Annotated in this window: 44 protein-coding genes and 1 other RNA gene; 10 read left to right on the top strand and 35 right to left on the bottom strand. The window is 68.5% G+C overall.

Annotated features, from left to right (window positions below; genetic code table 11):
• Window positions 1-654 precede the first annotated feature (654 nt).
• Window positions 655-2,490, top strand: a complete 1,836-nt coding sequence (locus NNZ72_RS22155) for an aminopeptidase P family protein (RefSeq protein WP_257317859.1) — start codon at window positions 655-657, stop codon at window positions 2,488-2,490.
• Here NNZ72_RS22155 and NNZ72_RS22150 read toward each other — a convergent pair.
• The 4 genes from NNZ72_RS22150 to panC form a co-directional block, all read right to left on the bottom strand.
• Window positions 2,480-2,791: an AzlD family protein gene (locus NNZ72_RS22150; protein ID WP_257317858.1), complete on the bottom strand. Its 312-nt coding sequence runs from the start codon at window positions 2,789-2,791 to the stop codon at window positions 2,480-2,482. The genes NNZ72_RS22155 and NNZ72_RS22150 overlap by 11 nt on opposite strands.
• A gap of 3 nt (window positions 2,792-2,794) precedes the next feature.
• Entirely contained in the window at window positions 2,795-3,529 is a 735-nt protein-coding gene (locus NNZ72_RS22145; RefSeq protein ID WP_257317857.1) for an AzlC family ABC transporter permease, read from the bottom strand.
• Window positions 3,530-3,652: 123 nt separating this feature from the next.
• Window positions 3,653-4,477, bottom strand: a complete 825-nt coding sequence (gene panB, locus NNZ72_RS22140; protein WP_257317855.1) for a 3-methyl-2-oxobutanoate hydroxymethyltransferase — start codon at window positions 4,475-4,477, stop codon at window positions 3,653-3,655.
• A complete protein-coding gene (panC, locus tag NNZ72_RS22135; protein ID WP_257317854.1) occupies window positions 4,474-5,355 on the bottom strand; it encodes a pantoate--beta-alanine ligase in 882 nt (293 codons plus the stop codon). Before panC ends, panB begins: the two co-directional genes overlap by 4 nt.
• A gap of 257 nt (window positions 5,356-5,612) precedes the next feature.
• Between panC and NNZ72_RS22130 the strand changes: the two genes are divergently transcribed.
• On the top strand, window positions 5,613-7,484 hold the full coding sequence (locus tag NNZ72_RS22130) for a DEAD/DEAH box helicase (RefSeq protein WP_257317853.1): 1,872 nt from the start codon (window positions 5,613-5,615) through the stop codon (window positions 7,482-7,484).
• 250 nt (window positions 7,485-7,734) lie between these two features.
• On the opposite strand, the gene ligA is transcribed toward NNZ72_RS22130, so the two are convergent.
• The 21 genes from ligA to mraZ all read right to left on the bottom strand — a co-directional run bounded on the left by ligA (window position 7,735) and on the right by mraZ (window position 34,219).
• The gene (ligA, locus tag NNZ72_RS22125) at window positions 7,735-9,891 is read right to left on the bottom strand and encodes an NAD-dependent DNA ligase LigA (protein WP_257317852.1); all 2,157 of its coding nucleotides are present in this window, start codon (window positions 9,889-9,891) and stop codon (window positions 7,735-7,737) included.
• Between the two features lie 226 nt (window positions 9,892-10,117).
• The gene (recN, locus tag NNZ72_RS22120) at window positions 10,118-11,788 is read right to left on the bottom strand and encodes a DNA repair protein RecN (protein WP_257317851.1); all 1,671 of its coding nucleotides are present in this window, start codon (window positions 11,786-11,788) and stop codon (window positions 10,118-10,120) included.
• A gap of 19 nt (window positions 11,789-11,807) precedes the next feature.
• Entirely contained in the window at window positions 11,808-12,674 is an 867-nt protein-coding gene (locus NNZ72_RS22115; protein ID WP_257317850.1) for an outer membrane protein assembly factor BamD, read from the bottom strand.
• 145 nt (window positions 12,675-12,819) lie between these two features.
• A complete protein-coding gene (gene lpxC / locus NNZ72_RS22110; RefSeq protein WP_257317849.1) occupies window positions 12,820-13,773 on the bottom strand; it encodes a UDP-3-O-acyl-N-acetylglucosamine deacetylase in 954 nt (317 codons plus the stop codon).
• Between the two features lie 331 nt (window positions 13,774-14,104).
• Window positions 14,105-15,850 (bottom strand): cell division protein FtsZ, encoded by a 1,746-nt coding sequence (gene ftsZ, locus NNZ72_RS22105; RefSeq protein ID WP_257317848.1) that lies wholly within the window; start codon window positions 15,848-15,850, stop codon window positions 14,105-14,107.
• 99 nt (window positions 15,851-15,949) lie between these two features.
• A complete protein-coding gene (ftsA, locus tag NNZ72_RS22100; RefSeq protein ID WP_257317847.1) occupies window positions 15,950-17,281 on the bottom strand; it encodes a cell division protein FtsA in 1,332 nt (443 codons plus the stop codon).
• Entirely contained in the window at window positions 17,278-18,201 is a 924-nt protein-coding gene (locus NNZ72_RS22095; RefSeq protein WP_257317846.1) for a cell division protein FtsQ/DivIB, read from the bottom strand. The genes ftsA and NNZ72_RS22095 overlap by 4 nt, the downstream gene beginning before the upstream one ends.
• Entirely contained in the window at window positions 18,189-19,115 is a 927-nt protein-coding gene (locus NNZ72_RS22090; RefSeq protein ID WP_257317845.1) for a D-alanine--D-alanine ligase, read from the bottom strand. The genes NNZ72_RS22095 and NNZ72_RS22090 overlap by 13 nt, the downstream gene beginning before the upstream one ends.
• 301 nt (window positions 19,116-19,416) lie before the next feature.
• A complete protein-coding gene (gene aqpZ / locus NNZ72_RS22085; RefSeq protein WP_257317844.1) occupies window positions 19,417-20,103 on the bottom strand; it encodes an aquaporin Z in 687 nt (228 codons plus the stop codon).
• A 118-nt stretch (window positions 20,104-20,221) separates the two neighbouring features.
• Window positions 20,222-21,196 carry a UDP-N-acetylmuramate dehydrogenase gene (gene murB, locus NNZ72_RS22080; protein ID WP_257317843.1) on the bottom strand — a complete coding sequence of 325 codons (975 nt, stop codon included), beginning with the start codon at window positions 21,194-21,196 and terminating at the stop codon, window positions 20,222-20,224.
• The gene (gene murC, locus NNZ72_RS22075) at window positions 21,193-22,608 is read right to left on the bottom strand and encodes a UDP-N-acetylmuramate--L-alanine ligase (RefSeq protein WP_257317842.1); all 1,416 of its coding nucleotides are present in this window, start codon (window positions 22,606-22,608) and stop codon (window positions 21,193-21,195) included. Before murC ends, murB begins: the two co-directional genes overlap by 4 nt.
• Entirely contained in the window at window positions 22,605-23,726 is a 1,122-nt protein-coding gene (gene murG, locus NNZ72_RS22070; RefSeq protein ID WP_257317841.1) for an undecaprenyldiphospho-muramoylpentapeptide beta-N-acetylglucosaminyltransferase, read from the bottom strand. The genes murC and murG overlap by 4 nt, the downstream gene beginning before the upstream one ends.
• A 154-nt stretch (window positions 23,727-23,880) precedes the next feature.
• Window positions 23,881-25,035: a putative lipid II flippase FtsW gene (gene ftsW, locus NNZ72_RS22065; RefSeq protein WP_257317840.1), complete on the bottom strand. Its 1,155-nt coding sequence runs from the start codon at window positions 25,033-25,035 to the stop codon at window positions 23,881-23,883.
• A 20-nt stretch (window positions 25,036-25,055) separates the two neighbouring features.
• Window positions 25,056-26,444: a UDP-N-acetylmuramoyl-L-alanine--D-glutamate ligase gene (gene murD / locus NNZ72_RS22060; protein ID WP_257317839.1), complete on the bottom strand. Its 1,389-nt coding sequence runs from the start codon at window positions 26,442-26,444 to the stop codon at window positions 25,056-25,058.
• Between the two features lie 7 nt (window positions 26,445-26,451).
• Window positions 26,452-27,552, bottom strand: a complete 1,101-nt coding sequence (gene mraY / locus NNZ72_RS22055; protein WP_257317838.1) for a phospho-N-acetylmuramoyl-pentapeptide-transferase — start codon at window positions 27,550-27,552, stop codon at window positions 26,452-26,454.
• 108 nt (window positions 27,553-27,660) lie between these two features.
• Complete coding sequence (locus NNZ72_RS22050) at window positions 27,661-29,094, bottom strand: UDP-N-acetylmuramoylalanyl-D-glutamyl-2,6-diaminopimelate--D-alanyl-D-alanine ligase (RefSeq protein ID WP_257317837.1); 1,434 nt, start codon at window positions 29,092-29,094, stop codon at window positions 27,661-27,663.
• Window positions 29,091-30,542: a UDP-N-acetylmuramoyl-L-alanyl-D-glutamate--2,6-diaminopimelate ligase gene (locus tag NNZ72_RS22045; protein WP_257317836.1), complete on the bottom strand. Its 1,452-nt coding sequence runs from the start codon at window positions 30,540-30,542 to the stop codon at window positions 29,091-29,093. Before NNZ72_RS22045 ends, NNZ72_RS22050 begins: the two co-directional genes overlap by 4 nt.
• Before the next feature lie 64 nt (window positions 30,543-30,606).
• Complete coding sequence (locus tag NNZ72_RS22040) at window positions 30,607-32,355, bottom strand: peptidoglycan D,D-transpeptidase FtsI family protein (protein WP_257317835.1); 1,749 nt, start codon at window positions 32,353-32,355, stop codon at window positions 30,607-30,609.
• Window positions 32,355-32,735 carry a cell division protein FtsL gene (gene ftsL, locus NNZ72_RS22035; RefSeq protein WP_257317834.1) on the bottom strand — a complete coding sequence of 127 codons (381 nt, stop codon included), beginning with the start codon at window positions 32,733-32,735 and terminating at the stop codon, window positions 32,355-32,357. The genes NNZ72_RS22040 and ftsL overlap by 1 nt, the downstream gene beginning before the upstream one ends.
• Before the next feature lie 3 nt (window positions 32,736-32,738).
• Window positions 32,739-33,764 (bottom strand): 16S rRNA (cytosine(1402)-N(4))-methyltransferase RsmH, encoded by a 1,026-nt coding sequence (gene rsmH, locus NNZ72_RS22030; RefSeq protein WP_257317833.1) that lies wholly within the window; start codon window positions 33,762-33,764, stop codon window positions 32,739-32,741.
• Between the two features lie 14 nt (window positions 33,765-33,778).
• Window positions 33,779-34,219, bottom strand: a complete 441-nt coding sequence (mraZ, locus tag NNZ72_RS22025) for a division/cell wall cluster transcriptional repressor MraZ (RefSeq protein ID WP_257317832.1) — start codon at window positions 34,217-34,219, stop codon at window positions 33,779-33,781.
• 613 nt (window positions 34,220-34,832) lie between these two features.
• Here mraZ and NNZ72_RS22020 point away from each other — a divergent pair.
• A complete protein-coding gene (locus NNZ72_RS22020; RefSeq protein WP_257317831.1) occupies window positions 34,833-35,726 on the top strand; it encodes a calcium-binding protein in 894 nt (297 codons plus the stop codon).
• A 10-nt stretch (window positions 35,727-35,736) separates the two neighbouring features.
• Here NNZ72_RS22020 and rnpB read toward each other — a convergent pair.
• The 5 genes from rnpB to NNZ72_RS21995 all read right to left on the bottom strand — a co-directional run bounded on the left by rnpB (window position 35,737) and on the right by NNZ72_RS21995 (window position 39,653).
• Window positions 35,737-36,134, bottom strand: an RNA gene (gene rnpB, locus NNZ72_RS22015) — RNase P RNA component class A.
• Window positions 36,135-36,167: 33 nt separating this feature from the next.
• Complete coding sequence (locus tag NNZ72_RS22010) at window positions 36,168-37,349, bottom strand: NAD(P)/FAD-dependent oxidoreductase (RefSeq protein ID WP_257317830.1); 1,182 nt, start codon at window positions 37,347-37,349, stop codon at window positions 36,168-36,170.
• A 48-nt stretch (window positions 37,350-37,397) separates the two neighbouring features.
• Window positions 37,398-37,928 carry a lytic transglycosylase domain-containing protein gene (locus NNZ72_RS22005; protein ID WP_371747808.1) on the bottom strand — a complete coding sequence of 177 codons (531 nt, stop codon included), beginning with the start codon at window positions 37,926-37,928 and terminating at the stop codon, window positions 37,398-37,400.
• 280 nt (window positions 37,929-38,208) lie between these two features.
• Window positions 38,209-38,973: an N-acetylmuramoyl-L-alanine amidase gene (locus NNZ72_RS22000; protein WP_257317828.1), complete on the bottom strand. Its 765-nt coding sequence runs from the start codon at window positions 38,971-38,973 to the stop codon at window positions 38,209-38,211.
• The gene (locus tag NNZ72_RS21995; RefSeq protein WP_371747807.1) at window positions 38,970-39,653 is read right to left on the bottom strand and encodes a TerB family tellurite resistance protein; all 684 of its coding nucleotides are present in this window, start codon (window positions 39,651-39,653) and stop codon (window positions 38,970-38,972) included. The genes NNZ72_RS22000 and NNZ72_RS21995 overlap by 4 nt, the downstream gene beginning before the upstream one ends.
• A 264-nt stretch (window positions 39,654-39,917) precedes the next feature.
• Here NNZ72_RS21995 and NNZ72_RS21990 point away from each other — a divergent pair, with 264 nt between their 5' ends.
• From NNZ72_RS21990 to NNZ72_RS21980, 3 genes are all read left to right on the top strand, one after another.
• Window positions 39,918-41,132 (top strand): pyrophosphate--fructose-6-phosphate 1-phosphotransferase, encoded by a 1,215-nt coding sequence (locus NNZ72_RS21990; RefSeq protein WP_257317826.1) that lies wholly within the window; start codon window positions 39,918-39,920, stop codon window positions 41,130-41,132.
• Between the two features lie 71 nt (window positions 41,133-41,203).
• Entirely contained in the window at window positions 41,204-41,830 is a 627-nt protein-coding gene (locus tag NNZ72_RS21985; protein WP_257317825.1) for a LysE family translocator, read from the top strand.
• 126 nt (window positions 41,831-41,956) lie between these two features.
• Window positions 41,957-42,880 (top strand): lytic transglycosylase domain-containing protein, encoded by a 924-nt coding sequence (locus NNZ72_RS21980; RefSeq protein ID WP_257317824.1) that lies wholly within the window; start codon window positions 41,957-41,959, stop codon window positions 42,878-42,880.
• Window positions 42,881-43,047: 167 nt separating this feature from the next.
• On the opposite strand, the gene NNZ72_RS21975 is transcribed toward NNZ72_RS21980, so the two are convergent.
• Complete coding sequence (locus NNZ72_RS21975; protein ID WP_257317823.1) at window positions 43,048-43,635, bottom strand: GNAT family N-acetyltransferase; 588 nt, start codon at window positions 43,633-43,635, stop codon at window positions 43,048-43,050.
• 71 nt (window positions 43,636-43,706) lie between these two features.
• Here NNZ72_RS21975 and NNZ72_RS21970 point away from each other — a divergent pair, with 71 nt between their 5' ends.
• Window positions 43,707-44,108, top strand: a complete 402-nt coding sequence (locus tag NNZ72_RS21970) for a ketosteroid isomerase-related protein (protein ID WP_257317822.1) — start codon at window positions 43,707-43,709, stop codon at window positions 44,106-44,108.
• A gap of 98 nt (window positions 44,109-44,206) precedes the next feature.
• Here the strand turns inward: NNZ72_RS21970 and NNZ72_RS21965 are convergent, their stop codons facing one another.
• Window positions 44,207-45,583, bottom strand: coding sequence for a serine hydrolase domain-containing protein (locus tag NNZ72_RS21965; RefSeq protein WP_257317821.1), 1,377 nt, complete (start codon window positions 45,581-45,583; stop codon window positions 44,207-44,209).
• 67 nt (window positions 45,584-45,650) lie between these two features.
• The gene (locus tag NNZ72_RS21960) at window positions 45,651-47,222 is read right to left on the bottom strand and encodes a putative bifunctional diguanylate cyclase/phosphodiesterase (protein ID WP_257317820.1); all 1,572 of its coding nucleotides are present in this window, start codon (window positions 47,220-47,222) and stop codon (window positions 45,651-45,653) included.
• Between the two features lie 261 nt (window positions 47,223-47,483).
• Between NNZ72_RS21960 and NNZ72_RS21955 the strand changes: the two genes are divergently transcribed.
• From NNZ72_RS21955 to NNZ72_RS21945, 3 genes are all read left to right on the top strand, one after another.
• Window positions 47,484-48,260, top strand: a complete 777-nt coding sequence (locus NNZ72_RS21955) for a glycoside hydrolase family 25 protein (RefSeq protein WP_257317819.1) — start codon at window positions 47,484-47,486, stop codon at window positions 48,258-48,260.
• A 95-nt stretch (window positions 48,261-48,355) separates the two neighbouring features.
• Entirely contained in the window at window positions 48,356-49,549 is a 1,194-nt protein-coding gene (locus NNZ72_RS21950) for a lytic murein transglycosylase (RefSeq protein WP_257317818.1), read from the top strand.
• A gap of 143 nt (window positions 49,550-49,692) precedes the next feature.
• Window positions 49,693-50,619, top strand: coding sequence for a DMT family transporter (locus NNZ72_RS21945; protein ID WP_257317817.1), 927 nt, complete (start codon window positions 49,693-49,695; stop codon window positions 50,617-50,619).
• Window positions 50,620-51,105: 486 nt separating this feature from the next.
• Here the strand turns inward: NNZ72_RS21945 and metF are convergent, their stop codons facing one another.
• Window positions 51,106-52,008, bottom strand: a complete 903-nt coding sequence (gene metF / locus NNZ72_RS21940) for a methylenetetrahydrofolate reductase [NAD(P)H] (protein ID WP_257317816.1) — start codon at window positions 52,006-52,008, stop codon at window positions 51,106-51,108.
• A gap of 1 nt (window position 52,009) precedes the next feature.
• Window positions 52,010-53,035, bottom strand: coding sequence for an ArsR/SmtB family transcription factor (locus NNZ72_RS21935; protein WP_257317815.1), 1,026 nt, complete (start codon window positions 53,033-53,035; stop codon window positions 52,010-52,012).
• Window positions 53,036-53,391 lie beyond the last annotated feature (356 nt).

Raw genomic sequence — 53,391 nt, 5'->3', positions numbered from 1 at the left:
CTCGACCACGATGTAGAACTCGTCCAGTCCTCCACCGGAGGTGGAGGTTTACTTTGGTTACAAGAAAAGGCGGTGCCGGAGGCACCGCCTTGTCAGGCCGGAAACCCGGCCGTGCCCGCGAGCCTGAGGAGGAGGAGTGCTCAAGCGGGCCTATGCGCTCCGAACGTCTTCCCGGAGGAGGGAGGAGGAGTGACCGGCAAGACGCCTGATCGGAACGCGTAGCTCGTTCTCGGCTCGGGCGAAACCGTTCCAGCGAAAACGAACTTTCGTTTCCTTTCGCTTGAAGCGCGCTTCGCCTTCGCTTCGATGGGCGTCTTATAGCGGATTCGAACGCGGGGGACAGTCCCTTTCCGGCATGGGAGCCATGCGCGAGACGCATACGTTAATGTCCAGCCCAGGCGTTCCGGCCGGCATCACCCTTCCGAGCCCCTCATCCGGCCTGCCGGCCACCTTCTCCCCGCAAGCGGGGCGAAGGGATATGTCTCACTGTTTCCCCAACCATTGACCGTTCACGAGGCAGGTCCCCTCTCCCCGCCTGCGGGGAGAGGGTTAGGGTGAGGGGCAAAGCCGCATATGTGACAGCTCTCGTTCCCTCCACCGCACGGATCGGCTAGATTGCCGCCACGATTCACCTGCCGCAGCGGAAGCCTCCCCATGTTCCAGAGTTTCGACGTCACGTCCACGCCCCACTTCGGCCGCGCCCGCGCCGATGCGCTGCGCGCCGCCTTCGACGGCCTCGGCATCGACGGCTTCCTCGTGCCGCGCGCCGACGAGTACCAGGGCGAATACGTGCCCGCCTCGGCCGAGCGGCTGTCCTGGCTGACGGGCTTCACCGGCTCGGCCGGCGTCGCGCTCGTCATGCGCGACCGGGCGGTCGTCTTCGTCGACGGCCGCTACGTGACGCAGCTCGCCGAGCAGGTGGACGGCACCGTCTTTTCCGGCGGCGACCTCGTCGGCGAGCCGCCGCATCTCTGGCTCAAGGCCCACGCGCCGAAGGGCTTCCGCCTCGGCATCGACCCGTGGCTGCACACCGGCGCGGAGGTGCGCCGGCTGGAGAAGGCGCTCTCCGCCCTCGGCGGCGCGCTCGTCTTCCTGCCGCACAATCCCCTCGACCGCCTCTGGAACGATCGCCCCGCCGAGCCGCTCGGCCGCGTGGCGATCCAGTCCATCGACCATGCCGGCGAGCTCGCCCGCGACAAGCTCGCGAGGATGGCGGAGGCGACGGCGGCGGCCGGCGCCGACGCGCTCGCCGTCACCGATCCCTCCTCCATCGCCTGGATCTTCAACATCCGCGGCGCCGACGTGCCGCACACGCCGCATCCGCTCGCCCGCGCGATCGTGCCGGCGGACGGCCGCCCCGAGCTCTTCCTCGACAAGCGCAAGACCGGCATCGAGGAGGAGGCCTATCTCACCCAGCTCGCCGACCTCGTGCCGCCGTCGCGGTTCGACGAGCGCATCGCGGCGCTGGCCGCCGAGGGCAAGCGCATCCTGATCGATCCCGACCAGGCGCCCTTCGCGCTCGCCGAGATCGTGCGCCGCAAGGGCGGCACGCTCGTCGAGGCCGCCGACCCGGCCCGCCTGCCGCGCGCGCAGAAGAACGCCGTCGAGCTTGCGGGCTCGGCCCGCGCGCACCTGCAGGACGGCGCCGCCATGGTCGAATTCCTCGCCTGGCTGGACGGCACCGAGCCCGGCTCGCAGACCGAGATCGCCGTCACGAGGAAGCTGGAGCAGGTCCGCCGCACGGTCGGCGAACGGCTGCAGAACCCGCTGAAGGACATTTCCTTCGACACCATCGCGGGTGCGGGCGCGCATGCCGCGATCATGCACTACCGCGTGACCACCGAGACCGACGCGACGATCGAGCCCGGCACGCTGTTCCTGATCGATTCCGGCGCGCAATACATCAACGGCACGACCGACATCACCCGCACCGTCGCCATAGGATCGGTGCCGGAGGAGCAGAAGCGCTTCTTCACGCTCGTCCTGAAGGGCATGATCGCCATCAGCACCGCACGCTTCCCCAGGGGAACCCGCGGCTGCGACCTCGATCCGCTGGCGCGCATCGCGCTGTGGAAGGCAGGCGCCGATTTCGCCCACGGCACCGGCCACGGCGTCGGCTCCTATCTCTCCGTGCACGAGGGGCCGCAGCGCATCTCGCGGCTTTCGACGCAGGAGCTGCTGGACGGCATGATCCTCTCCAACGAGCCGGGCTACTACCGCCCCGGCCATTTCGGCATCCGCATCGAGAACCTGATCCACGTGCTGCCGGCAGCACCGGTGGAGGGCGGCGACATCGAGATGAAGAGCTTCGCCACCCTCACCTATTGCCCGATCGACCGCCGCCTCGTCGTGCCCGCCCTGCTGACCGACGAGGAACTGGACTGGCTCAACGCCTACCATGCCGAGACGCGCGAGAAGATCGCGCCGCTCCTCGACAGCGACGCGACGAAGGACTGGCTGGAGAAGGCGACGGCGCCGGTCAGCCGATGAGGTGACGCAGGATCATCACCACGACCCAGCCCGCCGCCAGCATCGGCAGCACGCCGAGCCTGAGGCCCACGAGAAGCGCCGCGACGAGCGTGAGGCTCACGTCGAGCCCGCCCGTGACGGCCGACGGCGCCACCAGCGTCGTCAGCACCGCCGCCGGCACGGCGTTCAGCGCCGCCTCGACGCGCGGCGGGATGCGCTTCATGCGGGTGATCAGCACGTAGCCGCCGAAGCGCGTCGCATAGGTGGCGAGCGCGGCCGCGACGATGATCGCCACCATTTCGGGGCGGAACAGCGCTTCCATGGCCTAAGCCTCCCCCTCGACCGGGTCGCCGACCGGCGCCCCCGCCTCGTCGCCGTCGAGCGGCAGGAGTGCTGCGACGGCGATGCCGGCAAGCGCGCCGAGGCTCACGTGCCAGGGCGAGCCGACGAAGTGCAGCGCCAGGATCGAGCCCGCCGCCGAGGCGACGACGACCGGCAGCCAGTTGGCCCGGCTGCGGAAGCCGAGCACGAGGCCCATGAAATAGATCGGCAGGAGCACGTCGATGCCGATCGCCTCCGGATCGCCGATCAGGTTGCCGAGCACGCCGCCGAGCACCGTCAGCACGAGCCACGGCACATAGACGCTGAGGCCCAGCACGAGATACCAGACGAAGCCGATGCGGATGCCGGCATCGCCCCGCCGCTCGCTCTCGGCAAACAGCGGATCGATCAGCAGGAAGAAGCCGACGCATTTCTGCCACAGGCTGAAATGGCGGATATGCTTGGCGATCGCCGCCGAATAGAGCACGTGGCGGAAATTCACCGCGAAGATCGACAGGACGATCAGCCAGGGCGCGACGTGGTGGCTGAACAGCTCGACGCCGACGAGCTGGCTCGCGCCGGCATAGACGGTGGCGCTCATCAGCGCCGCCTCGGCGATGGTCAGCCCGTTGTCGACGGCGACGGCGCCGAAGAGGATGCCGAACGGGGCGGCGGAAATCACCACCGCGAAACCGCGCCGCGCGGCGTCGCGGATTTCCTGATAGGTCTCGGGAGTCATGACATGTCCTGATCGTGGAGCGAACGACATAGGGCAGCGGGCCGCCCGCGGCAAACCAATAAGCCTGATATGAGGATCAACGGCGCTGATCCATCGGCCCTTGCGGCCGCCCGCCGCCGATGCTCAGCCCTTGCGGAGCTGGAACGTGTGCTCCGGTCCCGGGAAGCTGCGCGCCTTCACCTCCTCCGCATAGGTGGCGAAGGCCTCGCTCATCACCGGCGCCAGGTTGGCGAAATGCTTGACGAAGCGCGGCTTGAAATCGGTGAAGATGCCGAGCACGTCGTCGACGACCAGCACCTGCCCGTCGCAGGCCGGCGAGGCGCCGATGCCGATGGTCGGGATGGTCGCCGTCTCGGTGATCTCGCGCGCCAGCGGCTCGACCGTGCCCTCGATGACGAAGGCGAAGGCACCCGCCTCCTCGATCGCCGCGGCGTCGCGGCGGATCTTCTCCACCTCGCGGTCGCTGCGGCCGAGCGAGCGGTAGCCGCCCGTCGTGTTGATGAGCTGCGGCATCAGGCCGACATGGCCGAGCACCGGAATGCCGCGCTGCGTGAGGAAATGCACCGTCTCGGCCATCTCCGCGCCCCCCTCCAGCTTGACGGCGCTGCAGCCCGTCTCCTTGAGGATGCGCGCGGCGGTGCGGAAGGCCTGCTCCTTCGATTCCTGGTAGGAGCCGAACGGCAGGTCGACGACGATGCAGGCGCTGGACGAGCCGCGCATGACGGCCTGGCCGTGGGCGATCATCATCTCGATGGTCACGCCGACAGTGGAATCGAGGCCGTAGAGCACCATGCCGAGCGAATCGCCGACGAGGATGAAATCGACGTGCTGGTCCATCAGCTTGGCGACCGGCGTCGTATAGGCGGTGAGGCTGACGATCGGCCGCTCGCCCTTGAGCGCCTTGATGTCGGCCGGGGCAAGCCGGCGCTTGGCTGTATGTACACTCATCGCTGGACACCCTTCGCGGTCTCAAGGATTTTCGGGTCGATGACCCGGTTGTCGAGGAGTTTCGTGCCCCCAAAGCGCACGAAAAGCAACAAAAGAACCGGCCTTTCGCCGATTTGCCCCACCTCGGCGAGCGTTTCCGGATCGCGCACCGCCACCACCTCCGCCGCGGCCAGCGGCTCGCGGGCGATGAAGGCGCGGACTTCCGCTTCGAGGCGCTTCGGATCGGTCTCGCCGGCGGCGACGAGCGCTTCCGCCGCCTCCAGAGCACGCGGCACGACGACGGCCGCCGCCCGCTCTTCGGCCGAGAGATAGACGTTGCGCGACGAACAGGCGAGCCCGTCCGCCTCGCGCACGGTCGGCACGCCGATCACGGCGACGGGCTGGGCGAGGTCCCCGGCCATGCGGCGGATGATGGCGAGCTGCTGGAAATCCTTCTCGCCGAAATAGGCGCGGTCCGGCTGGGCGATGTTGAAGAGCTTCGTCACCACCGTCGCCACCCCGGCGAAATGGCCGGGGCGCACGGCGCCTTCCAGCTCGCTCCCGAGCTTCGGCACGTCCACCACCGTCTCCATCGGCCGCGGATACATGTCGGCGACCGTCGGCGCGAAGAGGAAGTCGACGCCCTCCGCTTCCAGCATCGCCTGGTCGCGCGCAAGATCGCGCGGGTAGCGCGCGAGGTCCTCGTTCGCCCCGAACTGCAGCGGATTGACGAAGATCGTCGCCACCACGACGTCGTTTTCCGCCCGGGCCCGGCGTGCGAGCGCCATGTGGCCGACATGGAGATAGCCCATGGTCGGCACGAGGCCGATCGAGCGGCCGGCCCGCCGGTGGGGAGCAAGCGCCGCGCGCAAGTCCGCGATGGTGGTGAAGGTCTGCATCGACGCGTCTCCCTGCCCTCGCCCTCTCCCGCGGGCGATGCCTCCTCCAGGCGGAGGAAGCGGGCGCTTTCTATCTTGTGCAGCGCAAAAAGACAATCGGCAAACCACGCCCGCGCCGATGGCAGCCCTGCGCATTGCGCACTGTACTTTTGCCGCGCCGCGCATTAGGAAGCGGACGAGAAAGGCCCGGCGTATCCCGCCGGGGCTAGATGCCGGCCGCAAGGCGGCCGCAGAACCCGAATTCCGAAAGATCCCCGATGCAGAATTTCGAAGGCCTGGCCCCGGCCATGGCAAAGGCGTTGGAAAAACGCGGCTACACCACCCTGACGCCGGTGCAGCTTTCCGTGTCCGACCCGGCGATCGGCCATGCCGACGCCCTCGTCTCCGCCCAGACCGGCTCCGGCAAGACCGTCGCCTTCGGCCTGGCGCTCGCCCCGACGCTGCTTGCCGGCGAGGAGCGCTTCGGCCGCGCCGAAAGCCCGCTCGCCCTCGTCATCGCGCCCACACGCGAGCTTGCGCTTCAGGTCAAGCGCGAGCTCGAATGGCTCTACGAGCTGACGGGGGCCGCCATGGCCTCCTGCGTCGGCGGCATGGACATGCGCACCGAGCGGCGCGCGCTCGAACGCGGCGCCCATATCGTCGTCGGCACGCCGGGGCGGCTGCGCGACCACATCACCCGCGGCAGCCTCGACCTGACGAATCTCCGCGCCGTCGTGCTGGACGAGGCCGACGAGATGCTCGACCTCGGTTTTCGCGAGGACCTGGAATTCATTCTCGAGGCCGCGCCCGAGGACCGGCGCACGCTGATGTTCTCCGCCACCGTGCCGAAGGAGATCGCCGCGCTCGCCGCCAACTACCAGCGCGACGCGCTGCGCATCTCCACGGCGGCCGAACGCTCGCAGCATGTCGACATCGACTACCGCGCCCTGCTCGTCTCGCCCTCCGACCGCGAGAACGCCATCATCAACGTGCTGCGCTACTACGATGCGCAGAACGCCATCGTCTTCTGCTCGACGCGCGCGGCGGTGAACCACCTGACGGCCCGCTTCAACAACCGCGGCTTCTCGGTCGTGGCGCTGTCCGGCGAGCTCAGCCAGAACGAGCGCACCCATGCGCTGCAGGCGATGCGCGACGGCCGCGCCCGGGTCTGCATCGCCACCGACGTCGCCGCCCGCGGCATCGACCTGCCGAACCTGGAGCTGGTCGTCCATGCCGACCTGCCGACCAACCCGGAGACCCTGCTGCACCGCTCCGGCCGCACCGGCCGCGCCGGCCGCAAGGGGGTGAGCGCGCTGATCGTGCCGCTTTCCGCCCGCCGCAAGGCCGAGCGCCTCTTGCAGATGGGCAACCTCAAGGCCACCTGGGCGACGCCGCCCTCGGCCGAGGACATCCTCGCCCGCGACGACGAGCGCCTGCTTTCCGATCCGCTGCTGACCGACCCGATCGGCGAGGACGAGGCCGCGACTGTGGACGCGCTCGTCGCCCGCTTCGACGCCCGCAGCCTCGCCGCCGCCGTCGGCCGCTTCTTCAAGGCCGGCCGCTCGGCGCCGGAAGACCTGATCCCCGTCTCGCTCGACGCCCGCAAGCCGCGCGACGGCGAGGCCCCGCGCGAACCGAAGCGCCCGCGCGAGGCCTTCGGGGCGAGCCGATGGATCTCCGTCTCGGTCGGCCGCAAGCAGCGCGCCGAGCCGCGCTGGCTGATCCCCATGCTCTGCCGCAACGGCAACATCACCAAAAACGAGATCGGCGCCATCAAGATGCAGCCGGAGGAGACCTACATCGAGCTTGCGGCGGACGCCGTCGACGGCTTCCTCGGCGCGCTCGGCCCGAACGGCATGCTGGAGCGCGGCATCCGCGTGACCGCGCTGAAGGGCACGCCCGACCTCTCGGCCGCCCCCCGCGACTTCGAGCGTCGAGAGGGCTTCGCGCCGAAGCGCAGCTTCGACGACAAGCCCCGCAAGGATCGCCGCCCGGCCGAGGGCGAAGCGGACCGCAAGGCCGGCAAGCCGTTCAAGGGCGAAAAACCCTTCAAGGGGGAAAAGCCATTCAAGCCGAAATTCGCCAAGGCGCGGCCGGCCGCGGACGGCAAGGGACCGGCGAAGCCCACGGGCAAGAAGAAGCAATATTGATCGGGAGGGTTCACCCCTTCCCGCCAGCGTGTCCTCTCAAGGGCGGGACTATCGTCATGCAAGCCTGCCCCTCATCCTGATCCTCTCTCCGCAAGCGAGGAGAGGGGACTTGCCCTGCGGACGGTATCGGGTTGGGGAACGGCGCGGCATATCCCCTCTCCCCGCCTGCGGGGAGAAGGTGGCCGGCAGGCCGGATGAGGGGCCGGACATCCGCCGGCCCTGCAAGGCAGAGAGATGTCACGGTGTCCCCTCACCCCTTGATCAGCTCGAACCATCCGTCCTCGTCGATCACCTGAACCTCGAACTCCTTCGCCTTGTCGAGCTTGGAGCCGGCCCCCGGCCCCGCCACGACGAGGTCGGTCTTCTTCGAGACCGAGCCGGCGACCTTCGCCCCCAGCCGTTCGGCCATGGCCTTCGCCTCGTCGCGGGTCATCTTCTCCAGCGAGCCGGTGAAGACCACCGTCTTGCCAGCGACGGGGCTGGAGGAGACCGCCTGCGCCTCCGCCGCCTCCGGCGTCACCTCCTGGAGCAGCCGGCCGATCACGTCGAGGTTGCGCGGCTCCTTGTAGAACTCGACCACGGCGCGGGCGACGATCTCGCCGATGCCGGCGATGTTGTTGAGGTCGGCCCAGGCCTCGCCGGCAAGCGGCGCCGCCGCCCGCATCGCCTCCTCGAAGGCGGCGTAGGTGCCGTAGGCGCGCGCCAGCAGCTTGGCGTTGGTCTCGCCGACATGGCGGATGCCGAGCGCATAGATGAAGCGGTGGAGCGCGATCGAGCGGCGCGCGTTGATCGCGTCGTAGAGCTTTCGCACGCTCACCTTGCCGAAGCCGTCGATGTTCTCCAGCCTGGCGAGCGAGGCGGCCTGCCGCTTCTCCAGCGTGAAGATGTCGGGCGCGGTGCGGATCGAGAGCGCCGGGTCCTCCGCCGCGAAGAAGAAGTCGATCTGCTTCGCCCCCAGCCCCTCGATGTCGAAGGCGTTGCGCGAGACGAAGTGCTTCAAGTGCTCCACCGCCTGCGCGCGGCAGACGAAGCCGCCGGTGCAGCGCGTGACCGAATCGAGCCGGCCGGTCTTCTCGTGGCGCTCGCGCACGGCATGGCTGCCGCAGACCGGGCAGGTCTTCGGGAATTCGTAGGGCACGGCCTCCGCTGGCCGCTTCTCCATCACCACGTCGAGCACCTGCGGGATGACGTCGCCGGCGCGCTGGACGATCACCGTGTCGCCGATGCGGATGTCGTGCTCCTCGGTGCGGATGCGCTCGCCGCTGTTGCCGATGCCCTCGATGTAGTCGGCATTGTGCAGCGTGGCGTTGGTGACGACGACGCCGCCGACCGTCACCGGGATGAGCCGCGCCACGGGGGTGAGCGCCCCGGTGCGGCCGACCTGGATGTCGATGCGCTCGACGGTCGTGAAGGCCTGCTCGGCCGGGAACTTGTGCGCCGTCGCCCAGCGGGGCGAGCGCGAGCGGAAGCCGAGCCGTTCCTGAAGCGCGAGGTCGTCCACCTTGTAGACGACGCCGTCGATGTCGTAGTCGAGGTCCGGTCGGGCGAGGCCGATCTCGCGGTAATGGGCGATGATCGCCTCGACGTCGGTGAGCCGCTTCGTCAGCGGATTGACCGGGAAGCCCCAGGATTTCAGCGTCTCGATCATGCCGTATTGGGTATCGGCCGGCATCGCCGACATCTCGCCCCAGGCATAGGCGAAGAAGCGCAGCTTCCGGCTCGCCGTCACCGTGGCGTCGAGCTGGCGCAGCGACCCCGCCGCCGTGTTGCGCGGGTTGACGTAGGTCTGCTTGCCTTCGGCGGCCATCTTCTCGTTGAGGGCGAGGAAGTCGCTCTTGGCCATGTAGACCTCGCCGCGCACCTCGACCACCGCGGGCGCGCCGGCCGGCAGCCGGTTGGGGATCTCGCCGATGGTGAGCACGTTGGCGGTGACGTTCTCGCCGGTCGTGCCGTCGCCGCGCGTGGCGGCGGTGACGAGGCGGCCGTTCTCGTAGCGGATCGACATCGAGAGCCCGTCGATCTTCGGCTCGGCGGTGAACGCGATCGAACCGTCCGGCAACCGGCCGAGGAAGCGGTAGACCGAGGCGACGAAGTCGCGCACGTCCTCGTCGGAAAAGGTGTTGTCGAGCGAGAGCATCGGCCGCGCATGGACGATCGGCGCGAAGGTCGGCAGCGGCGCGGAGCCTACCCGGCGCGACGGGCTGTCGGCGCGCACGAGAGCGGGAAAGCGCGCCTCGATTTCCTCGTTGCGCCGCTTCAGCGCGTCGTAGTCGGCATCCGAGATCTCCGGCGCGTCCTGGCCGTGGTAGAGCTCGTCGTGCCGGGCGATCTCGGCGGCGAGATAGGCGAGCTCGGCGGCCGCCTCTTCTTCGGTCAGGGTATCGACGGGGGTCTTCGCGTTCGCCATGGCATGCTCCGGATTGCGGAGATGGTTTTAGAGCAAACTTGGCGAAAGAAAAGGTGGCCCCTGCCCCTCATCCCGCTGCCGCGACCTTCTCCCCGCAAGCGGGGAGAAGGGGCAAGCCGCGAGGGCTTCCCTTCCCTAGCGAGGAAAACATTGCCGCATATCCCTTCTCCCCGCAAGCGGGGAGAAGGTGGCCGGCAGGCCGGATGAGGGGCGAACGCGGCCTCCCCTACCCCCCGCCCGACAGCAGCCGCGCCGCCGCCGCCCGCGCCTCGTCCGTCACGGAGGCGCCGGCGAGCATGCGGGCGATCTCCTCGGTGCGCGCGCCGTCGTCCATGCGGGCGACGCGGGTGGCGACCGCCTCGCCGCCCTCGACCGGACCCTTGGAGATCAGGAGATGGGTTGCCGCGCGCGCCGCGACCTGCGGCGCATGGGTGACGGAGAGCACCTGCACCGTGGAGGAAAGCCGCTTCAGCCGCTGGCCGATCGCATCCGCCACCGCGCCGCCCACGCCCGTGTCGATCTCGTCGAAGACCAGCGTCGGGGCGGAGCCGCGGTCGGCGAGCGCCACCTTCAGCGCCAGCAGGAAACGCGACAGCTCGCCGCCGGAGGCGACCTTCATGATCGGCCCCGGCCGCGTGCCGGGATTGGTCTGGACGTGGAACGCGACGCGGTCGATCCCCTCCTCCGCGCCGCCCTCCGGATCGGTGACGATCTCGACGGTAAAGCGCGCCCGCTCCAGCTTCAGCGCCGGCAGCTCCGCCATCACGGCGGCGGCAAGCGCCTCGGCCGCGTGATGGCGCCGCTCGGAGAGCGAGCGGGCGGCGGCGTCATAGGCGGCGCGCGTCTCGGCGAGCCGGGCCTCGAACTGCGTGAGCTTCTCCTCGCCGGCGTCGAGATCGGCGAGATCGGCGATCATCCTCGCCGCCAGCGCCGGCAGGCCGGCGACCGGCACGGAATATTTGCGGGCGGCGGCGCGCAGCGCGAAGAGCCGCTCCTCCGTGCGCTCCAGCTCCTTCGGGTCGTATTCGGTCTTGCGCAGCGCCGCCTCCACGGCCATCTGCGCGTCGGAAAGCAGGTTCAGCGCCTGGTCGAGCAGGTCGACCGTCTCCTCCAGGAGCCCCGGCGCCTCGTGGCTCTTGCGCTCCAGCCGCCGCACCATCGAGGCGATCAGCGGCACGGGCGAGGCATGGCCGTTCAGGAACTCGCTCGCCTCGTTGATGTCGCCGGCAATCCGCTCGGCCTTCATCATCCGGGCGCGCTTGTCCGCAAGCTCGTCCTCCTCGCCGTCCTGCGGCGAGAGCACCTCCAGCTCCTCGACGGAGGCGCGCAGGTAGTCGGCCTCGCGCGCGGCCGCCTCAACCTTCTCGCGATGGCGGCGGAGCGTCCGGTCGGCCTCCTTCCACTGGCGGAAAAGGGCGCCCACGTCCGCGACCGCCTCGGCGAGGCCGCCGAAGGCGTCGAGCAGCAGGCGGTGGGCGTCGGCGTCGACCAGCGCGCGGTCGTCGTGCTGGCCGTGGATCTCGACGAGGAGCTGGCCGGCCTGGCGCATCAGCTGGACGGAGACGGGCTGGTCGTTGACGAAGGCGCGGGTGCGCCCGTCGGCCGATTGCTGGCGGCGGAAGATGAGGTCGCCGTCGTCGTCGATGCCGTTGTCGTGCAGGAGGTCGCGCACCGCGTGTCCCGCCGGCACGTCGAACACGGCCGTCACCTGCCCGCGCTCCGCGCCGTGGCGCACGAGCGAGCCGTCGCCGCGCCCGCCGAGCGCCAGCGAGAGGCTGTCGAGCAGGATGGACTTGCCGGCCCCCGTCTCGCCCGTCAGCACGGAAAGGCCGGGCTCGAAGCCGAGATCCAGCCTCTCGATCAGGACGATATCGCGGATCGACAGCTGCGAAAGCATGGCCGGCGCGTCTCTCCGGTCAGGCGCCGATCAGCTTCTTGCCGGCGCGCGAGATCCAGGACCCGGAGTTTTCCCGCGGCTCCAGCCCCTTGCTCTGCAGGAGCTTGTAGCTGTCGGCATACCACTGGCTGTCCGGGTAGTTGTGACCGAGCACGGCGGCCGCCGTCTGCGCCTCGCTGGCGAGGCCCATCGCGTAATAGGCCTCGACCAGGCGCGCGAGCGCCTCCTCGATCTGGTTGGTGGTCGGATACTGCTCGACGACGGTGCGGAAGCGGCTCACAGCGGCGATGAACTCCTTGCGCTCCAGATAGTAGCGGCCGACTTGCATCTCCTTGCCGGCGAGCTGGTCACGGGCGAAGCGGATCTTCGTCTGCGCGTCCTCGACATATTCGGAGTCCGGATAGTTGTCGACGACGGCCTGCATCGCCTCGATGGTCTGGGCGGCGGCGCGCTGGTCCTGCGTCACGCTGGGGATCTGCTTCCAGTAGGCGAGCCCGACGATATATTGCGCATAGGCTGCGTCCTCGGACTGCGGATAGAGGCTGAGGTAGCGCTTGCCCGCGGTGATCGCCTCCTCGTTGCGGCCCTGGCGGTAGTTGACGAAGGCGTTCATGACGAGCGCCTTGCGGGCCTGCTCGGAGAAGGGATGCTGGCGGTCGACGGCCTCGAACTTGCGGCCCGCCTCGCCGACCTTGCCGGCCTGCAGGTTGGCGAGGCCTTGGTTGTAGAGCACGTCCGGCGGATCGTTGTCGGCTTCCAGCTTCGTGATGTCGATGTCCGGATCGGTCTGGCACGCCGAGAGCACGGCAGCCGATGCCGCGGCGGCGAGCGCCAGATAGACGATGCGCGCCGTCTTCTTCACACCAATTGACCCTGCAACTACCATCTGACAATCCCAAATCGGCGGCGCCCGATGCGGGCAGGCCTCATGACCCGCGTTTCTATCTCCAAATGAGCGCGGACCGCAACGCCATGGCGGCGCATTAACGCATTTTTATGGCAAGCCGTGCATGGGGTGTCGCGCTTCCGCCTCAGGCGGACCAGGGCGCGAATTCCGGCGCGTTGACGGCGATGAGCTCGCGCTGGCCGGCGCGCGCGCGCGCCCCCGAGGCTTCCACCACCTCGTAGGCGGAGGGGTCGGAGAGGAGCGCCTTCAGCGCGTGGGCGTTCATGCGGTGGCCGCCGCGATAGGAGCGGTAGCAGCCGATGAACTGGGCGCCGGCAAGGGCAAGGTCGCCCACGGCGTCGAGCGTCTTGTGGCGCACGAACTCGTCGGCGTAGCGCAGCCCCTCGACATTGACCACCGTGTTGTCGTCGGAGATGACGACCGAGTTCTCGAGCGAGGAGCCGAGCGCATGGCCCGACGCCCACAGCCGCTCGACGTCGCGCATGAAGCCGAAGGTGCGCGCGCGCGAAAGCTCCCTGCGGAAGGTCGCCGGCGTGAGGTCGCCCCTCCAGGCCTGCCGGCCGATCAGCGGGCAGTCGAAATCGATCTCCACCTCGAAGCGCGTGCCGTCATGGGGGGAGAACTCCGCCCAGGACGCACCCGCCTCGACGCGGACCGTGCGGACGATGCGGATATAGCGGCGCTTGACGGCGAGCGGGACGAGGCCTGCATGGTCGATCGCCTCGATGAAGGGGGCGGAACTGCCGTCTATGATCGGCATCTCGGCGCCGTGCACCTCGACCAGCACGTTGTCGAGGCCGAGCGCATAGAGCGCGGCCATGACGTGCTCGACCGTGGCGATGGATTTCGCCGGCGAGAAGCCGAGCACCGTGCACAGATCCGTGTTGCCGACCTGCGAGGAGACGGCACGGTATTCGCTGACCGCGCCGTCGTCGTGCACGCGCTGGAAGACGATGCCGCTGTCGGCCTCGGCCGGGTGGAAGGTGATCGACACGGCCGCGCCGGAATGGACGCCGGTCCCCGAAACCGTCACCGGACTGGCCACCGTCGTCTGGAAACCGAGCATACCGATCGTCATGTGCATTCGCCTCGTCTTTAGTGCCGGCGCATGCCGCGCCGGGGATTTCTGTCGCGGTCCCTTCCGGGACGTCCCCGGGCATGCGCATCGCCGCCGCCAACGGCCGTCGCGCGCGTGGAATTCGCCGGAGCGATCCGCCATGTGCCGATTGTCCGAATCCGGCTGCCCTTCGGGTTCATCGCAAATCTAGTCGGTCGACCTCAGTCATACAAATCACTGTTTCTTTCGCTCTGTTACGCGCGAGCGACGCCTCAAGCCATTGGAAAGATTGCAGAATAAAAAATGCCCGGACCATGGCCCGGGCATCTTCGTCACACGTTCCTGTGGGCCCTCAGTTCGACTGCCGGCGCAGGAAGGCCGGGATCTCGAGCTGGTCGTCCTCGGAGAGCGCACGCGGCTGCGGATTGGCGCGGCCGTGGTCGTCGAGCTGGCCGCGGCGCGGCGCGTAGAGGCTCGCTTCCGGCGACAGCGGACGGCGGCTCTGGGCGGCGGGTGCGGCCTGCGCCGGCTCGGCGGAGGCGTGCGCCTCCTCTTCCTCGCGGCGGCCGAGCGAGGAGGTGATGCGCTTCAGGAGACCCATCGGGCCGCGCTCCTCGTGGTGGCCGGCGGCCGGCTGGTGGACGGCGCGGTGGTCGATCTCGGCCTTCACGACGGGCGGGAAGTCCTCGATCTTCGGCATGCGCATGGCCTGCGGCTCCTGGCGGACGACCGGCTCGATGCGATGCTGGGCGACCGGAGCCGGCTGCGGCTGGGCCGGGACGGCGCGCTGGACGACGGGCGTCTCGGCGGGCGCGGCGAAGATCCGGCTCTGCGGACGGAAGTCCTCCTGGGCGACGGCGGCCGGCTGGACCGGAGCCGGACGGGCGGCCGGAATGGCGAGCTCGCGGTCGAGATTGGCCTCGGCGGCGCGGATCGCATCGGCGATCGGATCGACGTCGGCGGCCGGCTGCTGGGCGGCAGGCTGCTGGGCGACCGCCTGCGGCTGGGCGACCGGCTGCGGCGCGGGGGCCGCAGCCTGGTGCTGCGGCTGCGCCGGGACGGCGGCGGCGGGACGGATCAGCGGCTTGCCGACGCTGCGAAAGTCAGCCGAACGCGCAGCCACCTCCGAGGCCGCGCGATCGATGCCGGTGGCCACGACGGAGACACGGATCAAGCCTTCGAGGTCCTCGTCGAAGGTCGCGCCGAGGATGATGTTGGCGTCCGGATCGACTTCCTCGCGGATGCGGGTCGCCGCCTCGTCCACTTCGAAAAGCGTGAGGTCGCGGCCGCCGGTGATCGAGATGAGGAGGCCCTGGGCGCCCTTCATCGAGGTCTCGTCGAGCAGCGGGTTGGCGATCGCCGCTTCGGCGGCGGCCATGGCACGGCCCTCGCCCGAGGCTTCGCCGGTGCCCATCATGGCGCGGCCCATCTCGCGCATCACCGAGCGGACGTCGGCGAAGTCGAGGTTGATCAGACCTTCCTTGACCATCAGGTCGGTGATGCAGGCGACGCCCGAATAGAGCACCTGGTCGGCCATCGCGAAGGCGTCGGCGAAGGTGGTCTTGTCGTTGGCGATGCGGAACAGGTTCTGGTTGGGGATGACGATCAGGGTGTCGACCGACTTCTGCAGCTCCTGGATGCCTTCCTCGGCAAGGCGCATGCGCCGGCCGCCCTCGAAGTGGAACGGCTTGGTGACGACGCCGACCGTCAGGATGCCCTTGTTGCGGGCGGCCTGGGCGACGATGGGCGCAGCGCCCGTGCCGGTGCCGCCGCCCATGCCGGCGGTGACGAAGCACATGTGGGTGCCGTTCAGGTGATCGATGATCTCGTCGATGCATTCCTCGGCGGCCGCGCGGCCGACCTCCGGCTGCGAGCCGGCGCCGAGACCTTCCGTCACCTGCACGCCCATCTGGATGATGCGCGTCGCCTTGGTCATGGTCAGCGCCTGGGCGTCGGTGTTGGCGACGACGAAGTCGACGCCTTCGAGGCCGGCGGTGATCATGTTGTTGACGGCGTTGCCGCCGCCGCCGCCGACACCGAAGACGGTGATGCGGGGCTTCAGCTCAGTGATGTCCGGCTTCTGCAGCTTGATGGTCATTGTACCCGTTCCTTTCGTTTCCGGCCGCTTCGCCCAGCCGGCCTGTTCCTTGCGATGTCGTTGTCGGTCTTTTCCGGCGGCGGACCGCCGGGAAACCCGTCAGAAACTTTCCTTCAGCCACTGCCCCATGCGGGCGATGCGGCCGTTGCCACCCGTCAGCTGCGAGAGCATGCCGCCCTGCACAGCGTGTTCTTCAAGCTCCGCGAACTGCGGATAGATCATCAGCCCGACCGCCGTGGAGAAGGCCGGCCCCTTGGCCGCCGCCGGCAGGCCGGAGACGCCGAGCGGACGGCCGATGCGCACGTTGCGGGCGAGGATGCGCCGCGCCGCGTCCGGCAGGCCGGTGAGCTGGCTCGCCCCCCCCGTCAGCACGATCCGTTTTCCGACGATCGGCGAGAAGCCGGACTTCTGGATGCGGTCGCGGATGAGCTCCAGCGTCTCCTCGATGCGGGCGCGCACGATGCGCGAGACGAGCGTGCGCGGCACGTGGGTCGGCTGGTCGCGGTCGTCCTCGCCGATCGGCGGGACGGCGACGATGTCGCGCTCGTCGCCGGCGGTCGCCAGCGCCGAGCCGTGCACGACCTTCAGCCGCTCGGCATCCTCGATGCGGGTCGAAAGCCCGCGCGCGAGGTCGGTCGTGACGTGGTGCCCGCCGAGCGAGACGGCGTCGGAATGGACGAGCCGGCCCTCGGCGAAGACGGAGATCGTCGTCGTGCCGCCGCCCATGTCTATGCAGGCGCAGCCGAGCTCGACCTCGTCGTCGACGAGCGCGGAGAGCCCGCTGGCATAGGGGGTCGCCACCATGCCCTCGACGGAGAGATGCGCGCGGTTGACGCAGAGTTCGAGGTTCTTCAGCGCCGTGCGCTCGGCCGTCAGCACGTGCATGTCGACGCCGAGCACGTCGCCGAACATCGACAGCGGATCGCGGATGCCGCGCTCGCCGTCGAGCGAGAAGCCGGTCGGCAGCGAATGCAGGATCGCCCGGTCCTGGCGCAGCGACCGCTGGCCGGCGGCGGCGAGCACCTTGCGCAGGTCGTTGGCGTCGACCTCCTGGCCGCCGAGGTCGATGGTCGCGGTATAGACGTCGCTCTGCAGGCGCCCCGCCGAGACGTTGACGATCAGGCTCTCGATGGTGAGCCCCGCCATGCGCTCGGCCGCGTCGACGGCGAGCCGGACGACGCTCTCGGCCGCGTCGAGGTCGGCGATCACGCCGTTCTTGACGCCGCGCGAGCGCTGGTGGCCGATGCCGATGATCTCGATATTGTGGGTGCGGCCGGGCAGGATCTCGCTTTCGCCGCGCGGCGTCAGCCGGCCGATCATGCAAACGACCTTGGTCGAGCCGATGTCGAGCACGGAGACGACATGGGCGCGCTTGGAGGAGAGCGGCTTCAGCCGCGGCAGGCCGAAATGGGAGGAACCGAAAATGCTCATGTGTTCTTCGCCGCTTTCTTGAGTTCCTTCGCCCGCTTCTCGACCGCCGCGTTGCGGCGGGCAAGCGCGCCCTCGGTGAGCTGGATCGTCGTGCGGTCCTCAAGCCGCAGGTCCACGGCGGCGATGTCGCGCTCCAGGAGCGCATGCTCCGCCTCCATCGTCGCCAGCATGTCCATGGCGCGCGGCACGTTGCGCTCAGGCAGCTTGACGACGATGCCGTTGTCGAGGCGCAGGTCCCAGCGGCGGCCGGCGACGCGCACATAGGCCTTCACCCGCGCCTTGATGTCCGGCCAGTTGTCGAACTCGGCGGAGAAGTCGGCCGCCGCCGTCTCCGCGTCGCGGCCGACGAAGAGCGGCAGCGTCGAGAACTTGTTGTCGCGCAGCGGCGCGATGACGCTGCCGTTCCTCTCGATCAGCGCGAGATCGCTGCCGTGCTGCCAGATCGCGAAGGCCTCGCGCTCCTTGAGCGCGATCTCGATCGTGCCCGGATAGATCTTGCGCACCGAGACGTCCTCGACCCAGGGCAGTTCGGCGATCTTGGCGCGCGCCTCCTTGACGTCGAGCGCCATCAGCGAGGTCGTGCCGTCGAGGCCGATGCGTTCCAGGATGTCGATCTCGGAGGTCTCGCGGTTGCCGGAGACCCGCACGTCCTCGATGGCGAAGCCGAGCGCGGTGGTTGAAGCCTGGGCGAAATCCTGCGAATGGCCGCCGAGCGACATGCCGTAGAGGCCGGTCGCGCCGAGGAAGGCAAGGCTCGCGAGGCTTCCGGCATGGCGCGGGATGTGGACGCGGCCGGCCGCGAGGCTGACGAGGAAGCGGACGACGCGGCGCAGCGGACGCGGCAGCACGCGCCCGGCTTCCGTCTCCGGAACGCCCGCGGGCCTTACCCTCGTCTTCTGCCTGGAGCTCAACGCAAGCACGACGCGTCCTCCACCATCCACTTCAAGAACTCACCAAAGGAGTGGCCGGCATGCTCGGCCATTTCGGGCACCAGGGAGGTGGGAGTCATGCCCGGCTGGGTGTTGATCTCCAGCCAGATCAGCTCGCCGTTCTCGGAGAATCGGTCGTCGTAACGGAAGTCGGAGCGGCTGACGCCACGGCACCCGATCGCTTGATGCGCCTTGAGCGCGAGTGTTTGTATTTTTTGGTAAATATTTGGTGAAATCTCCGCCGGAAGGACGTGTTTCGAGCCACCTTTCACATATTTGGAATCGTAGTCGTAGAAGGCGTGGCCCTGCGGCACCACTTCCGTGACGCCGAGCGCGACGTTGCCCATGACGCCGCAGGTGAGCTCGCGCCCGTAGACGTAGCGCTCGACCATCACCTTGTCGCCGTAGCGCCAGTCGTCGGAGGCGATGACCTGCGGGGGATGCGGCTGGTCCTCCTTGACGATAACGACGCCGAAGGAGGAACCCTCGCGCACGGGCTTCACCACATAGGGCGGCTTGATCGGATGCGCCGAGGTGAAGTCGAAGCGGTCCATCAGCTTCTGCTCGGCGACGGGGATGCCGGCGGCCTTGGCGACGATCTTCGCCTGCGCCTTGTCCATGGCGAGCGCGGAGGCGAGCACGCCGGAATGGGTATAGGGGATCTGCAGGTATTCGAGGATGCCCTGGATCGTGCCGTCCTCGCCGAACGGCCCGTGCAGCGCGTTGAAGGCGACGTCGGGCTTCAGCTCGGAAAGGACGCTCGCGACATCATGGCCGACGTCGACGCGGGTCACGCGAAAACCCTCGGCCTCCAGGGCATCGGCGCAGGCGTTCCCCGAAGACAGGCTCACCGGCCGCTCCGACGAAAAACCACCCATCAGCATCGCCACATGCCTTGCGCTCATAAGACCCCCGACAAACCCGCACCATGCCCTTGCTCGCTTGCGCGGACCTGATTTTTTCCGAGGCCCCGACTCGAAAAGCGAGATGGGACCACTAGAGCGGCATTAAGGTTAATGAAGCGTTTACTTTCCTTAACCGGGACGGCGGGACGTGAAATTTCCCCGCGCCCGAATCAGGGACGCTTCGATTCCGCCTCTGGAATCAGAGAGTTGGGCGCCACGCAAGGGATCTGTCCGGTCCGGCGAACGACAAAGGCCTCCGCCCTTGCGGACGGAGGCCTTGCGAAGACGGATGGTGGAGGCGTCAGGCGTCCTCGCCGACCGCCTTCCAGATCGCCGCACCGACCACCGCGCCGACGATCGGCGCGAGCCAGAACAGCCACAGCTGCCCGAGGGCCGCGGTATCGGCGAAGAGGGCGACGCCGGTGGAGCGGGCCGGATTGACCGAGGTGTTGGTGACCGGGATGGAGACGAGGTGGATGATCGTCAGCGTCAGGCCGATGGCGATCGGCGCGAAGCCGGCCGGCGCGCGGCCGTGCGTGGCGGCGAGGATGACGAAGAGGAAGAAGGCCGTCAGCACGACCTCCGCCACCAGCGCCGCCGTCAGCGAATAGCCGCCCGGCGAAAGCTCGCCGTAGCCGTTGGAGGCGAAGCCGCCGGCGACGAAGTCCGCCTTGCCGGAGGCGACGAGATAGAGCGTGCCCGCCGCGACGACCGCACCGGCGACCTGCGCCAGGATATAGGGCACGAGGCTCGACATCGGAAAGCGGCCCGCGACCGCAAGCCCGACGGACACCGCCGGATTGAAGTGCCCGCCGGAGATGCCGCCGACCGCATAGGCCATGGTCAGGACCGTGAGGCCGAAGGCGAGGGACACGCCGAGAAGGCCGATGCCGACCTCGGGAAAGCCCGCCGCCAGCACCGCGCTGCCGCACCCGCCCAGGACGAGCCAGAACGTGCCGAGGAACTCGGCCGAGAGTTTGTTGAACATGGAATTCCCCCCAGGTTGGAAACCCCGCCTTCGCGGAGCCTCGCCGCGCAACCCCTGCGCGACCTGGACGGTTTTCGCTAAATTTTTCTGAACGGAGGCTGAACGGGCGGCGTCCGGCTCAGGCCGTGGCGCGGCCCAGGAATTCCTTGACCTCGTAGCCCGGCATGAAATTGCCGATGCGCCTGATCTCCCATTGCAGCATGACGCCGGAATGCTCCAAGACGCGGCTTCTCACCGTCTCGCCGAGATATTCGAGCTCGTAGCCGGTCGCCTGCCCCGTGTTGATCATGAAGTTGCAATGCATCGGCGACATCTGCGCGCCGCCGATCATCATGCCGCGGCAGCCCGCCTCGTCGATCAGCTTCCAGGCGGAATGCCCTTCCGGGTTCTTGAAGGTCGAGCCGCCGGTCTTCTCGCGGATCGGCTGCACGGTCTCGCGATGCTGGCGCACGGCATCCATCTTCGCGCGGATCTCCGCCTTGTCGCCGGCCTGCCCCTGGAACACCGCGTGGGTGAAGATGAAGCCTTCGGGCGCCGAGGAGTGCCGGTAGCTGTAGCCCATGTCGGCATTGCTGAGCACGTGCCTTCTGCCCTCGCGGTCGACCGCATGCACCTCGACGACGAGGTCCTTCGTCTCGCCGCCGTTGGCGCCGGCATTCATGCGCAGCGCCCCGCCGATCGAGCCGGGGATGCCGTAATAGAACTCGAAGCCGGCAATGCCGTGGTCGAGCGCCATGGCGGCGATGTTCTTGTCCGGGCAGATCGCGCCGGCCCTGATGCGGTTCTCGCCGGCGAGCTCGACGTCGCCGAAGCCCTTGGCCGAGAGGCGGATGACAACGCCCGGGATGCCGCCGTCGCGCACGAGCAGGTTGGAGCCGACGCCGGTGACGGTGATCGGCACGTCGTCGGGCACGAGCTTCAGGAAGGTGACGAGGTCGTCGACGTCGTGCGGGTGGAACATCAGCTCGGCAAGCCCGCCGGCGCGGAACCAGGTCACGCGGTCCATCGGCGCATCCGGCGTCAGGCGGCCGCGGACCTCCTTGATGCCCTCGCCGAAAGAAGCCAGCAGCTTCGCCCCATCCACACGCTTCATGCCACCTGCCCCGAAATGCCTGCCAAGTCCCTGGGCAGCGCCTGCGCCCAGTAGGTGATGCTGCCCGCGCCCAAGAGAACCACGAAATCGCCGGGCTTTGCAATGCCGGCGACCAGCGGCGCCAGCGCCTCCGGCCCCTCCAGGAACCGCGCGTCGCGATGTCCCGCCGCCTTGATGCGCGAGACCAGCTCCTCCGCCGTCACGCCGTCGACCGGGTCCTCTCCGGCCGCATAGATCGGCGCGATCAGGATCGTGTCGGCATCGTTGAAGCAGCCGGAAAACTCCTCGAACAGGCTCGCCACGCGGCTGTAGCGGTGCGGCTGGTGGATGGCGACGATGCGGCCCGAGCAGGCCTCGCGCGCCGCCCTCAGCACCGCGCGGATCTCCACCGGATGATGGCCGTAGTCGTCGTAGACGTTGACGCCGTTCCAGCTTCCCGTCAGCGTGAAGCGGCGCTTCACCCCGCCGAAGCCGGCGAGCCCCCTGGCGATATCGTCGGCCTTGATGCCGAGGCGGTTGGCGACGGCGATCGCCGCCGTGGCGTTGGAGACGTTGTGGCGGCCGGGCATCGGCAGGCGCAGGTCCTTGAACGGGATCACCTCGCCGGTGCGGCGGCGGCGGATCTCCACGTCGAAGACCGAGGTCGCGCCGTCCATGCGCACGTTGCCGAAGCGCACGTCGGCCTGCGGGTTCTCGCCGTAGGTGACGACCTTGCGGTCCTCGATGCGGCTCACCATCGCCTGCACCTCCGGATGGTCGAGGCACATGACGCCGAAGCCGTAGAAGGGCACGTTCTCGACGAACTGCCGGAAGGCGGCGCGCACGGCGTCGAAATTGCCGTAATGGTCGAGGTGTTCCGGGTCGATATTGGTGACGACGGCGACGTCGGCGGGCAGCTTCAGGAAGGTGCCGTCCGATTCGTCGGCCTCCACCACCATCCACTCGCCCTCGCCCATGCGCGCGTTCGTGCCGTAGGCGTTGATGATGCCGCCGTTGATGACGGTCGGGTCGAGGCCGCCCGCCTCCAGCAGTGCCGCGACCATCGAGGTGGTCGTCGTCTTGCCGTGCGTGCCGCCGATGGCGATGGCGTTGCGGAAGCGCATGAGCTCCGCCAGCATCTCCGCGCGGCGCACCACCGGCAGCAGTTTTTCCCGCGCGGCGACGAGCTCGGGGTTGTTCTTGCGGATCGCGGTGGAGACGACGACGACCTCGGCGTCGCCGAGGTTTTCCGCCTTGTGGCCGACGAAGACCTCGATACCCTTGTCGCGCAGGCGCTGCACGTTGGCGCTGTCGGCCTGGTCGGAGCCCTGCACGCGGTGGCCGAGATTGTGCAGCACCTCGGCGATGCCGCTCATGCCGATGCCGCCGATGCCGATGAAATGGACGAGCCCGATGCTCGTGGGCATCTTCATGGCCGTTCTCCCTTGAATTGCGCGATGGTCTTGCCGCCCGCAATAGCCTCTACCATCGAGGCGAGCAAGCGCGCCGCCTCCGGTTTCCCGGCCTTGCGGGCATTCGCCGCCATCGCCGCCATGCCGGCCGGATCGCCCATCGCCTCCGTAAGGATTTCCGCGAGACGCTCGGGCGAAAGCTCGGCCTGGGGGATCACCCTCGCCCCGCCGCCGGCCGAGAGAGCCGCGGCATTGGCCGCCTGGTCGTGGTCGAGAGCATAGGGATAGGGCACCAGGATCGACGGGCGGCCGATGACGGCAAGCTCCGAGACCGTCGAGGCGCCGGAACGGCAGATGACGAGATGGGCGCCGGCGATCCGCGCCGCCATGTCGGTGAAGAAGGGCGAGACCTCGGCCGGCACGCCGAGATCGGCATAGGCCTTGACGACCGCTTCGCGATCCTCCGGCCGCGCCTGCTGCGTGACCGTGAGCCGCGCCCGCCCGGCCGGGCCGAGCGCCGCGACCGCCGCCGGGATCGCCGCAGAGAAGAACTGCGCCCCCTGGCTGCCGCCGAAGACGACGAGGCGGAATTCGCCGTCCGTCGAGGCGTCATAGGCAACGCCGGCCGCCTCCAGCACCGCCGGGCGCACCGGATTGCCGGTCGTCACGGTCTTGGCGGCATGGGTCCCGCCGGTCTCCGGCAGGAAGCCGCCGGCGATCGCCTTCACGCGGTTGGCCAAAGCCCTGTTGGCCCGGCCCATCACCGCGTTCTGCTCGTGGATCATCGCGGGGATGCCCATGTTGGTGGCGGCCATGAGCGGCGGCACGGTCGGGTAGCCGCCGAAGCCGACGACGACCTTCGGCTTCAGCCGCGTCATCAGCCGGCGCGCGGCGCGGATCCCCCGCCAGAGCGTGAACAGCGTCTTCACGACGGCGACCGGGTTCTTCGAGCCGAGCGTCGCCGACGGCACGACATGGATCTCCTCGGCCGGGAATTTTCCGGCGAATCGCTCGGCCCGGCTGTCGGTGACGAGATGGACGGACCAGCCGCCCCCCTTCAGTTCGTGCGCCAGCGCCTCGGCGGGAAAGAGGTGCCCCCCGGTGCCGCCGGCGGCGAGAAGAACGATGCCCTTGGTCATCGAGGAAAGCCCCCCTCATCCGCCTGTCGGCACCTTCTCCCCGATGGGGAGAAGGGGAAAATCACTGGCGCCGCGATTCTCCTTCTCCCCATCGGGGAGAAGGTGGCCCAAAGGGCCGGATGAGGGGGACGCCCCGAACGCATCACCACCCTCATCACTCCGCCGGCGCGACGATGCCGCCGCGGAAGAGGCTGCGCTCGGAGGCGCGCTTTTCCGGCCGGTGGCGGGTGAGCGCGAGGATGAAGCCCGCCGTCACGCAGATGGCGATCATCGACGAGCCGCCGTAGGAGATCAGCGGCAGCGTCATGCCCTTGGCCGGCAGCAGCTCGAGGTTGACGCCGATGTTGATCATCGACTGCGTGCCGAGCTGCAGCACGAGGCCGGCGACGGCGAAGCGGGTGAAGTCGTTGCGCTCGCGGAAGGCGTGGCTCAGGCCGCGCATCACCACGAAGGCGAAGATCATGACGATGATCATGCAGAAGACGATGCCGAACTCCTCGGCCGCCACCGAGAAGATGAAGTCGGTGTGGCTGTCGGGGATGATGCGCTTGACGGTGCCCTCGCCCGGCCCCTGGCCGAACCAGTCGCCGCGGATGATCGCCTCGCGCGCCGTGTCGACCTGGAACGTGTCGCCCTCGCCGGTCAGGAACCGGTCGATGCGCCCCGCCACATGCGGCAGCAGCGTATAGGCCGCCACCAGCCCGCCGACGCCGAGGCCGCCGAGCACGATGATCCAGAGCCACGGCATGCCGGCCATGAAGAACATGCCGCCCCAGACGGCGGCCGTCAGGATCGTCTGCCCGAGGTCGGGCTGGGCGACGAGCAGGGCCGCGACGATGCCGAAGAGGATGATGGCGAAGAGGTTTCCGGGGATCTCCGGCTGGCGGGCATGCTCGGCGAAGAGCCAGGCGCAGATGACGACGAAGGCCGGCTTCATGAATTCGGACGGCTGGATGGAGAAGCTGCCGATCGAGATCCAGCGCCGCGAGCCCTTGACCTCGACGCCGAAGAACAGCGCCAGCACCATTGCCGCCAGCGACACGACGAGCAGGATCATCGCCGCCCGGCGCACCTGCCGCGGCGACATGAAGGAGATGCCGAGCATCACCGCGATCGCCGGGATCAGGAAGAAGGCGTGGCGCTTGACGAAGTGGAAGCTGTCGAGGCCGAGGCGCTCGGCGACCGGGGGGCTCGCCGCGAAGGACAGCATGAAGCCGAGGCCTATCAGCAGGATGAAGGCCGCCAGGAAAAAGCGGTCGATGGTCCAGAACCAGTCCGCCATCGCACCCCGTTCGGCTCTGCTCACCATCTTTCCGTTCCTTCTCTAATCTAGACCAGCATCGTCACGCCCGGCAGCGCCGCGACGTGTCCGACGAAGGCATCGCCCCTGACCTCGAAGTTCTTGTACTGGTCGAAGCTTGCGCAAGCCGGGGATAGCAGCACCGCGGCAGGCCCGCCGCCCTGTGCCGCATCCTCCGCCGCGTCCGCCACCGCCCGCTCCAGCGTGCCGGAGAGCGCGAAGGGCACGGCTCCGCCGAGCGTGGCGGCGAAGGCCGGCGCGGCCTCGCCGATCAGATAGGCCTTGGCGATCCTCGGGAAGAAGCCGGAAAGCGAAGCGATGCCGCCCTCCTTGGGAACGCCGCCGGCGATCCAGTGGATGCGCTCGAAGCTCGACAGCGCCGGCGCCGCCGCATCCGCGTTGGTCGCCTTGGAATCGTTGACGAAGAGCACCTCGCCCCTGCGACCGACCGGCTGCATGCGGTGCTTCAGGCCCGGGAAGGAGGCAAGGCCCGCGCGGATCGACGCCTCGTCCACGCCGACCGCCAGGCAGGCGGCGACGGCGGCGGCGGCGTTCTGCGCGTTGTGGGCCCCGCGCAGCGTCTCGATGCCGGCAAGGTCGACGAACGGCCGCGCCGTGCCGCCCTGCGCCAGCATCAGCCGCGTCCCCTCGGCATAGACGCCGTCGGCAAGCGGGTTGCGCTTGGAGATGCGCACGACCTTCGTGCCGGCGCGCTCGATACGGTCGGCGATCCGCTCGCAGAAGCCGTCGTCGACGCCGACGATCGCCGTGTCGCTCGCGGCCACCAGCCGTTCCTTGATGTCGGCATAGAGCTGCATCGTGCCGTGCCGGTCGAGATGGTCGGGCGTGAGGTTGAGGAGGATGCCGGCCGAGGGGTTCAGCGAGGGCGCGAGGTCGATCTGGTAGGAGGAGCACTCGACCACGTAGAAGCGGCCGGCCTTCGGCGGGTCTAGGGTGAGCACCGCCGTGCCGATATTGCCGCCGAGCTGCATGTCGCGGCCGCTCGCCTTCAGGATATGGGCGATCAGCGCCGTCGTCGTCGACTTGCCGTTGGTGCCGGTGATGGCGATGAAGGGGCAATCCGGTGCATGCGCGCGCCGCTCGCGCGCGAAAAGCTCGACGTCGCCGATCACCTCGACGCCGGCCGCCTGCGCCAGAACGGCGCTCCAGTGCGGCTTCGGGTGGGTGAGCGGCACGCCGGGCGAGAGCACCAGCGCGGAAATCCCCGTCCAGTCGAGCCTGCGCAGGTCGCCGGTCTCGACCCCGGCCGTCGCGGCGTTCTCGACGCTTTGCGGATTGTCGTCCCAGGCGGTGACCTTCGCCCCGCCGGCGGCAAGCGCGAGCGCCGTCGCGAGCCCCGATCCGCCGAGGCCGAACAGCGCGACGCGCCTGCCCTTGAGCGTGGTGACGGGGATCATCGCCGCCTCACCTGAGCTTCAGCGTCGACAGGCCGACCAGCGCCAGCACGACGGCGATGATCCAGAAGCGCACGACGACCTGGCTTTCCGTCCAGCCCTTCTTCTCGAAATGGTGGTGGATCGGCGCCATCAGGAAGACGCGCTTGCCGGTGAGCTTGAAGGAGGCGACCTGGATGATGACCGACAGCGTCTCCATGACGAAGAGGCCGCCGATGATGGCCATGACGATCTCGTGCTTGGTGGCGACGGCGACGGTGCCGATCAGGCCGCCCAGCGCGAGCGACCCGGTGTCGCCCATGAAGATGGCGGCCGGCGGCGCGTTGAACCAGAGGAAGCCGAGCCCCGCGCCGATCACCGCGCCGAGGACGACGGCGAGCTCGCCCGTACCCGGCACGAAATGGATCTGCAGGTAGTTGGCGAAGACCGCGTTGCCGGCGAGATAGGCGATGACGCCGAAGGAGGCGGCCGAGATCATCACCGGCACGGTGGCGAGCCCGTCGAGCCCGTCCGTCAGGTTCACGGCGTTGCCGGCGGCGACGATGACGAAGCCGCCGAACAGCACGAAGAAGATGCCGAGATTGATCATCAGGTCCTTGAAGAAGGGAAAGGCCACGGAGGAGCCGAAGGTGGAGCCCGCCGTGCCCGCCGAAAGCGCCGCCCGCATCATGAAGAAGGTGGCGATGCCGGCGATGACGAATTCGAGCCCGAGCCGCGCCTTGCCGGAGAAGCCCTTGTCGGTCTGCTTGGTGACCTTGAGATAGTCGTCGTAGAAGCCGATCGCGCCGAAGCCGAGCGTGACGAGCAGCGTCGCCACCACGTAGACGTTCGACAGGTCGGCCCAGAGCAGCGCGCTGCCGACGATGCCGGCCAGGATCATCAGCCCGCCCATGGTGGGCGTGCCGGCCTTCTTGAAGTGGGTCTGCGGCCCGTCGGCGCGGATCGGCTGGCCCTTGCCCTGGCGGATGCGCAGCGACGCGATGATCATCGGGCCGAAGAGGAAGACGATTGCCGCCGAGGTGAACAGGGCCGCGCCGGTGCGGAAGGTAATGTAGCGGAACAGGTTGAACACCTGAACGGTATCAGCCAGCTCGACGAGCCAAAGCAGCATTGTCAGCCTTTCCAAAGGTTCCCCGGGGCCGCCGGCGCCATGGCCGGCGCGGCGGAACAGAAATTACAGACGAAAAACCCGGCGGACGGCGGTCCGGCCGGGCCTCTTTCAATTTTCGCGCTCCCTCTCCGGGATCGGCGGATATTTGTCAAGCAAGGCGGCGACGATGCGGCCGAAGCCGGTGCCGAGCGAGGACTTGACGACCAGCACGTCGCCCGGCCGCACCGCCTCCAGCACGAAGGCGGCGAGCGCGTCGGCATCGGCGCGGTATTCCTTGCGCATCTCCTCCGGCAGCGCGGCGAAGAGCGCGGCCATGTCGGGCCCCGCGAGCCAGGCGTCCGTCGCCCCGGCCTCGGCGAGCGGGCCGGCGAGTTCCGCATGCACGGCGGCGGACTGCTCGCCCATCTCCAGCATGTCGCCGAGAACGGCGATGCGCCGGCCGCCGTCGTGCGGTGCCGCGTCGCGAAGAAGTGCGAGTGCGGCGCGCATCGAGGCGGGGTTGGCGTTGTAGCTCTCGTCAATCAGCGTGAACCAGCCGCCGTCCCTGGCAAGCCGGTGGCGCCGGCCGCGCCCCTTTTCCGGCCGCATGGCGGCAAGGCCGGCCATCGCCTTCTCGACGTCGCCGCCGGCAAGGTGCACGGCGCCGAGCACGGCGACGGCATTCTCGGCGATGTGCCGGCCGGGCGCGCCCATCGGCACCTCCAGCGTCTGGCCGCCGATCGCCGCCGTCAGCAGGCCGCCCTCGGCGCGGGGCTCGAAGTCGAGGAGGCGGAATTCCGCCTCGGGGTCGGCGCCGAAGCTGTGGACATGCGCCACGCCCGCCGCCTCCGCCGCCTTTACGAGCAGCGCAAACTGGGCGTTGTCGCGGTTGAGGATGGCGTGGCCGCCGGGCACGATGCCTTCGAAGATCTCCGCCTTGGCGGCGGCGATCTCCTCGATGTCGCGGAAATTGCCGAGATGGGCGGGTGCCACCGTCGTGACGATCGCCACGTGCGGGCGCACCATGGCGACGAGCGGGCGGATCTCGCCCGGATGGTTCATGCCGATCTCGAAGATGCCGTAGTCGGTGTTCTCCGGCATGCGGGCGAGCGTCAGCGGCACGCCCCAGTGATTGTTGAACGAGGCGACGGAGGCGTGCACCTGCCCGGACGGCACGAGCGCCTGGCGCAGCATCTCCTTGCTCGTCGTCTTGCCGACCGAGCCGGTGACGGCGACGATGCGCGCGGCGGTGCGGTCGCGCGCCGCGCAGCCGAGGTCGATGAGCGCCTTCAGCACGTCCGGTACCACGATCATCGGCGTGATCAGCCGCCCGAGCGCCGGCAGCTTGGCCTCGCTGACGACGAGCAGCGCCGCCCCGTTCGCCGCCGCGATGCTGGCGAAGTCATGGCCGTCGACGCGGTCGCCCTTGATGGCGAAGAAGGCCTCGCCCTGCGTGATCGCCCGGCTGTCGATGGAAATGCCGGTCACACCCTGCGGCAGGGAGCCGATGGGCCGGCCGTTCATCGCCGCGACGAGGTCGGCGCTGGTCCACAGCCACGTCATCGGCCCGTCTCCGCAAGCGCCTTCCTGACCTCGGCATGATCGGAGAAGGGCAGCGTCACGGCGCCGACGGTCTGGCCCTCCTCGTGCCCCTTGCCGGCGACGATCAGCGTGTCGCCCGACTGCAGCATCCCGACGGCGGCGCGGATCGCTTGCGACCGGTCGCCGATCTCGGTGGCGCCCGCAGCCCCCGCCATGATCTCGGCGCGGATCGCCTCCGGCACCTCGGAGCGCGGGTTGTCGTCGGTGACGATCACCACGTCGGCGAGCCGCGTGGCGATCTCGCCCATGATCGGCCGCTTGCCCTTGTCGCGGTCGCCGCCGCAGCCGAAGACGACGATGACGCGGCCGGTGGTGAAGGGGCGTACCGAGGCGAGCACGTTTTCGAGCGCGTCCGGCTTGTGGGCATAGTCGACATAGGCGAGCGCGCCGTTCCGCGCGTGCCCCACCAGCTCCAGCCGGCCGGAGGCGCCGACCAGCCGGTCGAGGGCGGCCATCGCCACGGTCGCCGAGACGCCGGTCGACATGGCGAGCCCCGCCGCGACGAGCGCGTTCGCCACCTGGAAGTCGCCGGCGAGCGGCACGTGCACCTCGAAGATCTCGCCGCCGGCGTGGATCTCCGCCGTCTGCTTGTGGCGGAAATGCTCGACGCGCTTCAGGCAGAGATAGTCGCCCCTGCGCCCGGTCGTGCGCACGTCGAGCCCGGCCTTGCGCGCCGCCTCGATCGCCCTGCCCGACCATTCGTCGTCGGCGTTGATGACGGCGGGCGCGCCCCTTGGAAGCAGCGTGTCGAACAGGCGCATCTTCGAGGCCATGTAGTGCTCGACGGTCGGATGGTAGTCCATGTGGTCGCGGCCGAGATTGGTGAAGGCGCCGGCGGCAAGCCGCACGCCGTCGAGGCGCGCCTGGTCGAGGCCGTGGCTGGAGGCCTCCATCGCCGCATGGGTGACGCCGGCGTCCGCCAGCTCGGCGAGCAGCGCATGCAGCGATACCGGATCGGGCGTCGTCAGCGAGCCGTAGTCGTTGCGGCCGGGGGCTATGACGCCGGTCGTGCCGATCATCGCCGCCGCATGTCCCGCATGCGTCCAGATCTGCCGGGTGAAGGAGGCGACGGAGGTCTTGCCGGCGGTGCCGGTGACGGCGACCATGGTCTCCGGCTGGCGGCCGTAGAAGCGCGCGGCGGCAAGCGCCAGGAAGCGGCGCGGCTCGGCGACGGCAAGGACCGGCACCGGCGCCTCGACCGCCACGCCGTCCGCGACGACGACCGCCGCCGCGCCGCGCGAAACCGCGTCGGCGACGAAGGCCGCACCGTCGGCCCTGCTGCCGGAGAGGGCGACGAAGAGGTCGCCCGGCTTCACCTTGCGGCTGTCGCTCGCAAGGCCGCCGACGTCGGTCGCGGCGGCGTTCCCCAGGTCTTTGGTTTCGGGTCCGGCGAGGTCACTGATCTTCATCGTCTGCTCTGTTTTCTTTAGGTGGGCCGTTTCGCCTCCGAATCGGCCTCCCGTCTTTCCCCGCTCAATAAGACACGAGCAAGGCGGAACCGTCCTCCCCGAATTTCGGCTTCACCCCGAGAAGCGCCGCCGAGCGGCGGATGATCTCGCCCACCATCGGCGCGGCGTTGAGGCCGGCGGTCCGCCCGCCGCCCTCGCCCGTCTGCGGCGCGTCGATGAAGGTCAGCACGACGAATTTCGGGTCGTCGATCGGGAAGGCCGACAGGAAGGCGTTGAAGTTCTGCGTGTTGGAATAGCGGCCGTTCACGACCTTGTTCGCCGTGCCGGTCTTGCCGCCGACGTCGAAGCCCGGCACCAGCGCGCGCCGGCCGGAGCCGTCGTTGGCGTTCAGCCGGAAGAGATAACGCATCGCGTCGACCGTGGACGGCTTCACCACCACGCGGGCGATGTCGTTCGCCTCCGCCTCGGTGCGCGGCAGGAAGGTCGGGTTGATCAGCTTGCCGCCGTTCATCAGCGCCATCGCCGCCACCGCCGTCTGCAGCGGCGTGGTCGAGACGCCGTGGCCGAAGGAGATGGTGATCGAGTTGATCTTCTTCCATTCGCGCGGCTGCGTCGGGGTCTTCACCTCCGGCAGCTCGGTCTCCAGCCGGGTGAGCAGGCCCATCCGGGTCAGGAATTCCTGGTGCCCGGCGATGCCGACGACGTCGGCCATCTTCGCCGTGCCGATGTTGGAGGAGTACTGGAAGATCTCCGGCACGGTCAGCACGCGATGCTTGCCGTGGAAGTCCTTGATGGTGAAGCCGCCGATGCGGATCGGCGCGCGCGCGTCGAAGCTGTCGGTAAGCTTGACCTTGCCCGAATCGAGCGCCATCGCCGTGGTGAAGCTCTTGAAGGTCGACCCCATCTCGAACGTGCCGTTCGACATGCGGTTCATCCAGCCTTCCTTGGCGCCCTCGGCCGGGTTGTTCGGGTCGTAGTCCGGATAGGAGGCCATGGCGAGCACCTCGCCGGTGTGCACGTCGATGACGACCGCGCCGGCGGCGAGCGCCTTGTACTTCTCCATGCCGTTCTTGACGACCTCGCGCACGATCGCCTGCACGCGCAGGTCGATCGACAGCCGCACCGGTTCCAGCTTCGCGTCGCTCGTCATGCCGATGGCGGCGAGGTCGGCGAGGCCCTGGTTGTCGATGTAGCGCTCCATCCCGGCGATGCCGCGATTGTCGATGTTGACGTGGCCGACGATGTGCGAGGCGACCGGGCCGCCGGGATAGAAGCGGCGCTTCTCCGGCCTAAAGCCGACGCCGGGGATGCCGAGCGCGAGGATGCGGCTCTGCTGCTTGGGCGTGAGCTGGCGCTTCAGCCACTGGAAGCGGGATTGCGAGGTGAGCTTGCGGTAGATCGCGCGCCGGTCGAGGTCGGGCAGCACCGTCGCCAGCATCTCGACGGCCTCGTCGGCGTCGACGATCTTGTGCGGCTCGGCATAGAGCGAGACGGTGCGGATGTCGGTGGCGAGGATCTCGCCGTTGCGGTCGACGATGTCGGGGCGCGAGGCCATCAGGTGGTCGGCCGGGCCGATCGAGGAGACGGCCTCGGGGGCGGCGAGCCCGTACTGCACCAGCCGGCCGCCGATCACCGCATAGACGAGGCCGAAGCAGGCGATGACGATGGCGACGCGGTTCTTCGCCTGCGCGCCGGTGCGCTTGCGGGTGCCCTCGAAGCTCGGATGCGCGGCGGCGGAGCCCTGCCGGTTGTTGCCACCGGCGTTGAAATGGGCCTTGCTCTTGACGACCATGATGCGGGAGAGGAAGGACATCAGCGCGCCACCGATCCGGTCTTGATCTCGTCGGCGCCGGCCTTCTTCGCCTTGGCGATCTTGTCGTCCTTCTCGTCGGGCGGCGGCAGGTCGGCCGTCAGCATCGGCAGCTCCTCCGGCCGGACGAGCTGGGTCGATTCGGTCGGCACGAGCTTCAGGTCCGCCTCGAAGGCGGTGACGAGCCGGGCGAGCCGGCCCGGCTGGGTAAGCAGCGCCCAGTCGGCCTTGAGCAGGTCGATCGTGTCCTCCTCCAGCTTGATCTCGGCGTCGAGCTTGCGGACCTCCTCCAGCTTGTTCTCCGCCTGGTGCTTGATCGAGTAGGTCACCGTCGCTGCGGCGGTCATGACGGCGATCATCACGACATCAAGGGTACGGAACATCACTCAGCTTCCCATCTTCTCGAGGCCGGCAAGGCTGGGCAGGTTGAAAATGGACAGGTCATCCGTCCCCGCGGGCGCGTCGGTGCGCATCCCCGCTCTCAGCTTGGCCGAGCGGGCACGCGGATTGACCGCGCACTCCGCCTCGCTCGCGCCCACCATAGGGCTCCCGACTGGTGCGAAGGTTGCGGCGCGGTCGTGGACCTCCGGCAGGTGGCGGGAGCCCGCGGCCTTGCCGGACCGGTCCTGGAAGAACTTCTTGACGATCCGGTCCTCCAGCGAGTGGAAGCTGACGACGACGAGGCGCCCGCCCGGCTTCAGGGCCTTTTCGGCGGCGAAGAGCGCCTGCGCGAGCTCGCCGAGCTCGTCGTTGACGAAGATGCGCAGCGCCTGGAAGACGCGGGTCGCCGGATGGATCTTGTCCTTGGCCTTGCGCGGGTTGACGCTCTCGATCAGGTTGGCGAGCTGGCGCGTCGTGGCGAAGGGCTCCTTCGCGCGCGCCTTCTCGATGGCGCGGGCGATGCGTCCGGCCTGCTTCTCCTCGCCGAGGAAGCCGAAGATGCGGATGAGATCGGAGACCTTGGCGCGGTTGACGACGTCGGCGGCCGAGACACCCGAGGCCGACATGCGCATGTCGAGCGGCCCGTCCTTCTGGAAGGAGAAGCCGCGCTCCGGCTCGTCGATCTGCATGGAGGAGACGCCGATGTCGAGCACGACGCCGTCGAGCCCGCCCGCGGGCGCATGGGCGGCGAGGTCGGAGAAGCGGGAATGGACGAGCGTCAGGCGGCCGCCCGAGGCCTCCGCCAGCGCCCTGCCTGCGGCGATCGCCGTCGGGTCGCGGTCGAGCGCGATCACGCTCGCGCCGCGCGCGAGGATCGCGGACGTATACCCGCCCGCGCCGAAGGTGCCGTCGAGGATGACCTGGCCCGGCGCCGGCGCCAGCGCTTCGAGGACCTCGGGGAGAAGAACCGGAATGTGACGGACCGGTCCGCCATCGGCTTCAGTGGAACCTCCGCCAAGATCCGCCGCCATTCCGGTTCTCCGTCCTACCCCGAGCCCAAACCTTTCGACCTGAACTCCTGCCGGGCCGCCGCCTGCTGAGCCTCGAAGGATTGCGGCGCCCAGAGCTGAAAATGATCGGCCCGACCGACGAAGGTCACCTCGGTGGTGATGCCCGTGTAGTCCCGGATGAAATCCGTCACCGCCAGGCGCCCTTCCGCATCGAGCTTCATGAAGACCCCGCCCCCGTGGATCAGGAGCGACATCCGGTTGGCCTTCGGCGAAAGAACGTCCTCGCCGGCGATCTGGCGCTCGAACCGGTCGAGCAGGTCCAGTCCACCGACGCTGATCGCCGGAAACAGGAAATCCTGGAAGCAATAGAGCTCCCGGATGTCGCGCTGCGACAACACGGAACGGAAGGCCGAGGGCACGGAGACCCGCCCCTTGGCATCGATCCTGTTGGTCGCATTCGACAGGAACCGGTTCATGACGCGATACGGCCGCTTCCCTCGCCGGAGCGCTCATCATCCGCGCCGGCCTACCCAACTCACCGCACGCCGCGCGAACCGACACCGATGAGGCGCCTTCGCGCCGCACCGTCCCCGGCCGGTTGCCCTCAGATCGTTGCGATGATCGGACGCTCATGCGTCCTCTTGCAGTCTGGATTTGGGATAACATGGGACCATATGGGCGTCAATGGGAAGTGACCTCGTTCCCCGTGTTCGGACCGTCGGGCGCGGACAGGCGTGATCCTTTGCGTCATGCAAGGACCCACGCGCTGCCGACGCCCTGAATTTCAGGCGAAAACAGTTTGTTAACCCTAGGCCCTGACAGTTAACACGAGGTTAAGAACGGCGTAGCGGAACAAAACGCGAAAGCGCTTGTGGGCTCACATCTTGGCGCCGGCTGAAGAGCAGCTGCCTCCCCGGATGCGGCAAGTTCGTCGCGCGCCCTCGTCGCCATACACGAATTATTACCGGACGATTCATTGCGTGATATCGCGGCGCGCACCGCTATTTTCGATTGCAGCCGCTAACTCCCGGTTAACCATCGGTTTCTACCCTCGCCCGAAGGCAGGTTCCCGCAAAAGGCATACGGACGATGGTATTCGACAACAAAAAGATCTTCGTCGACTACTGGTTCAACCCCAGGAACGGTAAGAACTCCGTCGATCCCGACCGTCCGTGGGGCGTCGGACATGCCGGCTGGGGCGCGAAGAAGGTCACCAAGGGCGTCGAGATAACGACGACGCAAACACAGAGCCCCGGATGGCAGACCGCCCCGCCCGGCTGGAAGAAGAACGACACCGGCGGCATCTTCGAGATGGACTTCAGGGCGAAGGAGATCGCCATCAGGTTCTTCGACATCGGCGTCTTCACGCGGGACATCGTCAACGGCCCCTATTTCAGCGACAAATACGGCAAGCTGCCGCCGATCACGGGCTTCGAGCTGAAGACGAACATGCACGGCCTGACCAGGTCGGACATAAAGTTCGATGCCAATTCCATGCTCGTCGACTGGAACGGCGGCTCGTTCACCGAGGATACCTACGTCAACATATACGTGAAGTTCGGCCAGACGCTCGCCGGAACGAAAAAGGCGGACATCCTGAGGGGCAACAAGGGGTCGGACTACATCATCGGCGGCAGGGGCGTCGACAAGATGGCCGGACGCGGAGAGACCGACGTCTTCGTCTTCAGGAAGGGCGACACCGGGAAGACGACGAAGAAAGCCGACCTCATCACGGACTTCAACAGGAAGCAGGCGGACAAGATCGACCTGCATCTCTGGGATGCCGACGCAAAGAAAGCGGGGATGCAGGACTTCGATTTCATCGGGCGGAAGGAATTCACCAAGACCGCAGGCGAGCTTCGCTACGAGAAATACGGCTCGGGGGTCCTGCTGAGCGGCGACACGAACGGCGACGGCAAAGCGGACCTCATGATCAAGCTCAGGGGCGTCGTGAACCTCCACGAGAGCGATTTCATCCTGTGACAGAGGAAAAATCGCCAGTTGGCCTGTAAGCCGGGTTCTGTATGGCCCCGGCCGAAGCCGGAACGTGGCAGCCATTCATCTGGGACCGGACTTGCGCCCGGCCTCGTGCAACCCACCCGGATGACCGGCCCGGAAACGGGCTGGACCGCTTGCGCGGTCCGCGTCATCCCTATTCGGTCTTGCTCCCGGTGGGGTTTGCCGTGCCGTCCATGTCGCCATGGCCGCGGTGGGCTCTTACCCCACCCTTTCACCCTTGCCGTCCCGCAGGACGGCGGTTTGCTTTCTGTGGCACTTTCCCTGGGGTCGCCCCCGCCGGACGTTATCCGGCACCGTGTTTCCGTGGAGCCCGGACTTTCCTCACCCCGCGGCCTTTCGGCCCCTGCGCGGCGCGGCTGCCCGGCCAACTGGCCTGCGCTGACTACCTGAACTCGTCGGCAAAGGCTAGCGGAAACGGACGGCGAAGTCGGTCGAATAGTCCGGCTCGTCGAGCCGGCCGTAAATCAGGAGGTCGGCGCCGATGCGGCCGATCTCGTCGGAGCTCTTCGCCGCCGTGCCGTTGCCGCCGGCAAGCAGCGCGACGCGCTCGCCCGAGACGAAGCCGGCATAGGGATAGCCGTGCCGCGTATAGGTCGTGACGCAGGGCACCGAGGTCATCGCCGCCGCGGCGACGGCCGGCACCGACCGTTTGAGAAGCCGCGTCAGATGGGCGATCGCCTCGGGGCTGCCGGCGCCGCGGAACCAGTCGCGAATCGCGCCCTCGTCGTCGATCTCGATCTCCGTCGGGTCGCCGCCGATCTTGAGGTAGTGGTGGCCGTCCGGATAGAGCACCGGCGGCAGCAGGTAGAAATGCTCGGACGGGTCGCCGCTCTCGTCGATCCAGGACGGCATGCCGCGCCAGGCCTCGGCCTCGTCCGGCGTCAGCCGCGCGAGCACCACCGTGCGCGCCTTGACCACCAGGTCCGGAACGCGCGGCAGGAGGCCGGGCGCCCGCGAGAAGCCGCCGGTCGCCACCAGCACGCGCCCGCCGCCGATGGTCTCCCCGGAACGGAGCGTGACGATGCCCGCCGCCCCCTCCTCCCGCACCGAGACGGCTTCCTCGATGATGGAGACGCCGCCCGCCTTCTCCAGGCAGGCGACCTGGGCGGCGACGAGCTTGCGCGGATCGACGTAGCCCGCCCCCTTCGCCTCGAAAACGCCCGCCGAGGTCTCCGGCAGCGAGAACCACGGGAAGCGCTCGCCGATCCCCGCATGGTCGAGCACCGGCGCATCGAGCGCGAAGCGCCGCGCCACCGCCTCGACCGACTGGACGAAGCCGCCACCGGCCGGTCCGCTGATCAGGCAGCCGACCTCGCCGTAGAAGGCGATGCCGCTTTCGGCCTCGATCTCGCGGTAGCGGGCGATCGAGCGGTTGGCGAGAAGCGCCCACACCGCATCGCCGTCGATGGTGCGGGTGATGCGGCCGCTGTCGTAGTGGCTGGAAAAGACGCCGTCATGGCTCTGCCAATCCCGGGGCTCGCCCGGCCCGACGAGGGCGACGGAGGCCCCGCTTCGCGCGAGGTGCCGCGCGGCGGCCGCCCCCATCATCCCCCTGCCGACCACCACGAAATCGAAATGCCGGGCCATGCCTTTTCTCCGACGCACCGTTTCGTCCGGCATAGCACGGGCCGGGCCTCAGTCGATATAGGTCCGCACCTTGCCGCAATAGCGCTTCGAGACCGGGTTCATGCGCTTGGCGCCGTGGCCGGCGTTGTATTTCAGGATGGTGCCGCAGGTCGTGCCGTCGCCGAGCTGTTGGGCGAGCGCCAGGTACTTCATGCCGAACTTGATGTTGGTCTCCGGGTCGTAGAGGCCCTTGGCGCCGCCGCGATAGCCCATCATGCGGGCGGTGGCGGGCTTGATCTGCATCAGCCCGATCTCGCCGGCGCGCCCGCGGGCCCGCGGGTTGAAGTTGCTCTCGACCCGCACGACGGCATGCGCCAGGTCGACCGGCACGCCGTAGGCCTTGGCATAGCTGCTGATCAGGCCGGAATAGCCGGCCGGCGCCCCGGCGAGCGGCTTGTCGGGCCTGGCATAGCCGGTCGTGCGCCGCATCGGCGCGATCCGCCCCACGCCCACCACGCCGTCGCGGTCGATCACCGTGACGCGCCGTTTGCCCGTCCCCTTGCTGGAGGAAGCCGCTTCGGCCGTGCCGGTCAGTGCCATGGACGCGCAAAGGCAGGCCGCGCCGAGGGCGGCAAGGAATCGTCTCGTCAAATTCGTCGTCTCCAATTGGGCGCACGGGCAGAGCCCTGGCACGCGGCGGCATTGCCGCGCACCCTGCGCCGACATCTCGATCATCAGTGGTCAAGCGCCACGGTCAGGCCCTGACCGCATGTTGCGCTGCAAACAAGCGATTGCGAAACAACAGTCCCAATCGGGTCAGGATGTGGCGGAGCGATAAACTTCCGTTACAGTCTGTAACAATCGCCCGAAAAGGCCGCCCTCAGGCGGTGAGCCGCGGCAGGGCGGAAAGCAGCCGGTGGAGCGTGTCGATGGTGGAAAAATCGGCGATCCCGTCCACCCGCTCCTGCCGGAAATGGCGCTGGAAGGCGGCGACGCCGCCCTCCGTCCGCTCGTCGTAAACGCCATTGATTTCAGTGCCGTAACCGTAGAGCGACAGCAGGGTCTGCAGCGCCTCGACGGGCTGGCCGGCGTCCCCCTTCTGGAAGAAGCGCCCGCCCGCCACCGGCGTCGGCTCGACCCAGTGGCCGACACCCGCCGCATGGAGCCGCCCCCAAGGGAACCTTTCACCCGGATCGACCTTGCGGATGGGGGCGACGTCGGAGTGCGCGAGCACCCGTTCCGGAGCGATATCCCACCTTTCGCCGCAATCACGACACAGTTCGATGACCGCTTCGATCTGCGCGTCGGGAAAGTCCGGCAGGCCGCCCGGATGGCCGGCATTGGCGATCTCGATGCCGATGGAGGCGGAATTGATGTCGCTCTCGCCCTTCCAGAGGCTCTTTCCCGCGTGCCAGGCGCGGTCGGCCTCGCGCACGAGCTGCTCGACCCGCCCGTCCTCGTGCACGAAGTAGTGACAGGAGACCTGGCTTTCCGGCGCACAGAGCCATTTCAGGGCGCCGTCGGCCGTCTCCATGCCGGTATAATGCAGGAGGATCATGTCCGGCGATCGGCCGCCGGCCCGCGCGCCGAAATTCGGCGACGGCGCGGGAGTCGCGCCGGGATGGTCGCAGGCAAAGGCGCTCATGCGGCGCAGCGTTCCTTTTCGATCGCCTCGTAGGCGGCATTCAGCGCCGCCATGCGGTCGTTGGCGATCTGCCGGAACTCCGCCGGCACGCCGCGCGCCACCAGCCGGTCCGGGTGGTGCTCGGAGGCGAGCACCCGGTAGCGCTTGCGGATCTCGGCGAAGTCCGCGTCCGGCGACACGCCGAGCACCTTGTAGGGGTCGCGGCCGCCCACGTGCACATGACGCGCCGTGATCTGCTCGAAGCGTTCCTCGGCCATGCCGAAGATCGCGGCGACGCGGCCGAGGAAATCCATTTCCTTCTCGTGGATCAGCCCGTCCGCCTTGGCGATGTGGAACAGGCCGTCGACGATATCCTCCAGGATCGGGCAGTTCCGCTCGCAGGAGACGCAGAGCGCGCGCATCTTCTCCGCATAGGCCTCGTAGCCGGCCACGTCCTGGCGGGCGAGGTTGTAGAGGCGCGCGACATTGGCCGCCTGGTCGTCGGGATACTTGAAGATGTCCTTGAAGGCGTCGACCTCGGCCGTCGTGACGATGCCGTCGGCCTTCGCCATCTTCGCCGAGAGCGCGATCATCGCCATCGAGAAGGCCACCTGCCTGCGGGTCTCCGGGTCGCCCTCGAACAGGGTGCGCACGGCCTCGACCACGCCGGACAGCACGTTGCTGGCGGCGTCGGAGACCATGCCGACGAGACGATCCCACACGGCACTGATGAAGCAACTGGGCGAATTCTGGAACATGGGACGATGTTGAGCAGACAATGGCCGGGAAAGCAAGGCGAGCAGTCCTTATTTCATCCGGCGATGACGAAATTTTGATGGCCCTCATCAAGCGGTGGCATTTCAATTTCACGGGCTGCGGATAAATCCGTCGTGCCGTTCCCCTTGCGGGGATTCTGCGCTAGACAACGCCCACCCATCGAGACGTGCGAGAGCCGAGGAGGAACTATGGCCAAGCAGAAAGTCGCAATGCTGACGGCGGGCGGGCTCGCGCCCTGCCTGTCCTCCGCCGTCGGAGGCCTCATCGAGCGCTACAGCGACATCGCGCCGGAGATCGAGCTCGTCGCCTACCGCTCGGGCTACCAGGGCCTGCTGCTCGCCGACCGGATCGAGATCACCAGGGAGATGCGCGAGAAGGCGCACCTGCTCCACCGCTACGGCGGCTCGCCGATCGGCAACAGCCGCGTCAAGCTCACCAACGCCGCCGACTGCATCAAGCGCGGCCTCGTCAAGGAGGGCGAGAACCCGCTGCGCGTGGCGGCCGAGCGGCTCGCCAAGGACGGCGTCACGATCCTGCACACGATCGGCGGCGACGACACCAACACGACCGCCGCGGACCTTGCCGCCTATCTCGGCGCCAACGGCTACAACCTGACGGTCGTCGGCCTGCCGAAGACGGTCGACAACGACGTCGTGCCGATCCGCCAGTCGCTCGGCGCCTGGACGGCGGCCGAGGTCGGCGCCGGCTTCTTCGACCACGTCAGCAACGAGCAGAGCGCGGCGCCGCGCACGCTCGTCGTGCACGAGGTGATGGGCCGCCATTGCGGCTGGCTGACGGCCGCCACCGCCCGCGCCTACATCCAGAAGACCAAGGACAACGACTATGTCGACGGCTTCATGATGAACACGCAGCTGAAGAACATCGACGGCCTCTACCTGCCGGAGATGGACTTCAACCTGGAAGGCGAGGCCGAGCGGCTGAAGGCGATCATGGACCGTACCGGCTTCGTCACGCTGTTCGTCTCGGAAGGCGCCTGCCTCGACGCCATCGTCGCCGAGCGCGAGGCCGCCGGCGAGACCGTCAAGCGCGACGCCTTCGGCCACGTGAAGATCGACACGATCAACGTCGGCAACTGGTTCTCCAAGCAGTTCGCCGCCCTCCTCGGCGCCGAGCGGGCGATGGTGCAGAAGTCCGGCTACTACGCGCGCTCGGCGCCCGCCAACCGCGACGATCTCCGCCTCATCCAGAGCATGACCGACCTTGCCGTGGAAAGCGCGCTCAACAAGGTCTCCGGCGTCACCGGCCACGACGAGGCGCAGGGCGGCAGGCTGCGCACCATCGAGTTCCCGCGCATCAAGGGCGGCAAGCGCTTCGACACCTCGGCGAAATGGTTCGGCGAGGTGATGGATGCGATCGGCCAGAAGTGGAAGGCCGCCTCCTGACGGGCTTGACGCCGTAGACGGGCGATGGCTTGCTCCCCGGACGCGTGACCGCTTCCGGGGAGTTTTCCGTCATGGCCTTCGAACACTGGCTCGCCTTCGCGGCCGCCTCCGCCGTCCTGCTCGCCATCCCGGGCCCGACGATCCTGCTCGTCATCTCCTATGCGCTCGGCCACGGGCGGCGCACGGCGGGTGCGACGGTCGCGGGCGTGGCGCTCGGCGACTTCACCGCCATGACCGCCTCGATGCTCGGCCTCGGCGCACTGCTCGCCGCCTCCGCCGCCGTCTTCACCGTGCTGAAATGGGTGGGCGCCGCCTATCTCGTCTGGCTCGGCATCAAGCTTTGGCGCGCGCCCGTCTCCGGGGCGGAAGGGGCGGCGCCCGCCGGGGAGAAGCCCGGCCGCATCTTCGCCCACGCCTATGTGGTGACGGCGCTCAATCCCAAGAGCATCGTCTTCTTCGTCGCCTTCCTGCCGCAGTTCCTCGACCTCTCCCGGCCGGTCCTGCCGCAGATGGCGATCTTCGAGGCCACCTTCCTCGCGCTCGCGACGCTGAACGCGCTCGCCTATGCCCTCGCCGCCTCCGCCGCGCGAAAAACAATCCGCAAGCCCGCCGTGCAGAAGGCGGTGAACCGCACCGGCGGCTCGCTGCTGATCGGCGCCGGGCTGCTGACGGCGGGCCTGCGGCGCGCGGCCGCATAGCCGCGCCTCGGGGGCGCGGGTTGCCCGCTTCGCCCCGATCGGGTATGGACGAACGGACGGCCAAGGCCGATTTGATGGTTCACACCCGCGCGGCCCCGGTCGTCCGGCGAACAGGAAGCGATCCCCATGGCAGATTCCCCCGCCCTCCGTCCGGCCCGCGCGGCAACGCTCGCCTGCGCCGGCCTGCTCGCCGCGCTTGCCGGCTGCGCCAGCGTCGCCGAGGACGTGACGACGGCGAAGACCGTCACCCCGGCTGCCGTCGGGACGGAGACCGCCGCCGCGGAAGACGCCGTCGCCGAGGGCGCCGTGACCGAGGTCGCCTATGCCGCGCTTCCCGTGGCCAAGCCCGGCACGGAGAACACCGCCGAGGCCCTGCCCGCCCCGGTCGCCGCCGCGGAGATCGAGGGGGCGGCCGCCGTGCCGGTGTCGGCGCTCGCCGGGGCCAAGCCCGTGACGGGCGCGGCCGCCGCGACCGCCGCCCTGGCCGAAAGCGCCGCCGTCGCGGAGGTCCCGGCGACGAGCTTCGGCGTCTCGGTGATGGAGCCCGGCTTCGACAGCGGCGAGCCGGAAGGCCTCGAGCAGCTCGTCGCCTCGCGCAAGATCGTCCCCATCGCCAAGCCCGAGGCGTTCGGCCTTGCCGCCGTCACCAGCCAGACCCGCCTCGCCGTCGCACAGGCCGAGCAGCCGGTGCAGAAGTCCGGCACGCCGATCGACGCGCTGATCGAGAAATACGCCGCGCTCTACGGCATTCCGGAATCGCTGCTCCACCGCGTCGTCCGGCGCGAGAGCACCTACAATCCGCGCGCCTACAACCGCGGCCACTACGGCCTGATGCAGATCAAGTACGCGACCGCCAAGTCGATGGGCTACGAAGGCCCGCCGGAAGGCCTGTTCGACGCCGAGACGAACATCAAATATGCCGGAAAATACCTGCGCGGCGCCTGGCTCGTCGCCGACGACAAGAACGACGGCGCCGTCATGCTCTACGCGGCCGGCTATTACTACCACGCCAAGCGCAAGGGCCTGCTCGACGAGACGGGGCTGAGGTAAGGGCAAAAGCCCCTCATCCGGCCTGTCGGCCACCTTCTCCCCGCAAGCGGGGAGAAGGGGCAAGAGGCAAAGGTTTCCCGATAAAGAAAGGAAACCGGTACGGCATCACCTTCTCCCCGCTTGCGGGGAGAAGGTGGCGGCAGCCGGATGAGGGGCAATCCCGCGCCCTACCCCATCCTCTTCAGCCAGAAGGACATCGGCTTTTCCGTCTCCTCCGCCTCGTCCACGTCCCTCCAGGAGAAGGTCGTGCTGAGGTCGGGGCGGTGGACGTAGCCGCGCTTTCCCCAGAAATCGTCGAGCGGCACGTAGCCGGCAGGCCTCAACGGATGGTCGACGGGGCGCTCGACGGCGCAGAAGGCGCACCAGTCGAAGCGGCCGAGGCGGCGGGCATAGGCCTCGCGCTCCTCGAAGAAGCGCACCCCGAGCCCGCGGCCGCGATAGGCGGCAAGCAGCACCGATTCGCCGAAATAGAAGATCGTCTCCGGATCGAGGCCGGCCTTCGCGAAGGGCGCCTTGAAGGCCTCCGTCTCGTCGGCCATCGGCACGCCGGTCGAGGCGCCGACGATCCGCCCGTCATCAAGCGCCAGCACGAACAGGCTCTCCGGCGAGGCGGCATAGGTCGAAAGATAGCGGGCCTCGTAGTCCTCGCTGCCCTCGTAGAGATAGGGAAAGGCGCGGAAGACCTCGATGCGCAGGCATGCGAGGTCGGGGATATGCGGAGCGACGGCGTTTCCGTGGACGATCTTGATCTGCATGATCCGTAAACGTTCCCAAAGGCTTGAACAATGCTATAAGGCGTGCCGGTTTCAACGATACGGGGAATGACATGCCGGCAAAAGAGACGATCCGCGCCTATTACGACGCTTTCAACAGGCAGGACATGGATGCCTTCTTCGACCTGCTTACCGACGACGTCGTCCACGACATCAACCAGGGCGGACGCCAGGTCGGCAAGCAAGCCTTCCGCGACTTCATGGCGCACATGAACCGCTGCTACCGCGAGACGCTCACCGACATGGTGATCATGTCGAACGAGGACGGCACGCGCGGGGCCGCCGAATTCGTCGTCAACGGCCAGTATCTCGTCACCGACGAGGGCCTGCCGGAGGCGAACGGCCAGACCTACATCCTGCCCGCCGGAGCCTTCTTCGAGATCAGCGACGGCAAGGTGGCGCGCATCACCAACCACTACAACCTCAACGACTGGATCGCCCAGGTCGGCGCCTAGAGCAATTCCAGCAAAAGTGCGCAGCGGTTTTGCGTCCGCAATTGCGTGAAAACAAAAGGATAGAGCGTTTTCGCGATTCGGAGAAAAGCGGAAATACTCTAGCCGTCGAGGACGTCGAGAACCTTGCGGACAAGCACCTGCGGCTCGTAACCGAGCGCCGAGGGCGTCAGGCCGAGCCGCAGCACGACAAGCCGGCGCGACGGGATGATCGCCGCCGACTGTCCGTCGTGCCCGCGCAGCCAGAACGTGTCCGCCGGCAGGCCGTGCTCGGCGTCGCGCTTCGGCCCCGGCCCCTTCAGCCAGGTCTGCGCCCGGCTGTAGGTGCCGTCCGAGGTGGCGTTCGGCGTGCGCATCGCCGCGACGAAGCCGTCGGGCAGCAGCCGCACGCCGTTCCACACGCCGTCGTCGGCGAGGAACTGGGTAAAGCGCGCCCAGTCGCGCGCGCTCGCATACATGTAGGACGAGCCGACGAAGATGCCGGTCTCGTCCGCCTCCATCACCGCGCTCGCCATGCCGAGCGGCTGGAACAGCGCCCCTGCCGGAAAGGACAGCGCCTGCGCCCGCCCGCCGGTGGCGCCCATCCACAGCCGCGAGAGGAGCACCGCCGTCCCGCTCGAATAGGTGAAGCGCTCGCCCGGATTGGCCTCCAGCGGCAGCGACAGCACGAAGCGCGTCATGTCCGGCTCGAGGAACAGCATGCGCGTGACGTCAGCGACCGCGCCGTAATGCTCGTTGAAGGCAAGGCCGCTTTCCATCGCCAGCAGATCGGCGAGCGTGATCCTGGCGCGCGCGTCGCCGCGCCATTCCGGAAAGAGGTCCGCCCGCTCCGGCGAAAGCGCGCCCATCAGGAAGAGGCGGCCGACGAGCGCCGCATTCACCGTCTTCGTCATCGACCAGCCGGCAAGCGGCGTTTGCGGCGAGAAGCCCTCGCCATAGGCCTCCGCGACGATGCGACCGTCATGCACCACCACCGTCGCGCGCATGCCCGGCCCGGTGAGCGCGGGGTCGGCGAGCAGCGCCTGGAAGCGCGCCTCAGGCGCCGCCGCCTCGCCCTCCGGCCAGGCGACGGACGGGTCTCCGGCCGGCATGTCCGGCATCGGCACGTCGGACACGGCCTGGCGGGCCGCCTCGAAATCGCCGTCGGGCACGCCCGCGCAGCCGAAATCCTCGTGCCAGGCCGCATGACCCGGCGCGAAGAGGCCGAGAAAATGCACCGTGACCGTCTTCTCCGCGCGGTCGACGTCCTGGCGCATCAGCTTCAGCAGCGGATGGCCGGGCGCCTGCACGTCCTCGGCCATCACCGCGTCGGGGTCGCGGCCGGAGACGAAGACGGAGGAGCAGACGATCTTGGCCGCATAGCCGGTGCCGACGCTGAGCAGCGCCGGCGGCGACACGATGAGCCAGCTCGCGCCCACGGCAAGCAAGAGGGCGAGGATGGAAAGCGTCCAGGCGGCAAGCCTGTAGAGTCGTCGCATCGGGGCCTCTCCTTCCGCTGCGAAGACAATCAGGAATCGTCCGCGCTGAAAAGCCCTCGCCGTCCGGTCAGGCCGAAAGGCGCGTCCGGCCGCGCGTCAGGAAGCCGGCGACGGCTGCGGCCGGAAGCGGCTCGGAGATGAGATAGCCCTGCGCCTCGCAGGCGCCGCGCGCCCGGACGAAATCGAGCTGGCCCTCCGATTCGATGCCTTCCACGGTCGTCGTCACGCCGAAGGTCTGGCCGAGCTTCAGGATGATCTCGACGAGGTCGGCATCCCGCTTGTTCTCCATCATGGCGCGGGCGAAGGAGCGGTCGATCTTGAGCTGGTCGATCGGCAGCGCCCTGAGGTTGTTGATCGAGGAGAAGCCGGTGCCGAAATCGTCGAGCGCCACGCGCACGCCGTGGCGGCGCAGCTCGCCGAGGCTGTCGCGGATCACCGCCTCGTCGACGGAGAAGATCGATTCCGTCACCTCGATCGTCAGCCGCTCCGGCGCAAGCCCCGCCTCGGCGAGGCAGGCCTTGACGTAGTCGACGAAATCCCGGTCCTTGAACTGGTCGCCGACGACGTTGACGGCCACACCCGCGGGCACTGGCCAGCGCGCCGCCGCAAGGCAGGCCTCGCGCACCGCCCAGTTGCCGAGCGCCAGCACGAGCCCGGTCCGTTCGGCGGCGGGGATGAAGCGCTCCGGCATGATCAGCCCGCGCTCCGGATGCATCCAGCGCAGGAGCGCCTCGAAGGCGTGCACCGTGCGGTCCTCGACGGAGACGATCGGCTGGTATTCCAGGTGGAACTCGCCCGCCGCCACGGCGCGGGCGAGGTCGTGCTCGATCTCGGCGCGCATGCGCGCCTCGTCGGCGAGCGCCGCGTCGAAGAAGCGGAAGCTGCTGCCCGGCGCCTCCTTCGCCTCGTAGAGCGCGAAATCGGCCCGCTTCAGCAGCTCCGACATGGAGGCGTCGGACGCGTTCATGAAGGTCACGCCGATGCTGCAGCCGCTCGACACGCGGCCGCTCCTGAGGTCGAAGGGCTCGTCGAACAGCGCGCAGATCGTCCGGCACACGTCCTCGACCTTGCCGGGCGACGGGCAATCGGCGACCGTGACGACGAATTCGTCGCCGCCGAGCCGGTAGACCCGCGCGGTCGGCGTCAGCGCGGCGAGAAGCCGCGCGGCGATCGCCGCCAGCAGCTCGTCGCCCGCCCCGTGCCCGAGGCTGTCGTTGACGTATTTGAAGCGGTCGAGATCGAGGAGGAGCAGCGCCGGCCAGATGTCGCCGGCGCCCTGCGCCGCGCCGGCGTCGACCACGGCCTGGATGTCGCGCTCGAGGCAGAAGCGGTTGGCGAGCCCCGTCAGCCGGTCGTGGCAGGCGTCGTGCCTGAGCCGCGCCTCGGTCCTGCGGCGGTGGTAGAGCTCGGCGAGGAGCTGCGCCTTCGAGCGGCCGATCTGGTAGAAGCCGACGCCGAAGAAGACCGGCATCAGCGCGAGCGCCGTCGCCGTCGGCGCGGAAAGGCCGAACAGGCTCGCACCCGACGGTTCGCTGAGCAGCGTATCGGCGGCAAGGCAGATGGTGGGAAGGAAGGATCCGAAGATCGTGCCCGCAACCGCGTAGCGCTGCTCGATTTTCGGCAACAACGTCGTCAACATCATGTAACCCTAAACCGTTGTTATCATGACAACAGGGCGTGTCCGGCCGTCAGTGGCCGTGTCGGGTTCTATCGGACAAAGAATGACGAAGTCTTAACGCGAGGTTGCCGTTCCCCTCCTCAAATCCCGGGAATCCGGGCCTCCGCCGCCGGGCCGTAACCGCACGTTTACCAGCCCGCGCGAAATGCCGTCCGGCCGGGTGCTCTTTACGCTCCGCCCCGTTCGGGGCAGGATGGGCAAACGCTCAAAAACGGGACCTCCATGCGGTCGATTCTGGCTCTCCTCCCCCTCGCCCTCGCGGCCGCCTCCTGTTCCACCACCGACTACGACCTCGCCGCCACCGCGGCCGTGCCGCCGCGCTTCGAGGACAAGGATCCGCAGGATTTCGGCAGGCGCACGCCGCACCTCCATCACGTGCACGGCATCGACGTGTCGAAGTGGAACGGCGAGATCGACTGGCCCGCGGTGCGCAGGTCCGGCGTCGCCTTCGCCTTCATCAAGGCGACGGAGGGCAGCGACCGGCTCGACAGCCGCTTTTCCGACTACTGGCGCGGCGCGAAGGCGGCCGGCATCGCGCATGCGCCCTACCATTTCTACTATTTCTGCGCGACCGCCGACGCCCAGGCCGACTGGTTCATCGCCAACGTGCCGAAGGAGGCGACGATGCTGCCGCCGGTGCTCGACGCCGAGTGGAACCCCGCCTCGCCCACCTGCAAGACGCGCCCGCCCGCAAGCGAGGTGCGCACCGCCATGCAGCGCTTCATGGACCGCATCGAGGCGCACTACGGCAAGCGGCCGATCATCTACACGACCGTCGACTTCCACCGCGACAATCTCGTCGGCCATTTCGACGGCTACCATTTCTGGCTGCGCTCGGTCGCCGCCCATCCGGAGGACATCTATCCGGCGCGGCGCTGGTCCTTCTGGCAATATACCTCGACGGGCGTCGTGCCGGGCGTGCCGGGCGACACCGACATCAACGTCTTCGCCGGCACCGCGAAGAACTGGAACGCCTGGGTGGCGACCGTCTCACGCTGAATTCGCCGGCGGCCGGCGGCAATTGCGCTTTTCCTCTTGCTTCCGTCACATTCATCTGAGACAGCCGGCCAGCAACGCAACCAAGGAGCGACGTCATGCGGTCCACGAAGAAGACAACTCTCGCTGCAACCTTCGCGGCAATCCTCCTGGCAGGCGGCGCGCAGGCCCAGACGGCGGCCTGCGGCGGCGATCTCGGCGCCTTCCTCGAAGGCGTCAAGGCGGAGGCGATCTCCCGCGGCGTCTCGCCCGACGTCGCCGACCGGGCGCTCGCCGGCGCGCGGATCGACCAGAAGGTGCTGTCGCGCGACCGCGCCCAGGGCGTCTTCCGCCAGACCTTCCTCGAATTCTCCAAGCGCACGGTCAGCCAGTCGCGCCTCGACATCGGCCGCAAGAAGCTTTCCGAGCTCGCATCCGTCTTCGCGCGCGCCGAGCAGGAATTCGGCGTGCCCGGCCCCGTGATCGCCGCCTTCTGGGCGATGGAGACCGACTTCGGCGCCGTGCAGGGCGATTTCAACACGCGCAACGCGCTCGTCACGCTCGCCCACGACTGCCGCCGGCCGGAGCTCTTCCGCCCGCAGCTTCTCGCGGCGATCGAGATGGTCGGCCACGGCGATCTCGACCCGAACGGCACGACGGGCGCCTGGGCCGGCGAGATCGGCCAGGTGCAGATGCTGCCGCGCGACATCATCGCGTTCGGCGTCGACGGCGACGGCGACGGCCACGTCAACGTCAAGCAGAGCGCGGCGGACGCGATCCTGACGGCGGCCAAGTTCATCCAGCATCTCGGCTTCACCAGGGGCCAGCCCTGGATCCAGGAAGTCTCCGTGCCGGAAAGCCTGCCCTGGGAGAAGACCGGCCTCCAGCCCGGCATGACGGCCGGCGACTGGTTCGCGCTCGGCGTGACGCCGCGCGACGGCGACACGTCCTTTGGCGGGCTCGCCGCCTCGCTGGTGCTGCCGCAGGGCCGCAAGGGCCCGGCCTTCATCACCTATCCGAACTTCAACATCTATCTCGAGTGGAACCAGTCCTTCATCTACACCACCTCGGCCGCCTATTTCGCCACCCGGCTCGCGGGCGCCCCGCCCTACGAGCGCGGCAACCCGGAGGAAGGCCTTTCCGACGAGGCGATGAAGCAGCTCCAGACGAGGCTGCAGGCCATGGGCCACGACGTCGGCAAGATCGACGGCATCCTCGGCTCCGGCACGCGCGCGGCGATCCAGAAGGAGCAGCTCCGCCTCGGCCTGCCCGCCGACGGCTGGGCGACGCAAGCGCTCCTGAACGCGCTCTGACGGAATCGGGTGGCGCGCCCTTCCCCGCCTGCTAGGAAGGCTGTCGCATGGAAGGACGGGGACGCATTCCTGTCTTTTTACCCCCTCTGCCCGGCCGGACAGAGGGGGCTTGACGGCATGACGATCCACAGAACGGGGCACCCATGGACGCGCGGGCGGCGACGACGATGAACGCACGGACCTGGGGGCTGCTCGCACTGCTCGGCATAATCTGGGGCGGCTCCTTCTTCTTCGCCCGCGTCGCCGTGCAGCACGTGCCGCCGGCCACGCTCGTGCTCTTGCGCGTCGGCATCGCCGCGTTCGCGCTCCATGTCTACGTCGCCGGCCGCTTCGCCCTCTACCCGACGTTGAAGGAGCGCTGGCGCGCGTTCCTGCTGCTCGGCCTCCTCAACAACGCCGTGCCGCACATGCTGATCTTCCTCGGACAGACGCAGATCGGCGCGGGGCTCGCCGCCATCCTCAACGCCACGACGCCGATCTTCACCGTGCTGATCGCCAACCGGCTGACGGAGGACGAGAAGCTCTCCGCCGGGAAGATCGCCGGCTGCCTCACCGGCCTTGCCGGCACGGCCGTGCTGATCGGCCCGCGCGCGCTCTCCCCCTTCACCGGCGAGAGCGGGCCGCCGCTCTGGGCTCTCCTGCTGCCGGTCACCGGCGCGATGTCCTACGGGCTCGCCGCGACCTACGGCAAGCGCTTCCGCGCCGTCGCGCCGCCGGTGACGGCGGCAGGCCAGCTCACCGCCTCGACGCTGCTGATGCTGCCGGTGGCGCTTGCCCTCGACGCGCCTTGGCAGCTCCCGTTCCCGCCGATGCCGGCCGTGCTCGCCGTGCTGGCGCTGGCGCTCCTCTCCACCGCCTACGGCTACATCCTGTTCTTCCGCATCATGGCGAGGGCGGGCGCCACCAACACCTCGCTCGTCACGCTGCTCGTGCCGCCGAGCGCGATCCTCGCCGGCATGCTCTTCCTCGGCGAGCGAATCACGCCGCTCGGCCTCGCCGGCATGGCGCTGGTGCTCCTCGGCCTCGTCATCCTCGACGGACGCGCGCTCGCCCGGCTGCGAAGCCGGTGAAAGGGACGGGAACAAACGCGTCCCTCCGGCGTTCTGCCGCCATGGCCGGGGTCCGGCTTTCGCCGGCTCCGCCACAATGGTAAATGCACAATGCCGGCAACCGTCATCCGGTAGGGATTGTGAATTTTTTGTGGCAATGCATATCAGGAAGGAAAATCAGGGGCTTAGGCCTGTGCAAAATCGATGCGGCGGCACCGGATGCTGCAACGCAGCAACGAAACGCCTTTCCAAACCGTTTGCTTCGGTCGTAATATTCGACCGTAACGCAAGGGAGGTAAGCCAATGGGACTCACACATTCCTTGAATGTTCTGATGATCAGTGCAGCGTTCCTCTTCGTCGCGACGATGATCTTCATCTGAGGCGGCAGCGCAGTCCGAGCGGTCAGGGACAATAAAAAGAACCGCGAACCCTTTCCGTGATGAATCACACAAAAGGCATGGCCCCGGAGACGGCGCCATGCCTTTTCATCTTGCGGCCGTGGAAAGCTAGGCCGCCGCCCCGGTCGCGCGCAGGCCGGCCTTCGCGAAGCCCACCCGGTCGCAGACCGCCGAGACCAGCGTTGCCCGGTTCATCGTGTAGAAATGGAACTCGCCGACGCCGCGGGCGACGAGGTCCTCGACCTGCCGCGCGGCGAGGTCGACCGCCACCGCCATGCGCTCCTGCGGGCGGTCGTCCACCGGCGCGAGCCGCGAGGCGAGCCAGGCCGGCACCGTCGCGCCGCAGAGACCGGCGAACTTCTGCACCTGCGCGAGATTGTGCACCGGCAGGATGCCCGGCACGATCGGGATGGCGATGCCGGCCGCGCGCACGCGGTCGCGGTAGCGCTCGTAGTGGTCGTTGTCGAAGAAGAACTGGGTGAGCGCGCGGGTGGCGCCCGCATCCACCTTGCGCTTCAGCATGTCGATGTCGGCCGCCACGTCCGGGCTCTGCGGGTGCTTCTCCGGATAGGCAGAGACGGAGATCTCGAAATCGGCGATGGCGCTGAGCCCCGCCACCAGTTCGGCGGCATTGGCATAGCCGCCCGGATGCGGCCGGTAGGGCGTGCCGACGCCGCCGGGCGGATCGCCGCGCAGCGCCACGAAATGTCTTACGCCCACGGCCTGGAAATCGGCGACGACGGCGTTCACCTCCGCCTTCGTCGCGCCGACGCAGGTGAGATGCGCCGCGGCCGGCAGGCGCATCGTCTGGATGAGATGGCGCACGGTCGCAAGCGTCGGCGCCTTGGTCGAGCCGCCCGCGCCATAGGTCACCGACAGGAACTCCGGCCGGTAGGCGGCAAGGGCCGCGGCCGTCTCCCAGAGCTGGCCCTCGGCCTCCGCCGTCTTGGGCGGGAAGAACTCGAAGGACAGGCGGAGGTCCTTGGCGGAACGGGCGGGCGCGGCCTTCATGTCAACTCCTTCGGCGGATCGCAAGCGGGGTGTCGTCGTCGGCGGCCGTACGGGCGTCCTCGCGCCGGTCGCGGGCAAGCCAGAGCGTGACGGTGAGCGCGTCGGCGGCGGGCTCGGCCGGCTCCAGGTCGACCACGCGCACGACGGAAAGCCCGGCCCGCTCCAGCCACTCCGACAGGGTCTGGTGCGAGAAGCCGAGGCGGATATGGGCGTGCTCGTCGCGCAGGCGCTCCAGCGCGTGGGGGGCGAGGTCGACGATGACGAGCCGGCCGCCGGGCTTCAGCATGCGCGCGGCCTCGGCGACCGCCGCCTCCGGATCCTCCAGGAAGTGCAGCACCTGATGGATGGTGACGACGTCGAACTCGCCGCGCTCCAGCGGCAGGTTGAAGATGTCGCCGTGGCGGATCGAGGCCTTGGTGATGCCGGCGCGGTCGAGGTTCGCCCGCGCCACGGCGAGCATGTCGCGGCTCGCGTCGACGCCGACGCCGCGCCGGTAGAGGCCGGAGAAGAGCTGGAGGATGCGGCCGGTGCCGGTGCCGAGGTCGAGGAAGGCGTCGACCGGCTCGTCGCCGATCAGGTCGGCGAGCTTCGCCTCCACCTCCGCCTCGCTGACATGCAGGCGGCGCATCACGTCCCAGTCGGCGGCGTTGCGGCTGAAATAGGCCTGCGCCTTCTCCGAGCGCACCTTCTTCAGCGCGCGCAGCCGCTCGTCGTCGCGGGCGAGCACGGCGTCGGCGCCGTCGGCGGCCTCCAGCAGCCCGCGCGCCAGCGCCACGGCCGGCCCGCTCTGGCTGAGGCGGAAATAGGCCCAGGCTCCTTCCTGGTAGCGGTCGACGAGCCCGGCCTCGGCGAGCAGCTTCAGATGGCGGGAGATGCGCGGCTGGGACTGGCCGAGGATGTCGGTCAGGTCCGTCACCGTCAGGTCGCCGCCGGCGAGCAGCGCGATCAGCCGCAGGCGCGTCGGTTCGCCCGCCGCCTTGAGGATATCCACGATGTCGTCCAGTCCGAGTTTGCGCGTGTCGCTCATGTCGTGTCCAATCAAGACATAAAGATATGTTTATGTGATTAAGCCTGCTTGCGCAAGGGCAAATCCGCGAGGCCCGATCTTCCCATCGAAACGGCCAAAGAAAAACCCCGGCGAAGCAACCGGGGTCGAGCGAATAGTTGGAGAATCGGGTTTGAACTTCGTGCAGCTTGGCTCATGCTGCGTATGCAGTCTCTAAACTCCACGTCGCGCCTTGTGGCTAGCATTAAAGGCCGCGACCAAAGCTTGAGCATCGCCTATTGCGGTGGGAGAAGCATCTAAGGTCCTTAATTCCGCTAGGTCCTGTTGACAAAGTGGATTCCCAAATCAGCAGAAGCGTGATTCAAGACTGCTTTTTA

It is taken from the genome of Shinella pollutisoli, assembly GCF_024609765.1.
GTDB classification, from domain to species: domain Bacteria; phylum Pseudomonadota; class Alphaproteobacteria; order Rhizobiales; family Rhizobiaceae; genus Shinella; species Shinella pollutisoli.
The sequence above is the reverse complement of the archived record's forward strand: the minus strand, read 5'-3'. Positions and strand labels throughout refer to the sequence as shown.

Coding starts and splice junctions, on each gene's coding strand:
- NNZ72_RS21955 (WP_257317819.1), top strand. CDS start 47,484: ATGCGGTCGATTCTGGCTCTCCTCCCCCTCGCCCTCGCGGCCGCCTCC.
- NNZ72_RS21970 (WP_257317822.1), top strand. CDS start 43,707: ATGCCGGCAAAAGAGACGATCCGCGCCTATTACGACGCTTTCAACAGG.
- ftsL (WP_257317834.1), bottom strand. CDS start 32,735: ATGTTCCGTACCCTTGATGTCGTGATGATCGCCGTCATGACCGCCGCA.
- NNZ72_RS21985 (WP_257317825.1), top strand. CDS start 41,204: ATGGCCTTCGAACACTGGCTCGCCTTCGCGGCCGCCTCCGCCGTCCTG.
- NNZ72_RS22150 (WP_257317858.1), bottom strand. CDS start 2,791: ATGGAAGCGCTGTTCCGCCCCGAAATGGTGGCGATCATCGTCGCGGCC.
- recN (WP_257317851.1), bottom strand. CDS start 11,788: ATGCTTTCGCAGCTGTCGATCCGCGATATCGTCCTGATCGAGAGGCTG.
- NNZ72_RS21975 (WP_257317823.1), bottom strand. CDS start 43,635: ATGCAGATCAAGATCGTCCACGGAAACGCCGTCGCTCCGCATATCCCC.
- panC (WP_257317854.1), bottom strand. CDS start 5,355: ATGCAGACCTTCACCACCATCGCGGACTTGCGCGCGGCGCTTGCTCCC.
- NNZ72_RS22115 (WP_257317850.1), bottom strand. CDS start 12,674: ATGGTAGTTGCAGGGTCAATTGGTGTGAAGAAGACGGCGCGCATCGTC.
- NNZ72_RS21990 (WP_257317826.1), top strand. CDS start 39,918: ATGGCCAAGCAGAAAGTCGCAATGCTGACGGCGGGCGGGCTCGCGCCC.
- murC (WP_257317842.1), bottom strand. CDS start 22,608: ATGAAGATGCCCACGAGCATCGGGCTCGTCCATTTCATCGGCATCGGC.
- NNZ72_RS22050 (WP_257317837.1), bottom strand. CDS start 29,094: ATGACGTGGCTGTGGACCAGCGCCGACCTCGTCGCGGCGATGAACGGC.
- NNZ72_RS22000 (WP_257317828.1), bottom strand. CDS start 38,973: ATGAGCGCCTTTGCCTGCGACCATCCCGGCGCGACTCCCGCGCCGTCG.
- murB (WP_257317843.1), bottom strand. CDS start 21,196: ATGAAGCGTGTGGATGGGGCGAAGCTGCTGGCTTCTTTCGGCGAGGGC.
- murG (WP_257317841.1), bottom strand. CDS start 23,726: ATGACCAAGGGCATCGTTCTTCTCGCCGCCGGCGGCACCGGGGGGCAC.
- NNZ72_RS22090 (WP_257317845.1), bottom strand. CDS start 19,115: ATGAGCGCAAGGCATGTGGCGATGCTGATGGGTGGTTTTTCGTCGGAG.
- NNZ72_RS22145 (WP_257317857.1), bottom strand. CDS start 3,529: ATGACTCCCGAGACCTATCAGGAAATCCGCGACGCCGCGCGGCGCGGT.
- rsmH (WP_257317833.1), bottom strand. CDS start 33,764: ATGGCGGCGGATCTTGGCGGAGGTTCCACTGAAGCCGATGGCGGACCG.
- ftsA (WP_257317847.1), bottom strand. CDS start 17,281: ATGAGCATTTTCGGTTCCTCCCATTTCGGCCTGCCGCGGCTGAAGCCG.
- mraZ (WP_257317832.1), bottom strand. CDS start 34,219: ATGAACCGGTTCCTGTCGAATGCGACCAACAGGATCGATGCCAAGGGG.
- NNZ72_RS22020 (WP_257317831.1), top strand. CDS start 34,833: ATGGTATTCGACAACAAAAAGATCTTCGTCGACTACTGGTTCAACCCC.
- NNZ72_RS22040 (WP_257317835.1), bottom strand. CDS start 32,355: ATGTCCTTCCTCTCCCGCATCATGGTCGTCAAGAGCAAGGCCCATTTC.
- aqpZ (WP_257317844.1), bottom strand. CDS start 20,103: ATGTTCAACAAACTCTCGGCCGAGTTCCTCGGCACGTTCTGGCTCGTC.
- NNZ72_RS22045 (WP_257317836.1), bottom strand. CDS start 30,542: ATGAAGATCAGTGACCTCGCCGGACCCGAAACCAAAGACCTGGGGAAC.
- NNZ72_RS21960 (WP_257317820.1), bottom strand. CDS start 47,222: ATGTTGACGACGTTGTTGCCGAAAATCGAGCAGCGCTACGCGGTTGCG.
- NNZ72_RS21995 (WP_371747807.1), bottom strand. CDS start 39,653: ATGGTCTCCGACGCCGCCAGCAACGTGCTGTCCGGCGTGGTCGAGGCC.
- murD (WP_257317839.1), bottom strand. CDS start 26,444: ATGATCCCCGTCACCACGCTCAAGGGCAGGCGCGTCGCGCTGTTCGGC.
- ligA (WP_257317852.1), bottom strand. CDS start 9,891: ATGGCGAACGCGAAGACCCCCGTCGATACCCTGACCGAAGAAGAGGCG.
- NNZ72_RS22010 (WP_257317830.1), bottom strand. CDS start 37,349: ATGGCCCGGCATTTCGATTTCGTGGTGGTCGGCAGGGGGATGATGGGG.
- NNZ72_RS21950 (WP_257317818.1), top strand. CDS start 48,356: ATGCGGTCCACGAAGAAGACAACTCTCGCTGCAACCTTCGCGGCAATC.
- NNZ72_RS21935 (WP_257317815.1), bottom strand. CDS start 53,035: ATGAGCGACACGCGCAAACTCGGACTGGACGACATCGTGGATATCCTC.
- NNZ72_RS22155 (WP_257317859.1), top strand. CDS start 655: ATGTTCCAGAGTTTCGACGTCACGTCCACGCCCCACTTCGGCCGCGCC.
- NNZ72_RS21945 (WP_257317817.1), top strand. CDS start 49,693: ATGGACGCGCGGGCGGCGACGACGATGAACGCACGGACCTGGGGGCTG.
- metF (WP_257317816.1), bottom strand. CDS start 52,008: ATGAAGGCCGCGCCCGCCCGTTCCGCCAAGGACCTCCGCCTGTCCTTC.
- NNZ72_RS21980 (WP_257317824.1), top strand. CDS start 41,957: ATGGCAGATTCCCCCGCCCTCCGTCCGGCCCGCGCGGCAACGCTCGCC.
- NNZ72_RS22005 (WP_371747808.1), bottom strand. CDS start 37,928: ATGGCACTGACCGGCACGGCCGAAGCGGCTTCCTCCAGCAAGGGGACG.
- lpxC (WP_257317849.1), bottom strand. CDS start 13,773: ATGACGATCGGTATGCTCGGTTTCCAGACGACGGTGGCCAGTCCGGTG.
- mraY (WP_257317838.1), bottom strand. CDS start 27,552: ATGCTGCTTTGGCTCGTCGAGCTGGCTGATACCGTTCAGGTGTTCAAC.
- ftsZ (WP_257317848.1), bottom strand. CDS start 15,850: ATGACCATCAAGCTGCAGAAGCCGGACATCACTGAGCTGAAGCCCCGC.
- panB (WP_257317855.1), bottom strand. CDS start 4,477: ATGAGTGTACATACAGCCAAGCGCCGGCTTGCCCCGGCCGACATCAAG.
- NNZ72_RS21965 (WP_257317821.1), bottom strand. CDS start 45,583: ATGCGACGACTCTACAGGCTTGCCGCCTGGACGCTTTCCATCCTCGCC.
- NNZ72_RS22130 (WP_257317853.1), top strand. CDS start 5,613: ATGCAGAATTTCGAAGGCCTGGCCCCGGCCATGGCAAAGGCGTTGGAA.
- ftsW (WP_257317840.1), bottom strand. CDS start 25,035: ATGGTGAGCAGAGCCGAACGGGGTGCGATGGCGGACTGGTTCTGGACC.